This is a genomic window from Nocardioides halotolerans DSM 19273 (assembly GCF_000422805.1).
Classification (GTDB): Bacteria; Actinomycetota; Actinomycetes; order Propionibacteriales; family Nocardioidaceae; genus Nocardioides; species Nocardioides halotolerans.
Genome location: NZ_KE383922.1, coordinates 479,545 through 534,495, shown reverse-complemented (window position 1 = coordinate 534,495; position 54,951 = coordinate 479,545). Strand labels below are relative to the sequence as shown.

Genomic DNA, 54,951 nt, shown 5'->3' with positions numbered 1-54,951 from the left:
CTGATCCGGCCTTCGATCGAGGCGTCGGCGACCACCGGCAGCGCCGTCTGGCTGCCGAGCGGGGTGATCGTGCCGCGCACGTAGCCCGTCACGTCGTACGCCGACTCCGCGGTGGCCATGGTGAGCCGGTTGACGCCGAGCAATGCGCGGAGCTTGGCCCAGGCGATCTCGCGATCGCCGGGCACCAGCACGAACACGTGCTCGCCCTCGGAGACCCGGACCACCATCGTCTTGACGAGCTGGTGCGGCTCGACGCCCCGTGCGGCCGCCGCCTCCTCGAGCGAGCGCACCGGGCCGTGCCGGGTGACCTCGTGGGCGAGGCCGAGGCGCTCGGCCGCCGCGATCGCGCGCGCGGACCGGTCCGTCTCGACGTCGCTCACGGGCGCACCGCGACAACAAGCGAGACGAACGTCCACGGCTTCGACAGGCTCGGGCCGGGCAGGTAGGCCCGGTCGAGCCGCTCGACCCTGAAGCCGGCGTCCTCGACGAGGACGGGAGCGTCGCGGGTCAGGTGGCACCCGGCAGCGATGCGGCCCTGCAGGCCGTCGAGGCGGTGCTGCCACGCGGCCACCCGCGCGTCCGGCGCGAGGCCGTGCTCCAGCACGTGCAGGGTGCCACCGGGCCGGAGCACACGGCGTACCTCGGCCAAGGCCGTCGTCGCGTCCGGGATCGTGCACAGGGTGAAGGTCGACACCGCGGCGTCGTACGTCGCGTCGGCGGCCGCGAGCCGCTGGCCGTCGAGGCCCACCCGGTCGACCGGCACGGAGGCCGTGGCCCTGCGCCCCGATGACAGCTCCCAGCCCGTGTCGGAGGGCTCGACGGCGTCCACGGAGTCGACCACGGCCGGATAGGCGGAGAGGTTCAGCCCGCTGCCGAAGCCGATCTCCAGAACCCGGCCGGAGAGCCCGGCGCAGACCTCGCGACGCAGGTCCATGATCGGGCGCGAGGACAGGCTCTTGTCGGCCATCCGGGGGACGACGCGCTCCGACCACCAGCCCACGCTCCCCAAGATACGTGCGCCGATCCGCCCGCGCCCTACCCGTACGCTGGAACCATGTCTGTGCGACGCGTCATGGGCACCGAGGTGGAGTACGGCATCTCGGTGGTCGGCCAGCCCCTGGCCAACCCCATGGTGGCGTCCTCGCAGGTCGTCAACGCCTACGCCTCGGCGACCGTCAAGGCGCGCCGCGCCCGCTGGGACTTCGAGGAGGAGTCGCCGCTGCGCGACGCCCGGGGCTTCGACATGTCGCGCCAGATCGCCGACCCGACCCAGCTCACCGACGAGGACCTCGGCCTCGCCAACGTGATCCTCACCAACGGCGCCCGGCTCTACGTCGACCACGCCCACCCGGAGTACTCCACGCCGGAGGTCACCACCCCGCGCGACATCGTGCGGTGGGACAAGGCGGGGGAGCTCGTGATGCTCGACGCGGCCCGGCGGGCCGGTCAGCTGCCGGGCGGCACGCCGATCGTCTGCTACAAGAACAACACCGACAACAAGGGCGCCTCCTACGGCGCGCACGAGAACTACCTGATGCGCCGTGCGACCCCGTTCGCCGACATCGTGCGGCACCTCACGCCGTTCTTCGTCAGCCGTCAGGTGTTCACCGGCGCCGGCCGGGTCGGCATCGGCCAGGACGGCCGCGAGGACGGCTACCAGATCAGCCAGCGCGCCGACTTCTTCGAGGTCGAGGTCGGGCTCGAGACCACGCTGAAGCGACCGATCATCAACACCCGCGACGAGCCGCACGCCGACCCGGAGAAGTACCGCCGCCTGCACGTGATCATCGGCGACGCCAACCTCGCCGAGGTCTCGACGTACCTCAAGGTCGGCACCACCGCGCTGGTGCTGTCGATGATCGAGGAGCGGTTCATCACCCAGGACCTCACGATCGACGGTCCGGTCTCGGCGCTGCGCGCCATCTCGCACGACCCGACGCTCAAGCAGACGGTGATGCTCAACGACGGCCGGACGCTGACCGGCGTGCAGCTGCAGCTGGAGTACCTTGACCTGGCCCGCAAGTACGTCGAGGACCGGCTCGGGTCCGACGCGGATGAGCAGACCCTCGACGTGCTGGCCCGCTGGGAGTCGGTGCTCGACCGGCTCGAGCGCGACCCGATGCTGCTGGCCGGCGAGCTCGACTGGGTGGCCAAGCTCAAGCTCCTCGAGCAGTACCGCCAGCGCGACGGCCTCGACTGGGACGACGCCAAGCTGCAGCTGATCGACTACCAGTACTCCGACATCCGTCCCGAGAAGGGGCTCTACCACCGCCTCGCGCAGGCCGGCCGGATCGAGCGGCTGCTCGACGACCCCACCATCGAGGCCGCGATGCACGACCCGCCCGAGGACACCCGCGCCTACTTCCGGGGGCGGTGCCTGGAGAAGTTCGCCTCCGAGGTGGCCGCCGCCTCCTGGGACTCGGTGATCTTCGACCTGCCGGGGCGCGAGTCGCTCCAGCGGGTCCCGACCATCGACCCGCTCCGGGGCAGCAAGGCGCACGTGGGCGACCTGCTCGACCGCTCCGACACCGCCGAGGCGCTCGTCGCCGAGCTCACCCGTTGAGGCTCAGGTCGGCGAGCCGGAGCGCCGCGGTGGCGGCGAGGGCGAGCAGCTCCTCGCGCACCTCGGTCTGCGACTGCCACTCGCGCCGGTCCCAGAGCTCGCCCGAGAGGTCGTCGCCGGCGTAGACGACCTGCGCCAGCGGCACCCCCCGGAACGCCGCCGCGGCGGCCAGCGCGGCCGCCTCCATGTCGACGGTCAGGCAGCCCTCGGCCCGCCGGGCCGCGATCTTGGCCGGGGTCTCGCGGTAGGGACCGTCGGTCGTCCAGGTCCGACCCGCGACGTACGTCGCGCCCCGCTCGCGCAGCACCTCGGCCAGGACCGCGAGCGCCTGCGGGTCGGCGTCGATGGTCCGTGCGGCCGGCGCGTAGTGGTGGGAGGTGCCCTCGTCGCGGACCGCCGAGTCGACCAGCACCAGGTGCCCGACGACCAGGTCCTGACGCAGGGCGCCCGCGCCACCGCACACGACGAAGGCCCGGCACCCCGTTGCGATGGCCTGCTCCAGCAGGCCCACGGACAGCGGGGCTCCCACCCCGGAGTGGAGCACCGCGACGCGCCGCCCCTCGTGGTCGAGCTCCAGCAGGGGGTGCGGGCCGTCCTCCCAGACATTCTCGGCCAGCACCTGGCCGCGCCCGGTTTCCACGAGCCGCTGGACCACGTCGCCGAAGAACGTGACCACGCACGCCTCGGGGACGTCGCGTCGGGTCACGGTCGCGGCCGGCTCCAGGAACGCGACGGGTGAGGGGTCGAACTCCAGCAGCGGGCTGACGGGCGGCTCGGCGGTCACGGAGCGACGGTAACGGCGGGTGCCCACGCGGCGGAGGCTTCGAGGCTCGTCGCTGGCGCTCCTCACACCTCAGCCACCGAGGGCCGGATAGGGTTTCGGTATGGCACAGGAGCAGAAGCAGCCGCGCAAGTCCTCGGAGGTGGAGGAGTCCACCGAGGAGGTCACCGAGAGCGACGTCGCCGAGCGCAAGGAAGCGCTGGACGACGACGTCGACGCCATCCTCGACGAGATCGACGACGTGCTCGAGACCAACGCCGAGGACTTCGTGAAGTCCTTCATCCAGAAGGGCGGCGAGTGACTCCGCACCAGGGGGCTGACTCCCGTCTGCCGGCGGCGTTCCTCCAGCCCGGCGTCTCGTCGTTCGCCGACTTCCTCTCCGACCAGGCTCCCGAGCTGCTGCCCGCGCGCCGCACCCTCCCGCAGGGCAGCGCCGGCGACCTCGCCCCCCACGGCACGACGATCGTCGCGGCGACGTTCCCGGGCGGCGTGGTGATGGCCGGCGACCGGCGCGCCACGATGGGCAACATCATCGCCCAGCGCGACATCGAGAAGGTGTTCCCGGCCGACGAGTTCTCCGCTGTGGGCATCGCCGGCACAGCCGGCATCGCGGTCGAGATGGTCCGGCTGTTCCAGGTCGAGCTCGAGCACTACGAGAAGATCGAGGGCTCGACGCTGTCGATGGACGGCAAGGCCAACCGGCTCGCGGCGCTCATCCGCTCCAACCTCGGCATGGCCATGCAGGGCCTGGCCGTGGTCCCGCTGTTCGCGGGCTTCGACATGGAGGCCGGCATCGGCCGGATCTTCAGCTACGACGTGACCGGCGGCCGCTACGAGGAGACGGCGTTCCACTCGGTGGGGTCGGGCTCCCTGTTCGCGCGCGGGTCGCTGAAGAAGCTCTACCGCGAGGACCTCTCCGCCGAGCAGTGCGTCGAGGCCGTCATCCAGGCGCTCTACGACGCCGCCGACGACGACTCCGCCACCGGAGGCCCCGACCTGACCCGCCGGATCTTCCCGGTGGTGCAGCTCATCACCGCCGAGGGCGGCCGCCGCCTGCTCGACGACGACGTCGCCGCGATCGCCGACCGGGTGATCGCGGGCCGGATGACCCGGCCCGACGGGCCGGCCGCCCCGCTGACGACCGGGGGCAGCGCCTCATGAGCATGCCGTTCTACGTCTCGCCCGAGCAGCTGATGAAGGACCGGGCCGACTTCGCGCGCAAGGGCATCTCCCGGGGTCGCTCGATGGTCGCGGTGCAGTACGCCGACGGCATCCTGCTCGCCTCCGAGAACGTCTCCCAGGCGCTCCACAAGATCTCGGAGATCTACGACCGCATCGCGTTCGCGGCGGTCGGGCGCTACAACGAGTTCGAGAACCTCCGGATCGCGGGCGTGCGGCTCGCGGACATGCGCGGCTACGCCTACGACCGCCGCGACGTCACGGCGCGCGGGCTGGCCAACGCCTACGCCCAGACGCTCGGCACGATCTTCTCCAGTGGTGGCGAGAAGCCCTACGAGGTCGAGATCTTCGTCGCCGAGATCGGCGACTCGGCCGCGGAGGACCAGCTCTACCGCCTCACCTACGACGGCCAGGTGGCCGACGAGCACGGCTACGCCGTGGTGGGCGGCGCCGCCGACGTGGTCGCGAGCTACCTCTCCGAGCACTACCAGGAGGGCTGCTCGCTCACCGAGGCGCTCGCGCTCGCGGTGTCGGCGCTGGGGCGCTCGACCAACGAGCGCGGCGAGACCGACGACCGGGTGATCCCGGTCAAGGACCTCGAGGTCGCCGTCCTCGACCGGACCCGCACCCAGCCGCGGAAGTTCAGCCGGATCGGCCCGGCCCGGCTCGAGAGGCTCCTCGGCGACCGCGGCCCGTCGACGGCCAACCCCGTCGAGGAGGGCGCCGACCACCCGCCCGGCACCGCGGCCACCGACGCCTCGCCCGACGACCCCAAGGACCCCACCGACCAGGAGAGCGGCGACGCGCCGCCCCTCCAGGACCCCGTGGCACCTCCGGCTCCTCCGCCCGTCGCGCCCCCTCAGGACCCGTCCGCCCCGTAGGCTTGAAGCGTGGACCGGCGCATCTTCGGCATCGAGAACGAGTACGGCGTCACGTGCACGTTCAAGGGCCAGCGCCGGCTCAGCCCCGACGAGGTCGCCCGCTACCTGTTCCGCAAGGTGGTCAGCTGGGGCCGCAGCAGCAACGTGTTCCTGCGCAACGGCGCCCGGCTCTACCTCGACGTCGGCAGTCACCCCGAGTACGCCACGCCCGAGTGCGACGACGTGATCGAGCTGGTGACCCACGACAAGGCGGGGGAGCGGGTGCTCGAGGGGCTGCTCCTCGACGCCGAGCAGCGGCTGCACGACGAGGGCATCGCCGGCGAGATCTACCTGTTCAAGAACAACACTGACTCGGCGGGCAACTCCTACGGCTGCCACGAGAACTACCTGGTCGGGCGGGCGGGGGAGTTCAGCCGGCTGGCCGACGTGCTGATCCCGTTCCTGGTGACCCGCCAGATCGTCGTCGGCGCCGGCAAGATCACGCAGACGCCGCGCGGGGCGTCGTACAGCGTCTCGCAGCGCGCCGAGCACATCTGGGAGGGCGTCTCGAGCGCCACCACCCGGAGCCGGCCGATCATCAACACCCGCGACGAGCCGCACGCGGACGCCGAGAAGTACCGCCGCCTGCACGTGATCGTCGGCGACTCCAACATGAGCGAGACGACCACCATGCTCAAGGTGGCCTCCTGCGACCTGGTCCTCCGGATGATCGAGGAGGGCGTGGTGATGCGCGACCTCACGATGGAGAACCCCATTCGCGCCATCCGCGAGATCAGCCACGACGTCACCGGCCGGCGCAAGGTGCGGCTCGCCAACGGGCGTGAGGCGTCCGCCCTGGAGATCCAGGGGGAGTACCTCGCCAAGGCCCGCGACTTCGTCGACCGTCGCCAGATCAGCACCCCCACCATCGAGGCGGCGCTCGACCTGTGGGAGCGCGGGCTCAAGGCCGTCGAGTCCGACGACCTCGGGCTCGTCGACCGTGAGATCGACTGGGTCATCAAGTGGAAGCTCATCGACCGCTACCGGGCCAAGCACGGCCTCCCGCTCGGTCACGCCCGCATCGCCCAGCTCGACCTGGCCTACCACGACATCCACCGGGGCCGCGGCCTCTACTACCTGCTCGAGCGGCGCGGTGCGGTCGCCCGGGTGACCACCGACCTGAAGATCTTCGAGGCCAAGTCGGTGCCGCCCCAGAACACCCGCGCGCGGCTGCGCGGTGAGTTCATCCGCCGCGCCCAGGAGCGCCGCCGCGACTTCACCGTCGACTGGGTGCACCTCAAGCTCAACGACCAGGCGCAGCGCACCGTCCTGTGCAAGGACCCGTTCCGGGCGTACGACGAGCGGGTCCAGCGCCTCATCGACGGGATGTAGGAGCCCGGGCAGTGCGCGAGGAACGAGCGCAGTGCCCGATCAGGCGGAGAGGTTGAGGAGCGTCGGCTGACGGCGACGTAGGAGCCGGCAGCGACGCGTCTCGAACCACCGCAGCCGGCGCTGGGAGCTGCTCGGCCCCGGTGGCGTGGCTGCGGTGATCTCGACAGGCTCGATCAGCGGGGGGACAGCGGGTGCCTTCGCTTGGTGGTTTCGAGACGGTCGCTGCGCGACCTCCTCAACCAGCGGTGGCTTGCGATGTGAGAACTCTCAGCCTCGCCCGTTAGGGTTCCGCCCGTGCTTTCGCTGTTTCGACCTCGCTCCCGCAAGCTGGCCGTCGTGCCCGCGCTGCTCGCCTGCAGCGCGCTCCTCCTGACGGCGTGCGGCGACGACACGTCGTCCGGCGACCCGCTGGTGGGCGGCAAGACCTACGACCGGCTCGATGCCGTCACGATCTCAGGCGACGTCGGCTCGGCGCCCGAGGTGAAGTGGAAGGGCGTCATGAAGGCCGGGAAGGTCGAGACCGAGACCGTCACCGAGGGTGACGGCGACGCGCTCGCGGCCGACGACGCCGTGATGGCCCAGCTGTGGATCGGCAACGGCTACTCGCAGAAGGAGGCCTTCAGCACCTACGAGGAGAAGAAGGCCGAGATGCTGACCGTCGACGACCAGCTGCCGGAGTTCCTCGCCGGCATCAAGGACGCGAAGGTCGGCTCCCGCCTGGCGGTCACCGCCTCGGCCGAGGAGGCGTTCGGCGTGACCGGCAACTCCCAGCTCGGGATCGCCAACAAGGACAGCGTCCTGGTGCTCATCGACCTGGTGTCGAAGGTCCTCGACGCGCCGGAGGGCGAGGAGGCGGACGCACCCGACTGGATGCCGAAGCCGAAGTTCCGCGACGGCGTCATCCAGGGCTTCGACTTCACCGACGCCCCCGACCCGACCGACGACCTCCGCAAGTTCCAGCTGATCCGGGGCACGGGCCCGCGCGTGAAGAAGGGCCAGACGATCGCGGTCCGCTACCTCGGGCAGGCGTTCGACGGCGAGAAGCCGTTCGACGAGAACTTCGGCGACACCGGCACGGGTGCGCCGACGACGTTCAGCATCGGCACCGGAGCGGTCATCAAGGGCTGGGACAAGGGCCTCGACGGCATGCCGGTCGGCTCGCGAGTGGTGCTCGAGATCCCCTCCGAGCTCGGCTACGGAGCCGAGGGCAGCCCCGACAGCGGCATCCCCAAGGACGCCACGCTCGTCTTCCTCATCGACATCCTGGGTGCTGCCTGACGGCCCCCTAGGATCAGTCGCATGGCAGCGGAGAAGAGCGAGCGGCTCCTCAACCTGCTGATCATGCTGCTCGTCCAGCGGCACTACGTGTCGAAGGAGCGGATCCGCGAGATCCTCTACGCCGACTCCAGCCCCGACGCGTTCGAGAAGATGTTCGAGCGCGACAAGGACGAGCTGCGCAGCCTCGGCGTGCCGATCGAGGTTGGGCAGATCGACGCGTTCTTCGACGACGAGCCCGGCTACCGCATCCGGCCCGACGAGTTCGCGCTCCCCGACATCAGCCTCACCTCCGACGAGGCGGCCGTCATCGGTGTCGCCACCAAGGTCTGGCAGCACGCCCGGCTGGCGGAGGCCACGACGGAGGCGGTCCGCAAGCTCACCGCGCTGGGCATCGACGTCGACCTCACCGCGCTCGACATCGTCGAGCCGCGGCTGAGCGCCGACGAGCCGTCGTTCGACGTGTTCTGGGAGGCCACGCAGGAGCGCACGCCGGTCCGGTTCGACTACATCCGCTCCGGCGACACCGAGGTCCGCAGCCGGCACCTCCAGCCGTGGGGCGTGGCGCGCTACTCCGGCCGCTGGTACGTCGTGGGCTACGACACCGACCGCGAGGCCGAGCGGATCTTCCGCCTCTCCCGGGTGCAGGGCAAGGCGACGAAGGCGGGCCCGCCAGGCTCCTACGAGATCCCGCCCGGCACCGACGTGAGTGAGGTGGCGCGGCGGCTGGCGCCCGAGCCGTCGACCGAGCGCGTGGTGCTGCTGGTGCGCAAGGGTGCCGGGCACACGCTGCGACGCGGCGCCGACGACGTCGAGGAGGGCGTGACCGGGCCGGACACCGAGTCCATCTGGGACCGTCTGGTGCTCGAGCGCGGCGCGCTGGGGCTCGCCGACGAGGTCCTGGGCTACGGCGCCGATGTGTACGTCGAGGAGCCGCTCGCGCTCCGCGTGCGGGTGGTCGACCGGCTGCGGGCGGCCGTGGGCGAGGCCATGATCGGGGAGACCGCGTGAGCGCACAGCCCAGCGCCAAGGACCAGGTGGCGCGCCTGCTGACCCTGGTGCCGTACCTCCACGCCCACGGCGAGGTCCGGCTCGACGACGCCGCGAAGGCGCTCGGCGTCGACCCCGACCAGCTGTTCGGCGACCTCAAGGTGCTGTTCATGTGCGGCCTCCCGGGCGGCTACCCCGACGACCTCATCGACGTCGACCTCGATGCGCTGGAGGGCCCCGACGGCGTACGCGCCGACGGCGTGATCAAGGTGTCGAACGCCGACTACCTCGCCCGGCCCCTGCGGCTGAGCGCGACCGAGGCCTCGGCGGTCATCGTGGCGCTGCGCGCGCTGCGCAACGGCGCGAAGGACGACACCCGCGAGGTCGTCGACCGCGCGCTGGCCAAGCTCGAGGCGGCGGCCGCCCAGGGCTCCGGCCCCGGGTCGGCGCCGGGCCTCGCGGCCGCCCAGATCGATCCCGGCGACGGCGCGGCCGACACCGACCTCGCCCTGCTGGCCCGTGACCTCCAGACCGCCGCCGACCGTGGCCGGCAGGTGCGGCTCAGCTACTACATCCCGAGCCGCGACGAGCAGTCCGAGCGCGTGGTCGACCCGAGGGGCGTCGTCACGGCCGGCCACCTCTACCTCGACGCGTGGTGCCACAGCGCGGAGGCCCCGCGCCTGTTCCGCCTCGACCGGATCGACCACGCCGAGGTGCTCGACGACCCGGTGGAGACACCCCAGGAAGGGCCACGAGACCTCGCTGACGGGATCTTCAGCCAGTCCAGCGACGTCACCCCGGTCACGCTGCTGCTCGAGCCCGAGGCACGCTGGATGCCGTCGTACTACCCGGTCGAGGAGGTCCGCGAGGTCGGCGACGACCGGCTGGAGGTCGTCCTCCTCGTCGCCGACGAGCGCTGGCTGACCAGGCTGCTGCTGCGCCTGGCCCCGCACGCCCGGGTGGTGTCCCCGGCGGGCTACGCCGACACGTTCACCGCCGCCGCGCAGCGGGCGCTCAGCCTCTACGGCTGACCGACGAGTACGCTGGAGACACTCTGCACCGACCACGTGAGGACCCCTCATGACCGCCCCGCTCATCGCCAACCTCGGGCCGACCGAGCTGATCCTGATCGTGCTGGTCATCGTGCTCCTCTTCGGCGCCTCCAAGCTCCCCGAGCTGGCGCGAGGCAGCGGCCGGGCACTGCGGATCTTCAAGGCGGAGACCAAGGGTCTGATGGACGACGACGAGGCCGACGCCACCACGACGACGACCGCCACGCAGAGCCAGGCCCAGCTCGAGCTGGAGGCCAAGCAGCGCGACCTGGCCGAGCGGCAGGCCCAGCTGGACGCCGAGGCGGAGAAGCTCCAGCGCGGCGACACCGCCTGACCGCCCGCCGTTGATCAAGCGCCTCGCGGGGTTCCTCAAGGGAGGCCCGCAGCACCCGGTCGGCCCCGACGGGCGGATGGCGCTCTCCGACCACCTGCGTGAACTCCGGGCCCGTCTGCTGCGCTCGGCCCTGGTCGTCGTCATCGCGTTCTGCGTGGCGCTGTACTTCTACCACGACCTCTACCAGCTGATCCTGAACCCGTACGAGGACGCGAAGGCCCGGCTCCCCGAGGGCACCCAGACCGAGCCCGTCATCAACGGCGTCGCCGCCGGCCTGACCTTCCAGCTCAAGCTCTGCGGCCTGGCGGGGCTCGTCGCGGCCTCGCCGTACTGGCTCTACCAGATCTGGGCGTTCATCCTGCCCGGGCTGCACCCCGGCGAGCGGAAATGGTCGCGCATCTTCGCGGCCATCGCCGGACCGCTGTTCTTCGCCGGGGTCGCGGTGGGCTACTACGTGCTCCCGAAGGCGATCGAGGTCCTGATCGGCTTCACGCCCGACGAGGTGACGAACCTCGTCGAGCTGCCACAGTTCTTCTCCTTCATCAGCCGGATGCTGCTGATCTTCGGCATCGCCTTCGAGATCCCGCTGTTCGTCGTGATGCTCAACCTCGCCGGCGTGGTGTCGGGGCGTCAGCTCGGCCGCTACCGGCCGTGGATCATCGTCGCGACGTTCGTCTTCGCCGCGGTCGGCACCCCGTCGACGGACCCGTTCTCCATGCTGTTCCTGGCCATCCCGATGCTGATCCTGTTCCTCATCGCAGAGGTGATCGCGCGCCTGGTGGACCGCGCCCGGGGCCGTGGTCGCGACTCCACGGACCAGTGGGCCGACGACGAGGTGTCCCCGCTGTGACCGCGCCGGCGATCGCCGACCTCGACCCCTTCGACCTCCCGGACTGGCTGGGCGACGGACCGGTGGCGTGGGCCACCGACACGGGCCTCGGCGGACACCTCGTCGCAGGCCACCTCACCGGCGGCGCCGACGAGACCCTCGCGTGCGACCTGCTCGCCGTCGACCAGGCCTACCCGGCCCCGGTGCTCGACGAGGCCACCCGCACCCGCGTCCACCAGAGCTGGCGGCACGGGCAGGTGCTGCTGCTGAGCCGCGACGGGCGAGCCACGGTGGCGGCCCCCGGGACGTCGTGGACGTCCGAGGAGGTCCTCGTGGCGCTGACCCGCGTCGCCCGTGCGGTCGGCGCCGACCCCGCCCGCTGGTCTGTCCGGCTCGGCCTCAGCTGACGGGCTCCCCGTCCGGTAGCCGACCATCGCACCCGGTCGCGTGCGCGGCGGCCACGTAGCCGCTCAGGATCTCTGTGGCCTCCGTCGGTGTCAGCCGACTCTCGGCATCGGCGAGGGTCTCCCGGAGTCCTCGCGTCAGTGCCATGATGCCGGCCACGTGCCGGTCGTCGGGTGCGGCCCCGCAACATCGGAGCGCGTCACGGAGCCTCTGCCGCAGCAACGCGAGCTCCTCCTCGCGAAGGCGGTCGAGCTGGCTGGCCGGCACGCCGTTGCCACGCACCCGCTCGCCCTCCGCCAGCAGCTGCAAGGCCCCGAGCACCCGGATGCCGAGCTGCTCATCGGGGCCTTCGGGCAGCCGGAGCGGCACCCTCGCGGGAGTCGGCCCGAACAACGGGTCCCCGGCCGACCACGCGAGCCATCGCTGCCCGAACCTCCCGGCGATCATCGCGAGGGTCCGCCCCCGGCTGTAGTCGTTCAGGATCGCCGCCGGGCTCACCTTCATCCAGCGCGCCAGGGCGCGCACGCTGAACCGGTCAACGCCCTTCCCGGAGATCACGAAGAAGGCAGCATCGGTGAGGATCTCGGCGTACTCGCGGTCGTCCAACCGCACGAAGGGTGAGTCCATGCCTGGACCCTTCCCCATTCGTCGGCAGCCGGTGGCCGTTCTCCACAGCCTCCGGGCGCGAGTCCCCCGCGGAGCGCCTTGCTGATCGATCAGTCACCTCCCAGGGTTGCTGATCGATCAGTCACCTCCCAGGGTTGCTGATCGATCAGTCACCTCCCAGGGTTGCTGATCGATCAGTCACCCGCCGGGGTTGCTGATCGATCGGCCACCCGCGGGATGAGCGCAACGCAGTGGCCGGGTGCCCTAGTCTGCGCGCGTGGCCCGAGACATCGCCCTGCTCACCAACCCGACCTCGGGGAAGGGGCGCGGCGGGCGGGCGCGGGCGGCGGTGCTGGAGCGGCTGCGCGGCGCCGGGCTGAGCGTGCGCGACCTGAGCGGGCGGGACGCCGACGAGGCGCTCGACCTCGCGCGGGCGGCCGTGCAGGACGGCGTCGACGCCCTCGTGGTGATCGGCGGCGACGGCATGGTGCACCTCGGCGTGCAGGCCGTCGCGACGACCGGCACCGCGCTCGGGATCGTCCCGGCCGGCACCGGCAATGACGTGGCGCGCTACTTCGACCTACCGCGCAAGGACCCCGTCGCCGCGGTGGAGGCGGTCGTCAGGGGGACGACCCGGCAGGTCGACCTCGCGATGGCCGGCAGCAAGTACTTCGCGACCGTGCTCTGCGCCGGCTTCGACGCGCTCGTCAACGAGAGGGCCAACCGGATGACCTGGCCCAAGGGCCAGATGCGCTACAACCTCGCCACGCTCTCCGAGCTGCGCGTCTTCAAGCCGCTGCACTACACGCTCGACCTCGACGGGCGGCAGGTGACGCTCGAGGCGATGATGGTCTCGGTGGGCAACGGGCCGTCGTTCGGGGGCGGGCTGCGGATCACCGAGGGCGCCCTGCTCGACGACGGGATGCTCGACGTCGTCGTGATCAAGCCGATGAGCCGCACGTCGCTGGTGAAGACCTACCCCAAGCTGTTCAGCGGCACCCACACCAGCCACCCGCAGTACGAGCACCACCGGGTCCGGTCGGTCACGGTCGCGAGCCCCGGCATCACGACGTACGCCGACGGCGAGCGCTTCGGCGATCTCCCGCTGACCGTCGAGTGCGCCGCCGGCGCGCTCACCGTCTACGCCGAGGGCGGGGCGGCCTCGGGAGTGTGACCCGTTCCGTAGGGTGGGAGAAGTGAGTACCGGCGAGCTCTCCCCGTCGGAGCGGTATGCGGCGCACATGAAGCACAAGGACCACCCCGTGGTCCACGACTTCACCGCCCTCTACGACTTCCCGCTCGACGACTTCCAGCTCCGCGCCTGCCAGGAGATCGAGGACGGGCGCGGCGTGCTGGTCGCTGCGCCGACGGGGTCCGGCAAGACGCTGGTGGGGGAGTTCGCGATCCACCTGGCCCTCGCCACGGGCCGCAAGTGCTTCTACACCACCCCCATCAAGGCCCTGAGCAACCAGAAGTACCACGACCTCGTCGACCGCTACGGCCCCGACGAGGTGGGGCTGCTCACCGGCGACAACGTCGTCAACGGCGAGGCGCCGGTGGTCGTGATGACCACCGAGGTGCTCCGCAACATGCTCTACGCCGGCAGCCGGACCCTGATGGGACTCGGGTTCGTGGTCATGGACGAGGTGCACTACCTCGCCGACCGGTCCCGGGGCGCGGTGTGGGAGGAGGTCATGATCCACCTCCCCGAGTCGGTGACGGTGGTCAGCCTCAGCGCCACGGTGAGCAACGCCGAGGAGTTCGGCGAGTGGCTCGAGACCGTCCGCGGCGAGACCACGACGATCGTCGAGGAGCGGCGGCCGGTCCCGCTCTACCAGCACGTGATGGTCGGGCGGCGGCTGCTCGACCTGTTCGCCTCGTCCGACGTCGACGCCGCCGCGGGGTTCGTCAAGGAGGGCGCCCCGGTCAATGGCGAGCTGATGAAGATCGCGCGTGACGACTGGGCCAGCACCCGTCTCATGCGCGACCGGCGCTCCCCGCGCAAGGGCAAGCCCGGCTCGTCCAAGGCCAAGTTCTCCAAGGACGGCCGCAACGTCGGCAACGGGCGCCGGGTCTGGATCCCCAGCCGCGCGGACGTGGTCGAGCGCCTCGACCGCGAGGGGCTGCTACCTGCGATCGCATTCGTGTTCAGCCGGGTCGGCTGCGACGCGGCCGTCCAGCAGTGCCTCGCCGCGGGCGTGCGCCTGACCACGCCCGAGGAGCGCGACACGATCCACGCCTACGTCGAGGCCGCCTGCCACGACCTGCCCGAGGAGGACCTGCACGTCCTCGGCTACCACGACTTCCTCGACGGGCTGACCCGCGGCGTCGCCGCGCACCACGCCGGCATGCTCCCGGCGTTCAAGCACGTGGTCGAGGAGCTGTTCGTCCGTGGCCTGTGCAAGGTCGTCTTCGCGACCGAGACGCTGGCGCTGGGCATCAACATGCCGGCGCGCACGGTGGTCATCGAGAAGCTCACGAAGTGGAACGGCGAGACGCACGCCGACATCACGCCGGGGGAGTACACCCAGCTCACCGGCCGAGCCGGCCGCCGCGGGCTCGACGTGGAGGGCCACGGCGTCGTGCTCTGGCAGCCGGGCATGAACCCCCGCGAGGTCGCCGGCCTCGCCTCGACCCGCACCTACCCGCTCCGCTCGTCGTTCCGGCCGTCGTACAACATGGCCGTCAACCTGGTCCACCAGTACGGCCGAGAGACCTCGCGCGAGCTGCTCGAGCAGTCCTTCGCCCAGTTCCAGGCCGACAAGGCCGTCGTCGGGCTCGCCCGCCAGCTGCGCAAGGCCGAGGAGGCGCTCGCGGGCTACGCCGAGTCGGCCCGCTGCGACCTCGGCGACTTCCTGGAGTACGCCGGCCTGCGTCGCCGCATCTCCGACGTCGAGAAGAACGCCAGCAAGGCCCGCCGGGCCGACCACCGGGAGGAGGCGATCGAGTCGCTGCGCCTGCTGAAGCGGGGCGACGTGATCGAGGTCCCGACCGGCAAGTTCGCCGGGTACGCCGTCGTGATCGACCCGAGCTGGGACGCCGTGAACCCGCGGCCCTTCGTCGTCACCGCCGACCGGCAGGCCCGGCGGCTCGCGCTCATCGACTTCCCGGTGCCCGTCGCGTCGGTCGCCAGCCTCAAGGTGCCGAAGTCGTTCAACGCCCGCAACCCGCAGATGCGCCGCGACCTGGCCTCCGCGCTCCGGGCGCGCACGCACGACCTCGCGCCGCCACCGCCGGGCCGCGGGCGCCCGCAGCGCGGCGCGCCCGACTCCGCCGCCGAGCGGGAGATCGCAGACCTGCGGGCGCAGCTGCGCGCCCACCCGTGCCACGCCTGCCCCGACCGAGAGGACCACGACCGGTGGGCGCAGCGCTGGTTCAAGCTCGAGCGCGACGCGGCCACGCTGCGGCGCCGGGTCGAGAACCGCACCAACACCGTCGCCCGGCAGTTCGACCGGGTCTGCGAGGTGCTCACCGCGCTCGGCTACCTCGCCGACGAGGGCGGACAGGTCACCGTGACCGACCAGGGACGGCGCCTGATGCGGCTCTACTCCGAGCTCGACCTGGTCGCCGCCGAGGCCCTGCGCCTAGGCCTCTGGGACGACCTCACCGTGCCCGAGCTGGCCGCGGTGCTCTCGGTGCTGGTCTTCGAGGCGCGCCGACCGGACGACGCCTCACCGCCCCGGGTCCCCGGCGGCCGCGCCCAGGAGGTGATCCGGCAGATGGTCGGGCTCTGGGGCCGCCTCGACGCGCTCGAGCGCGAGCACCACCTCGACTTCCTGCGCCAGCCCGACCCGGGCTTCGCCTGGGCGGCCCACCGCTGGGCGGATGGTGAGGAGCTCGACGACGTGCTCAACGTCGTCGACCTCGCGGCCGGCGACTTCGTGCGGTGGACGAAGCAGCTGCTCGATCTCGCCGGGCAGGTGGCCGACGCCGCCGGCGACGGGCCGCTGCGCGACACCGCCCGCGAGGTCGTCAGAGCCGTGCGTCGCGGGGTGGTCGCCTACTCGGCGCTGGGCGACGACGACTGACGGACGGCATCGGCGACGGGCGTTGGGCCGTTGACGAGGTTCCACTGCTGCCCGACCGTGCCCGGCTCGTCCAGCACCGCCGCCAGGACCGCCGCCACGTCCGCCCGGGTGACCTCGCCGCGCTGGACGTCGGGACCGAGGGAGACCAGCCCGGTGGCCGGGTCGTCGGTGAGCCGGCCCGGCCGGATGATCGTCCACGCGAGGTCGCTCGCCCGCAGGGCGGCGTCGGCGTCGCGCTTGGCCTCGACGTAGGCGCGCCAGACCTCGCCCGTGTCCGCTGGCAGCGGGTCGTCGACGCCGATCGCCGAGACCTGCACGAACCGGTCGATGCCGGCCAGCCGGGCACCCTCGACCGACTTCAGCGAGCCCTCGAGGTCGACCGTGCGCTTGCGCTCCACGTTGCCGTCCGGTCCGCCCCCGGCGGCGAAGACCACGGCGTCGCACCCCGCGAACGCGGCGGCGAACCCCTCGGCGTCGGTCTGCTCGATGTCGAGCATCCGCACCTCGGCGCCGCACGACCCCAGCTCGGCGCGGTGCTCCTCCCTCCGCACCAGCGCGACGGGGTCGTGCTCCGAGCGGCGCAGCGCGACGTGGAGGTGGCGGGCGATCTGGCCGTAGCCGCCGACGACGGCAATCCGGGACATGTCTCCACCGTACGGACGTGGCGGTGGCTCAGCGGATCAGCGCCTCCACCAGGCGGGCCGCCGGGCTCTCGAGGTTGTAGCGGCGGGCGAGCTCGGTCACCCGCTCGGGCGAGCGGGGGGTGACGGGCCGGTCGAGACCGGTGCGGTCGACCTCCAGGTCCCGCGCCACCGCCACCACCTTCGGCGCGACGAGCAGGTAGTCGGCGGCGGCCTTGATCTTGCCCCGGGGCCCGGGGCCGAGGTCGGACGAGGGGTCCTCCGCCGCGGCGACGATGCCCTCCATGTGGCGGAACCTCCCGAGCAGGGTGGCCGCGGTCTTCTCGCCGATCCCCGCCACGCCGGGCAGGCCGTCGGAGGCGTCGCCGCGCAGGGTCGCGAAGTCGGCGTACTGAGCCGCGTCGACGCCGTACTTGGCGCGCACCCACGCGTTGTCGACCCGCTCGTGGTTGCCCACGCCCCGGGCGATGTAGAGGACGCGCACCGACGCGTCGTCGTCGACGACCTGGAACAGGTCGCGGTCGCCCGTGACCACGTCGACCGGCCCGGCTGCACCCGTCGCGAGCGTGCCGATGACGTCGTCGGCCTCGTAGCCGTCGGCTCCGCGGACGGCGATCCCGAACGCGTCGAGCACCTCGAGGATGATCGGCACCTGGACCTCCAGCGGGTCGGGCACCTCCTCGACGTCGGGGCCGGTGGCCACCTCGGCCACCACCCGGTGGGTCTTGTACGTCGGCAGCAGCTCGACGCGCCACGCCGGCCGCCAGTCGTTGTCCCAGCAGCAGACGAGCTCGTCGGGGTCGTACTGCGCGACCAGCCGCGCGATGAAGTCCATGAAGCCGCGCACGGCGTTGACCGGCGTGCCGTCGTCAGCGGTGATCTCCGGGACGCCGAAGAAGGCCCGGAAGTACATCGAGGCGGAGTCGAGCAACATCAGGCGCGGCCCGGATCTGGTCACGGCTGCATCCTGCCAGAGCATCGGACTACGCTCCCGCCGTGACATCGTCCACACTCGAGGCCACCGACCGGCAGATCCTCCAGCTCCTCGCGGGCGACGGCCGGATGTCCTTCACCGATCTCGGCAAGGCCACCGGCCTGTCGACCTCGGCGGTGCACCAGCGGGTCAAGCGGCTCGAGCAGCGCGGCCTGATCCTCGGCTACGGCGCGACGGTCAACCACGACGAGATCGGGCTGCCGCTGACGGCGTTCATCTCCATCCGGCCGATCGACCCGTCGGAGCCGGACGACTCACCGGCCCGGCTCGAGGACATCCCCGAGATCGAGTCGTGCTGGTCCGTGGCCGGCGACGAGTCCTACATCCTGAAGGTCCGGCTGGCCCGGCCGAGCGACCTCGAGGGCCTGCTCGCGCGCATCCGCGCCGCCGCCAACGTCTCGACCCGCACCACGATCGTGCTCTCCACCTACTACGAGAACCGCCCCGTCACCGGGGGATGAGCCCCTCCAGCGGGAGCGTCACCGACTGGTCGACGACGCGGTAGCCCAGCGAGTCGTAGAGCCGCCGGGCGACGTGGTTGTGGCCGAAGACGTTGAGCCCGACCACCTCTATCCCCGCGCGCGCCAGATGGTCGGCGGCGTGCTCCATCAGCGCGCGGCCCAGCCCGCGGCCGCGCTCGGTCTCCTCCACCACGACGTCGTAGACGAAGCCGGCGCGCTCCTCGTGGAACAGCCAGGCGAAGCCGACGCGGCGCCCGTCCGCCGGTGCGAGTGCCACGAGGAAGTCGTGGCCGGGGGTGTCGAGCCCCTGCGGGAGCAGACCCTCGTGCACCTCGCGGGAGCGCGCGAGCGCCCGCTCCGAGACAGGGAGGAGTCCGACGTCAGCAGGTCGCCGGCGAACTCCTCGACGGCTCCGTCGAGGTACGCCGCCAGTGCCTCGGCGCCCATCGGCTCGACCCGCACCGCGACCGTCGCCGTCGCCGGGCGGGCGGACGCCAGGTCGAGCTGCATCTGGGTGGCCGTCAGCTCCGCGGCGGGGTCGGCGGCGAGGGCCTCGTGCACCGGGTCGCCGGCGAGCACCCCGACGCCGAGGGTGCGGATCCCGCGCGGCGCCAGCCGCTCGGCCAGCAGGTGGCGCAGCGGTGCCGCGTCGGTGGGGTCGTCCAGGACGAGGTCACCGAGCTCGACGCGGTCCGGGCCGGCCGGCAGCAGGAAGAAGGTGCCGACCCGGCGGGGCGACTCCTCGTCGGCGCGGACCTCGAGGACCTCGGTGCCGGCCGGCGGCCCCGAGACGGGCAGGAGCCGGTCGACGACCGCCCAGGCCCGGGCCGCGGCGGTGTCGGCTCCCAGCCCGCGCAGGCGCGGGTGTGCCACCCGGCGAGCGACGACCTCCTCGCGCCAGGCGGCGTAGTCGTGGGCGGGCAGCGGCTCCAGGGTCAGCGGCACGCGGACAGTGTGGCCCCGCGGCGCGCCGTGGGTCTCAGTGGGCCTGCAGGGCCGCCGTACGCCGCGAGGCCTCGGCCATCTCGGCCGCCTTCAGCGCGGACTCGTCGAGCGAGGCGTGCTCGGCCCACCAGGCCTGGCCGTCGGCCGGCAGCGTGTGTATCGGGTCGTAGTACTCGTAGGTGCGGGAGAGCGCCTCGGGGTCGGTGGCCTCGATCGACGTGCGGTAGTTCTTCGTCCAGTGCGAGATGCCGCGCTCCAGGTCGTAGGACGCGAGCTGGTGCACCCACCGCTTGCCGACGAACGGCACGTCGCACACGATCCGCGGCGTCGCGAACCCGGGCAGGTAGCCCATGATCGCGTGCTGGAGGCGCTGGGCGTCGGCGACCGAGATCCGCCAGTGCTCCGAGAACGGGATCATGTCGCACATGTAGAAGTAGTAGGGCATGATCTGCGCGCCATCGAGCAGCCGGAAGCACAGGTCGAGCAGCGCGTGCGGGTCGGCGTTGACGCCGTTGAGGATCACGCCCTGGTTGCGCACGTCGCGGATGCCGGTGTCGAGCATCGCGCGGGTGGCCTCGGCGACGAGGGGCGTCACCGAGTTGGCGTGGTTGACGTGGGTGTGGACGGCGATCGAGACGCCGCGGGCCCGCGCGATCGACCCGACCCGGGTCATGCCCTCGACGACCTCCGGCTGCAGCCAGTGCTGCGGCAGCGCCATCAGGGCCTTGGTCGCGAGGCGGATGTCGCGGATGTTCTCGATCTCGAGGAGCTCGGTCAGGAACGCCTCGAGCCGGGGCCACGGCATGTTCGCCACGTCGCCGCCCGAGACGACGACGTCACGGACACCGGGGGAGCGGCGCAGGTAGTCGAGCATGTCGCCGAGGCGGTCGTTGGGCTTGCCGACGAACTTCAGCTTGTCGATGACCGCCGTGGAGTTGCCGACGAGGTCCATCCGGGTGCAGTGGCCGCAGTACTGCGGGCAGGTCGGCAGCAGCTCGGCGAGCACCTTCGTGGGATAGCGGTGCGTGAGGCCCTCGGTCGCCCACATGTCGTGCTCGTGGAGGGAGTCACGGGTCGCGTGCGGGTGCGAGGGGAAGTCGGTGCGCCGGTCTGAGAACACCGGGATCATGTAGTGGCGGACCGGGTCGGCGTAGAACGCGTCGGTCAGCGAGCCGGGGCCGGCCGGCGGCTCCTGCGGCGCCATCGTGTTCATCATCTGCGGCGGCACGAGCATCGACATCGTGGCGCGCTCGGCCTGGTCGCGCTCGAGGTCGGCGTAGAACCGCTCGTCGAGCAGGTCGCCCATCAGCTCGCGCAGCTGCTTGACGTTCTTGATGCAGTGGGCGCGCTGCCACTGCACCGACGCCCACTCCTCGGCGGTGACGTCCTTCCACCCCGGGAACCGGGTCCAGTCCGGCTCGACCAGCTCGACACGCTGGTAGGGGTAGGGCTGACCGGTTCCGAGCCCGATGGACGTTTCAATGGTCACTGTGCCACTGTAGGTGGACGATCTGCGGCCTGTCCAAAGACACACCGCAAATCATCCCGCCGACGTCGACGTTACTGAGGAGAAACTTCGTGCGCGCCAGTGATCCAACGGGGCTGCACCGGGTGCTGGACGACCGGGTGGTGCTGCCCCAGGCCGCGCGCCGGCTCGACACCCGCAAGGAGCTGTGGGCCGACGAGGTCCGGATCCGCGTCGAGCGCCTCAACCTCGACGCGGCGTCCTTCCGGCAGCTCGAGCGCACGCACGAGGACGGCGACGGCGTACGCCGGGCCGTGCTCGAGATCGTCGCCGAGCGCGGCAAGATGCAGAACCCCGAGACCGGGTCCGGCGGCATGCTCGTCGGCACCGTCGAGGAGGTCGGCCCCGAGTCCCCGCTGGGCCTGGCTGTGGGCGACCGGGTCGCCACGCTCGTCTCGCTCACGCTGACGCCGCTGGTGATCGAGGACGCCCTGGCGCGCTGGGACGGCCGCTCCGAGCAGGTGCCCTGCGACGGCTACGCGGTCCTCTTCGGCCGCTCCATCGCCGCGCGCATCCCCGAGGACCTCCCGGCCGACCTCAGCCTCGCGGTGATGGACGTCTGCGGCGCGCCGGCCCTCACCCGCCGGGTCGTGGCGCAGTACGACGAGCCGGTCGTCGCGGTGATCGGCGGCGCCGGCAAGTCCGGGTCGCTGAGCCTCGCCGCGGCCCGCTCGGCCGGCGCGCGGCGTACGGTCGGCGTCGTGCCCGTCGAGAGCGAGGCCGAGCTGCTGCGCGACTCCGGCCTGGCCGACGAGGTCGTGCTGGCCGACGCCCGCGACCCCGTCGCGCTCCGTGACGCCGTGACCGCCGCGGCCGGCAGCACCGCCGACGTCACCGTGGTCTGCGTCGACGTGCCGGGCTGCGAGGGCGGGGCGGTCCTCACCACCTCCGCGCAGGGCACGGTCGTCTTCTTCTCGATGGCGACGTCGTTCTCCGCGGCGGCCCTCGGAGCCGAGGGGCTGGCTGCCGACGTGACCATGCTCGTCGGCAACGGCTACGTGCCCGGGCACGCCGACTACGCGATGCAGCTGCTGCGCGAGCAGCCCGGCGTGCGCGCGCTGTTCGAGCGCCGGCTGGAGGCGCACTCGTGACCCGCCGGCCGAAGGGCAAGCTCGACCTCGACCCGGCAACCGTCCGCAAGGCGCGCACGCTCGCGCGCAAGGCGGGGCGCCCGATCGTCGAGATGGCCAAGCAGCACACCACGGTCAGCGTGGAGCGCGCGACCCTCCGCATGGCCGGGCTGCAGGGCGCCGACGGCGACGGCATCCCGTGGGCCAACCGGCTGCTCGACGTCGTCCGTGCGGACGTCGGGCTCGAGCACGGCGTGGCGCTCCCGGTCTGGGACGCCCTCGTGCGCCACGAGGCCGAGGATCTCGCGACCCTGGCGCAGAAGGCCGGCGCCGGGTCGGTGACGTTCCGGGTGCCGGAGGGCCGCGACGCCGTACGCGCGCGGGCGGCCGCCCGCAAGCAGGTCGGCGCCGGGCTCAAGCGCATCGACCGGCGCCGGCGCGAGCGGACGAGGATGATCAAGAAGCACGGTGACGCCCCGCGCACGCCGTGGATCTACCTCATCGTCGCGACCGGCGACATCATGGAGGACATCCCGCAGGCCCAGCAGGCCGCCCGCGAGGGCGCCGACGTCATCGCGGTGATCCGGTCGACCGGGCAGAGCCTGCTCGACTACGTCCCGGAGGGTGCCACCCGCGAGGGGTTCGCCGGCACCTACGCCACCCAGGAGAACTTCCGCCTGATGCGCGCCGCACTCGACGAGTCGAGTGCCGAGCTCGGCCGCTACGTGCGCCTCACCAACTACGCCTCGGGGCTCTGCATGCCCGAGATCGCGACCCTGGCCGGGCTCGAGCGGCTCGACATGATGCTCAACGACTCGATGTACGGCATCCTCTTCCGCGACATCAACCCGGTTCGCACCTTCGTCGACCAGCGGTTCAGCCGGCAGGTGCACGCCCGCGCCGGGATCATCATCAACACCGGCGAGGACAACTACCTCACCACCGCCGACGCCGTCGAGGCCGCGCACACGGTGACGACCAGCCAGCTGCTCAACGAGTACTTCGCCAAGGAGGCCGGCCTCGAGGACTGGCAGCTCGGTCTTGGCCACGCCTTCGAGATCGACCCCGACCTGCCGAACTCCTTCCGGCTCGAGCTCGCGCACGCGCTGCTGGCCCGCGAGCTGTTCCCGGACGCCCCGCTGAAGTGGATGCCGCCCACCCGGCACATGACCGGCGACGTCTTCCGGGGCAACCTGCTCGACGGGTTCTTCAACCTCATCGGGTCGCTGACCGGCCAGGGCATCCTGCTCGTCGGGATGATGACCGAGGCCGTGGTGACGCCCTGGCTCTCCGACCGCGACATCGCCCTCCAGAACGTCCGCTACGTCCTCGACGCCACCGGCGACCTGCACGAGGACTTCCGGCCCAGCCCCGGGGGCTTCGTCCAGCAGCGCGCTCGCGCGGTGCTGGACGACGCCGTCGGACTGCTCGAGAGACTGGCGCAGGAGAGTCTCTTGGAAGGCATCGCCGACGGCACGTTCGGGCTGATGCGCCGCCCGGCCGACGCCGGCCGCGGCCTCGACGGCGTCGCGAAGAAGTCGAGCGTCTACTACAACCCCGCGTCCGAGCTGCTGGAGGCGACGGATCGAGTGAGCGCACCATGACCATCGTCCGCCCGTACGGCGACACCACCGGCGACGGCATGGTGCAGCTGAGCTTCACGCTGCCCGTCGCGCACTCGAAGGTCGCGGAGGGGGCCGCCGTCCAGCTCGCGAACAAGATGGGCATGGACCCCGCCCTGGTCGTGCACAGCAAACCGATGGGGCCCGACTTCACGTTCTTCGTGGTCTACGGCCGCGTCAACCACCTCGTCGACACCAGCAAGGTCGAGGTGGTCGAGCGCGACTACCCGCTGTTGACGCCGAAGGAGGTCAACGCCGCAGTGAAGCGCGGCATGCGGCGCCGGCTCGTGGTCGTCGGCGGGTGCATCGGCACCGACGCGCACACCGTCGGCATCGACGCGATCCTCAACATCAAGGGCTTCGCCGGCGAGAAGGGGCTGGAGTACTACCGCGAGCTCAAGGTGGTCAACCTCGGCGCCCAGGTGTCCGTGCCGCAGCTCGTCGAGCGGGCGCGGGCGGAGAAGGCCGACGCCGTCCTGGTCTCGCAGGTGATCACCCAGCGCGACGCCCACCTGCTCAACACGCGGGAGATGTCCGCGGCGTTCCGCGAGGCCTATCCCGCCGAACGGCGCCCGCTGCTCGTCGTCGGCGGACCGCGCTTCGACGAGACGATGGCCGGCGAGCTCGGCGTCGACCGGGTCTTCGGCCGCGGCACGACGCCCGGCGAGGTCGCGTCGTTCCTCGTGCACCGGCTCGCGCCTGCGAAGGTTGCTGCATGACCGCCCCCGAGGTCGGCACCAGCGTGGTGCACCGCCGCTACGTGCCGTTCTCCGACGCCCACTACGCCGGCAACCTTGTCGACGGCGCCTACTCGATGAAGCTGTTCGGCGACGTCGCGACCGAGCTCTGCATCCGCACCGACGGCGACGAGGGCCTCCTCGCGTCGTACTCCGACGTGCAGTTCCACGCCCCCGTCCGCGCCGGCGACGTCCTGGAGATCACCTGCACGCTGACCCGCGTCGGCACCCGCTCGCGCGGGCTGGACCTGAGCGTCCACGTCGTGGCCCGGGGCGAGCCGACCGTGGAGCGTCCCGGCGCGGCGCGGCCCTTCGACGAGCCTCTGCTCGCGACGTCCGCGACGGCCACCGTCGTGGTTCCGCCGCCCGCGGGCTGACGCCGCCGGGGCCACCCGTCCGGTCGTACCGACACGCTTGCGCGCGACACGCCGCGCCTCCAGAAATTCTGAGAACTCGGTGCTGCCGACGGGGTGGCCGTTGACCTGCGAAGACGCGCATCGTCGCAGGTCAGCGGGGTGTTGACGGGAGGGCTTCGGGGGAGTTGGGTATCCCGCAGTCCGCTCGTGCAGATCACGGCACGAGCTCCGGTCTCGGGTCACCGGGTTGGAGGGCGAGGTGCCATCTCCCGACGACCCGATGCCCGAGCTGGGGCTCTCCGTGAGAGCAGGGCACGGAGGGGCCCGCACCCCCTAGACAACAGCCTGACCGTGGCAGCCGGTCACGGACCGGGCTGGACCGAAGAGCTGCGGGACCCCTCCGACCCTTCTGCTTCACTTGGTGTCGTGGTGCGATCCAGAGCCCTCCTCGCCGCAGGCGCGGGGCTGGTGCTCTCGTTGGCCTTCGAGCCCGTCGCCGTCGCCTGGCTGATGCCGCTGGCCGTCGCCGGGTTCGCGCTGACCACGCACGGCCCGTGGTCCCTGCGGCAGTCGCTGCGCCGCGGCTTCGTGGTCGGTGTGTGCTTCGGCGCCGCGTTCTACCTCACCCACATCTTCTGGATGCGCGCCGTCGGCATCCCCGCGTGGCTCGCGCTGTCGGCGCTGGAGACGCTCTTCTACGGGTTCGCGGGAGCGCTCTCCGCGATCGTGCAGCGGCACCGGCTCTGGCCGGTGTGGTTCGCCTCGGCCTGGACGGCCATGGAGGTCTGGCGCAGCGGCTGGCCGCTCGGCGGGATGCCGTGGGGCCGGCTCGCGTTCGGGGTCGTGGACACCCCGGTCGCCGACGCGCTGCCGTACGCCGGGGCGGTCGGCGTCAGCTTCCTCCTCGCGCTGCTCGGCGCGCTCCTGGCCTGGCTGGTGCGGGGACCGGTGGCGGGGGAGGGCGGCCGCCGGGCGGCTGCGCTCTGCCTGGCCGGGCTGGTGGCGGTGCTCGCCGTACCGGCCCTCGCTCCCTGGACGGTCACCGCCGATCGCGAGCTCACGGTCGCCGCGGTCCAGGGCGACGTCCCCGGCAACGGCGACGACATCCTCTACGACTACCGCCAGGTCACCCAGAACACCGTCGACGCCACGGTCGACCTCGCGCGCCGGGTCGAGGCCGGCGACGCGCCGCCGCCGGACCTCGTGGTCTGGCCGGAGAACTCCACGGCCGTCGACCCGTTCGACGACGGCGAGACCAACGCCGGCATCCGGGCCGCGAGCTCCGCGATCGGGGTGCCGATCCTGGTCGGTGCCATCGTCGACGGGCAGGACCAGCAGGTGCTCAACCAGGGCATCGTGTGGGACCCCGAGACCGGCGCCGGCGACCGGTACACGAAGTGGCACCCGGTGCCGTTCGGCGAGTACATCCCCCTCCGGTCGGTGTTCACGAAGTACAACTTCTTCGACCGGCTGCGCGAGGTCGGCCGCGACATGCTCAGCGGCACGCGTCGCGAGCCGCTGGACGTCGACGGGGTCCCGGTCGCCGACGCCATCTGCTTCGACATCGCCTACGACGACGGCCTCACCGCCCAGCTCCGCAACGGCGCCCAGCTGCTCGTGGTGCAGAGCAGCCAGGCGACATTCATCCACACCGACCAGACCGACCAGCAGTTCGCGATCACCAGGCTGCGGGCGCTGGAGACGGGCCGCTGGGTCGCGGTGGCCACGACGAACGGCGTCTCGGGCCTCATCGCGCCCGACGGCCACGTCCTGGCCACGGCCGACAAGCGCACCCGCGCGGTGATGGTCGAGCGGCTCGGGCTCACCAGCCGGCTCACCCCGGCGACCCGGATCGGTCCCTGGACCGGACGGCTCGCGGCGGGGCTGACGGGCCTCGGCGTCCTGCTCGTCCTGCTCCCGTATCGTCGGGGCCGACAACAGGACGGGGGCAGGGGAGCTCCGCCGGTCCGAGAGCTGGAGCCGTCGAGAAGGGGAGGGGCATGAGCGACCTGGGGCGCGTCATCATGGTCATCCCGACCTACGACGAGGCGGACAACCTCGCGTGGCTGATCGGGCGGCTCCGCACGGCCCAGCCCACCGTCGACGTGCTCGTCGTCGACGACAACTCTCCCGACGGCACGGGCGCGCTCGCCGACGAGCTCGCCGCCGCCGACCCCGCCGTCCACGTCCTGCACCGGCCGGGCAAGGGCGGCCTCGGGGCGGCGTACCTCGCGGGGTTCGCGTGGGCGCTGGAGACCGGCTACGACGTCATCGGCGAGATGGACGCCGACGGCTCCCACCAGCCCGAGCAGCTGCACCGGCTCCTCGAGGCGCTGCTCGACGCCGACCTGGTGATCGGCTCGCGGTGGATCCCCGGCGGGTCGGTGGTCAACTGGCCGCTGCGGCGCGAGGCGCTGTCGCGCGGCGGCAACCTCTACGTCCGGATGCTGCTCGGCATCTCGATCCGCGACGCCACGGCGGGCTTCCGGGTCTTCCGCCGCAGCGCGCTGGAGAAGATCGACCTCGCCTCGGTGCAGTCCACGGGCTACGTCTTCCAGACCGACCTGGTGACGCGGTGCCTGCGGGCCGGGCTCACCGTCCGCGAGGTGCCCATCGAGTTCGTCGAGCGGGAGCGGGGCGACTCCAAGATGAGCGGCGCCGTGGCGACCGAGTCGCTGCGCCGGATCACCCGCTGGGGGCTGCGCGAGCGCCGCGACCAGCTGCGCCGGGCGCTCGGGCGCTCCAAGGGCCGACCGACCGGAGCCAGCTGATGGCGCGACGGCGTACGGGCCTCGGCTGGCTGCTCGTCGTCCTCTTCGTGGTGATGCCGCTGGTCGAGATCTACGTGATCATCCAGGTCGGCCAGGCCATCGGCCCCTGGTGGACGATCCTCCTGCTGGTCATCGACAGCATCCTCGGCACGTGGCTGATCCGGCACGAGGGTGCCCGCGCGTGGCGGGCCCTGCGCGAGGCGCTCGACAGCGGCCGGATGCCGGCCCGGGAGCTCGCCGACGGAGCGCTGATCCTGATCGGCGGCACGCTCATGCTCGCCCCGGGCTTCGTGACCGACGCCTTCGGCGTGCTGATGATCCTGCCGTTCACGCGGCCGGTCTTCCGGCGGCTGCTCACCGGTCTGGTCACGAGCCGGCTGGTCGTGATGGGGCCCGGAGCAGCACGACGCCCCGGCGCCGGCCCTGACGGGCCGGTGATCCGGGGCGAGGTGGTCGACGACTGAGTGAGCAGCCGGTCGCGAGGAACGAGCGAGCGGCGTGGCCTCACACGGTTGAGCAGACGGCTCAGGCCGAGGCGCGGCGCTTCTTCGCGTTGGCGCGGTGGAGGTGCGCGGGGCCGATCTCGCCGCCGCGCAGCAGCTCGAGACGCTCCTTGAGGATGTCCTCGAGCTCCTTCTCCGAACGACGCTCGAGCAGCATGTCCCAGTGGGTGCGGACCGGCTTCTCGGCCTTCACCTCACGCTCGATGCCGGCCGTGCTCTCGCTCTCCTCGCCGCACCGCGGGCACTCCCACACCGCCGGGATCTCTGCCTCGATGGACATCGTGATCTCGAACTCGTGGCCCTGCGGGCAGCGGTAGCCGACCTGCTGGCGAGCGGCGAACTCGATGCCGCGCTCGTCCTCGAAACTCTGGCCTCCCAGCCGCGCTCCGCGTAGCGTGCGCTCCGCCATGAAGGCACCTCCAAATCGTGTTTTTTGTCCGCGTACATCGTCAGAGACGGTGTGAACCGGCCAAAGGTTGGCTGCGGACCCCCGTTGACAAGTACCCCGTCGAGCAGATAACGGTACCGAGCCCGCGAAGATTCCCCCATTCCTCGCGGCGCCCTCCGCCCAGATGCGCAGGTCAGCGGGCACGTCGGGCTCGGTCGCCAAGCCTAGCTTGTCGCGCCGCGCGGAGGCGGGACGCGGCGTACGGCGCGCCGCACGGCCGCATTGCTGAGGGAGGGGTCAGATGGTCGCCGGCACGGTGTTGCCGGCCTCGCGGATGCCGCGCTCGGGGTCGAGGCGCAGGAGGAAGAACGCCCCCAGCACGAAGAACACGACCAGGCTGACGATCGCGGGCCGGTAGGAGCCGCTGAGCTGGAAGACCAGCCCGAACAGGAGCACGCCGAACCACGACGTGCCCCGCTCGAAGGCGTTGTAGAGCGCGAAGTACTCGCCCTCGCGGCCGCGGGGGATGAGCAGGCTGAAGAAGGACCGCGACAGCGCCTGGGTGCCGCCCAGGACCACCCCGATCGCGATGCCGACGACCAGGAACAGCACGACGTTCCTGGCCGGCAGGAACATCGCCACCACCACGATCGCCATCCACGCGAAGGTGCCCCACAGGATCGCCCGGTAGGCGCCGTGCCGCGCCGCGAGCCGGCCGAAGAAGAGGGCGCCGCCGAAGGCCACGAACTGGATGAGCAGGATCGTCGCGATCAGGACCGAGTCGCCGAACTCCAGCTGCTTGGAGCCGTAGGTGGAGGCGGCGTAGATCACCGTCTGGATGCCGTCGTTGTAGAAGACGTAGGCGAGGAGGAAGGTCAGCGTCATCGGATAGCGGCGCAGCTCCTTCATGGTGGCGAACAGCTGGCCGAAGCTGCGCTCGACCAGCCCGCCCGAGCGTCGCACCGCCTCGGCGGGCGGCCGGTCGTGCAGGCGCCGGAACGGGATGATGGTGAAGCCGGCCCACCAGAGCGCGGCCGAGAGCAGCGACAGGCGGACCGAGAGCTCCTTGTCGAGGCCGATCGCGTCGTGACCGAGCACCATCGCCAGGTTGATGAGCAGCAGCAGCCCGCCGCCGAGGTAGCCGAACGCCCACCCCCGTGACGAGACCCGGTCGCGCTCCTCCTCGGTCGAGATGTCGCAGAGGATCGCGTAGTAGCTCACCAGCGAGCAGCCGCCCAGCACGCTGCTCAGGACGATGCACACCGCGGCCAGCTGCCACTGGTCGCCCTGCATGAAGAAGAGCAGCCCGGCGAAGAAGGACCCGGCCCAGGCGAAGGCCGCCATCTGCCGCTTCTTGTGGGCCGACGCGTCGGCGAAGGCGCCCACGATCGGCAGGATCACGGCGCTGAGGATCGTGGCGAAGCTGGTGAGGTAGAACGGCAGCGACCCGGCCGCGAGGTGGAGGCCGAGGAGCGTGACGGTCTTGTCGCAGGTGTCGTCGGCGTCGTCGCCGCAGCCCGCGGCCCGACCGGCGACGGTGATCATGTACGGCGCGAACAGCACCGTGAGCACGGTCGTGTAGTAGGCGGAGTTCGCCCAGTCGTACCAGTTCCACGCCCGTTGCTCGCGCTGTCGCTCGGCCTGGTCACGCAGCGGGCCGAGGTCCGCGAAGCCGGTCGGTGGCTGCATGCGCTCATTCCCTCCAGAGGCCGCGCTCGGTGAGCACGTCCTTGAGCAGGTCGGTGCGGTCGGTGAAGAGCCCGTCGACCCCGCGGTCGAGGAGTGCCCTCATCTCGTCGGGGTCGTCGACGGTCCACACGTGCACATGCTTGCCGGTCGCGTGGGCGCGGCGTACGAGCCCGGAGCTGGCGATGGTCCAGCGGCCGCGCTTGTGGGGGATCTGGAGGGCGGCGACCCGTCTGCGGGTGAGCCAGTCCGCGACCCGCGCGCTCGGCACGAAGCGGAAGATCGCGACCTCGACGGGCGTGCCCGACGTCGGCACCCGGTGCTGGGTGAGCCGGCGGAACTCCGCGAGCCGCTGCGGGCTGAACGAGCCCACCAGCACCCGGTCCCAGGCCTCGCGCTCCTCGATGAACGCCGCCAGGGCCGGCACCGCGCCCTCCGACTTGAGATCGACGTTGAACCGCGCCCGCGGGAACTCGTCGAAGAGCTGGGCGAGCGTCGGCACCTGCTCGCGACCCCCGACCAGCGCCCTGCGCACCTCCTCGAAGGTGAGGTCGGCGATGGCACCCTCGACGTCGGTGACCCGGTCGAGCACCGCGTCGTGGAAGGCGAGCAGCACGCCGTCGCCGGTCACGTGGACGTCGGTCTCGAGGTAGTCGTAGCCGAGCGCGACGGCGTGCTTGAACGCCGCCAGGGTGTTCTCGAGGCCCTCGATCTCGGGGTGGTAGGCGCCGCCGCGGTGGGCGAAGGCCAGCACGCCGTCCGGGTCGCTCGCCACCTCGTCGAGGTAGGCGAACCCCGTCATCGGCGCCGTCACGCAGAGCAGTATGTCGCTCGTTGGATACCCCCGCGAGCTTCGGCCCCCAGTCCGTGGCGCCAGCTTCGCGGCGCCTGGCTCGCTGGCGCTCGCTGCGGCGCAGGCGCCACGGCCCGGGGGCCGATCGCGGGGCGCCTCGCTCCGCTCGGAAAGACCGGGTCGCTTCGCTCCCACCGCTCCCATTGCGCTACCTGACACCCCCGCGAGCTTCGACCCCCCATCCGCGGCGCCAGCTTCGCGGCGCCTGGCTCGCTGGCGCTCGCTGCGGCGCAGGCGCCACGGCCCGGAGGCCGATCGCGGGGCGCCTCGCTCCGCTCGGAAAGACCGGGTCGCTGCGCTCCCACGCTCCAATTGCGCTGTGTCGGGGTTGACCCGGCGCGAAGTTCACGACGGGTCGACGTCACACGGCGCGTCAGGCGGCGCGGGTCTCCGCGGGGACGGCGACGTCGCGCCGGGCCGCTGCGCGCCCACCGCTCCAATGGCGCCCGTCAGGTGAAGAGCGTCTCGATCCACGCTCGTGACTGGGCGCGGCCGCTCGGCGGGGCTTGCATGTCGGCGGTGATGCGCGGCATCGGCATCGTGTGCTGTCCGGCGTGGCGGTGCCAGTCCTGCTCGGCCTCGATGAGGCTGCCCAGGTCGGCGCGGCGCAGGAAGACACCGTGCCCGTCGGGGCAGGTGCTGACCTCGCCGTCGCCCAAGGGGCGTGAGTCCATGGTCGTTCCGCACACCGGGCAGTCGAGGGCAGCGTCTGCGTCCATGCCCCGAACCTAGCGCGTGGACCGAGGTCAGATATCCCGGAACGGCTCGATGTTGGCGCCGAGCTCGTTGAGGCGCTCGGCGAGGTCCTCGTAACCACGGTGGATGACGTACGTCGAGCGCAGCACGGACGTGCCCTTGGAGGCGAGCATCGCGAGCAGGATCACGACCGCGGGCCGCAGCGCCGGCGGGCACACGATCTCGGCGCCGGAGAAGTGCGTGGGGCCCTCGATCATCACCCGGTGGGGGTCGAGCAGCTTGACCTGGCCGCCGAGCTTGTTGAGCTCGGTGAGGTAGATCGCGCGGTTCTCGTAGACCCAGTCGTGCAGCAGGGTCTGGCCCTCGGCGACGGCCGCGATGACCGCGAAGAACGGCAGGTTGTCGATGTTGAGGCCGGGGAACGGCATCGGGTGGATCTTGTCGAGCGGCGCGTGCAGCTCGGAGGGCTGGGTGGTGATGTCGACCAGCCGGGTGTGGCCGTTGCGGGCGACGTACTCCTCCGAGCGGGTGTGCTGGAAGCCCATCTCACCGAGGGTCGCGAGCTCGATCTCGAGGAACTCGATCGGCACCCGGCGGATGGTGATCGAGGACTGCGTGACGATCGCGGCGGCGAGCAGCGACATCGCCTCGATGGGGTCCTCGCTGGGGGCGTAGTCGACGTCGACGTCGATCTCCTCGCGCCCGGTCACCGTCAGCGTCGTGGTGCCGATGCCGTCGACCGTGACACCGAGCTTCTGCAGGTAGAAGCAGAGGTCCTGGACCATGTAGTTGGAGGAGGCGTTGCGGATCACCGTGACACCGGGGTGCAGGGCCGCCGCCATCAGGGCGTTCTCGGTGACGGTGTCGCCGCGCTCGGTGAGCACGATCGGCGCCTGCGGCTCGATCGCGCGGTTGACCTGCGCGTGGTACTCGCCGTCGGTCGCCTTGACCTCGAGGCCGAACGGACGTAGGGCGTACATGTGCGGCTCGACCGTGCGGGTGCCGAGGTTGCAGCCGCCGGCGTAGGGCAGCTCGAAGACGTCCTCGCGGTGCAGCAGCGGGCCGAGGAACATGATGATCGAGCGGGTACGCCGCGCGGCGGCCTGGTCGATCGAGTCGAGCTGGAGCTGCTTGGGCGGGACGATCTCGAGGTCGTTGTCGTCGTTGAGCCACCGGGTCTGCACGCCGATGCTGTTGAGCACCTCGAGCAGCCGGTTGACCTCCTCGATGCGGGCCACCTTGCGCAGCGTGGTGCGGCCGCGGTTGAGCAGCGTCGCGCAGAGCAGGGCGACCCCGGCGTTCTTGGACGTCTTCACGTCGATCGAGCCGGAGAGTCGCGTGGGGCCGGTCACCCGGAGGTGGGTCGGCCCGGCACCGAGCGCGACGATCTCGGAGTCGAGCGCCGAGCCGATGCGGGCGAGCATGTCGAGCGAGAGGTTCTGGTGGCCCTTCTCGATCCGGTTGATCGCGCTCTGGCTGGTGCTCAGCCGCTCGGCCAGCTGCTGCTGGGTCAGCCCGCGATGCTTGCGCGCGTCGCGGATGATGCTCCCGATCCGACCCTTGTAGCCCTCGCTCATGCGATCCACGGTAACTCATATGTGAGATAACGCAACACGGCGCTCGCGGCGTGGCGGGGTGGTCCGCCCAGCATGCCACGCGGGTGACGGCGCACCGCTGCGCGGACCTGGTGGACCGGGTGGAGGCCGGTCAGGCGGGGACGAGCTGCGGCTCGCCCGGCATCAGCACAGGCCGGCACGAGCAGTCGTCGCCGCAGCTCAGGAACGTGTGGGGTGCGTGCCCGCAGCGCGGGCACGGCATGTCGTGGGAGAGGTGGGTCTCGTTGGTCCGCACGGTGTCCCACATGGCGACCCCTCCTTCCGCTGCTCGACGCGCCTGCTCGACGTGCCTGCTCGACGTGTCGTCCGACCGAGCTCTCCCGTCGACGGTGACAGTCGCGGGGGGCGTTCGCGTGCAGAACCGCCGGGGAGGAGGACTCGTCGTCGACATTCGGCCTGATCGTCCGTCGGGGGAGTAGCCCGATCGGGCCATGCCCGGCCTCCGGGGTACGCGGCGGGCTGTCGGTGCCGGCTGGGATCCTCGGGGCGTGCCCGAGTTCCGCGCCCAGGACCTGTCCGGATCCGTCTTCGACGAGGTCGACCTCACCGGTGCCGTCTTCCGCAATGTCGCGCTCGAGGACGCGACGTTCCGTGGGGTCTGGGGGACCCGACTCGACCTCGACGGCGACTTCGACGAGATCGTCTACAACGGCGTCGACCTGATGCCGCTGTGGCGCGCCGAGATGGTGCGCCGGCACCCGGAGTTCGCGCTGCTCCCGCCCCACGACGCCGATGCCTTCCGTGAGCTGTGGCCCCGGCTCGAGGCCCTGTGGTCAGCGACCGTCGAGCGGGCCCGCGCCCTCCCGCCCGGGCTGCTGCACGAGCGCGTCGACGGCGAGTGGTCGTTCACCGAGACGCTGCGACACCTGCTGTTCGTCCACGACGCGTGGCTGCGGCGCGCGGTGCTCCACGAGCCGGCACCCTACGACGAGCTCGACCTGGCGCACGACGACATGCACGCGCTCGACGGCGTGCCCGCGGCCGATCCCGCCGCGCGACCCTCGCTCGACCACGTCCTCGCCCTGCGCGAGGAGCGGCTGGCCATCGCCCGCGGCCTCTTCGAGACGCTGACCGACGACGCGCTGTCCGGGAGCACGAGCGTGACCGGGCCCGGCTACCCGGTGGCCGACACCTACGCCGTGCGGCGCTGCCTGCGCGCGGTGGTCAACGAGGAGTGGTGGCACCACCGGTTCGCCGTGCGCGACCTCACGGTGCTGGAGGCGGGCTGAGCGCGGCGGTGCTCATGCCGCTCCCACCGGACGCAAGCGGGCGCTGGCCGCGATGGCGGGCACCACTGCGAGGGCGATCAGGCCGCCGGCCAGCGACAGCACGGAGTAGCTCGCCACGTCGACCACGATCCCCGACGCGAGCCCGCCACCCACCCCGGCGATCGCGATGGACACGTCGACCAGGCCCTGGGTGCGGGCGCGCGTAGCGAGCGGCACGGCGTCGGTGATGATCGCAGTGCCGGAGACCAGGCCGAAGTTCCAGCCCAGGCCGAGGAGCGCCAGCGCGACGGCAAGGACCACGACCGACTCGGCGGGAGCCGCGGCGGCCAGCAGCCCGGCCATGAGCAGGGTGACACCGGAGGCCACGGCCATGCGGGTGCGACCGACCCGGTCGACGAGCCGGCCGGTCAGGGGCGAGGGCAGGTACATCGCCGCCACGTGCACCGCGATCACGGCACCGGCAGCGGCCGTGCCGTGGCCGTGGTCGTGCATGTGCACCGGCGTCATCGTCATGATCGCGACCATCACGACCTGCGTCAGCACCATGACGGCCGTGCCGAGCGCCACGCCGTGGCCAACCTCGACGGGAGCGCTCAGCGGCACCGGGCCGGGCGTCGCCGCGGTCGTGGCCGCCAGCGCAGCCGCCTCCTCCGCGGCCATCTCCTGGGCGTGCAGCAGCGGGTCCGGGCGCAGCCTGAGGGCGAGGTAGATGGCCGCCGCGCCGTAGGCCGCGCCGGACAGCAGGAACGGTCCGGCCAGGTGCGGCACCCCCACGTGGTGCGCGAGGTCGCCGGTCGGCGCGGCCAGCAGTGGCCCGACGACCCCGCCGAGCGTGGTCGCGACCAGGACGGTGGAGATGGCGCGGGCGCGGTGGCTGGAGTCGGCGAGGTCGGCGCCGGCATACCTCGCCTGCAGGTTGGTGGCGCTCCCGGCGCCGTACAGAAACAGCGTCACGAACAGCAGCACCGGGCTGGCGACCACGGCGGCCAGGACAACGCCTCCGCTGCCCACCGCTCCCACGGCGTAGCCGGCGGCGAGGCCGGGACGCCGGCCGCGGCTCTGGGAGATCCGGCCGACGGCGACGGCGGACAGCGCGCTGCCCGCGGTGAAGAGCGCGCTGGGGAGGCCGGCCAGCCCGGTGGTGCCGAGCATGTCCTGGGCCAGGAGGGCTCCGACCGTGATGCCGGCCGCGAGCCCGGCCCCACTGAGGACCTGCGCGACCACGAGCACGCGGAGCGTCCGGCGCTGGAGCTCCGCGGTCGCGGTCACGGTCCTTCTCTCAGCAGCGGGCTGCGGCGAGCGCGGGGTCGGCGTGGCTGGGGAAAGGTAGCAACTCGGGCTCGGGCTGGACAGGGATGCGCCGGGTGCGCGAGTGGGTGGTCGCCAGGACGCCGACCAGGACCAGCGCGATGCCGCCCACCTGCTCGAGCATGAACCGCTCGTGGGCGACGAGCGCCCCGAGGAGCACGCCCGTCACCGGGTTGAGCAGCCCGATGACGCCCACCGTCGCGGCCCGGAGCCGGGCCAGCCCGGCGAACCAGCACAGGTAGGCGATCGCGGTCGCGACCAGGCTGGTGAACGCGAAGCCGGCGGCCGTGCCGGCGTCGAGCGCGGGCGGCGTCCGTTCGACCGCGACGGCGGCGGTCGCGAGCACGAGTCCGCCGAAGAGCAGCTGCCAGGCGGTCAGCGCGACGAGCGGGGTGCCGTCCGACCAGCGCTTGGCCAGGACGGCGCCCGCCGAGGACATGAGCAGCGCCGCGGCCGAGGCAGCGACCCCGGCCGGCTCGATCCTGCCGCCCGCGCCGCCCACGAGGAGCAGCACGCCGAGGATGCCGGCGACCGCGCCGCCCAGCACGCGGGTGCTCGGGCGCTCGTCGACGAGCAGCCACGCGAAGCCGGCCATCGCGAGCGGCGCCATGGCCATGACGGAGGCGGCGACGCTGGAGGGCAGCAGCTGCGCCGCGACGTAGACGAGCAGGAAGAACGCGCCGACGTTGAGCGTCCCGAGCACGACCGAGCGCCACCACCACACGCCCCGGGGGAGCGCGCGGGCGACGGCGAGCAGCACGAGGGCCGCCGGCAGCGCCCGCAGCGCCGATCCCCAGAGCGGCGCGTCCACGGGGAGGAGCTGCTTGGTGACGACGTAGTTGGCACCCCAGACGACGGGGGCGACGGCGGTGACGCCGATCCACTTTGCTTCCACGGGCACCCCAACCTCTTCCATGGAAGACATTATTCCTTCCTCGGAAGATATATTGCCTCCGTGGACCACGTCGGCCGGATCCAGGCGCAGTGGGAGCGCGAGCGCCCCGACCTCGACGTCGCGCCCCAGGGCGTCTACGGCCGGCTGCACCGGCTGGCCGACCGGCTGCGCGACGAGCTCGAGGTCGAGTTCCGCAGGTTCGGCCTGGGGGAGGGGGAGTTCGACGTGCTCGCGGCGCTGCGGCGCGCGGGGGAGCCGTACGAGCTGGCGCCGGGGGAGCTGGCCCGCCACACCATGGTCACCAGCGGCGCGGCCACCAAGCGGATCGACCGGCTCGAGGCCGCCGGCCTGGTGTCGCGGCGGATCAGCGACGACGACCACCGCGGCCGGGTGATCGCCCTGACCGATGCGGGCAAGCGGGTCATCGACGACGCGTTCAGCGCGCACATGGCCAACGAGCACCGGCTGATGGCGACCCTCTCGGCGCGCGAGGCCCAGGACCTGGAGCGCCTGCTAGCGAAGTGGCTGGCGGCGTTCGAGGACTGAGCCCCTCGACGCTCAGGCGGCGAGCCGCACCGAGCCCGGCATCACGACCGGCTCGCACGCGCAGTCGTCGCCGCACGCCAGGAAGGTGTGCACGGCGTGACCGCACCGCGGGCACGGCAGGTCGTGTGACAGGTGCGTGTTGCTGACCTGGACGGTGTCCCACATGGCGGTGCTCCTTCCCGGGCCGGTGGCTGGTCGGTCGTGCGTTGCTCCTCGAGGAGCACGGACCCCCGACGCAGATACGACCCAGCGCTGCGGAGCGGACCCGGGTCAGCGGGTTGCGGCGCGTGGCACGATGCGGGGCGTGACGAGCCCGGCGGAGGAGCAGCGGCTGCGCGACCTGAGGATGCTGCGCCGTGTCAAGGACCGCATCGACCGCGACTACGCGGAGCCGCTGGACGTCGAGGCGCTCGCGCACGGGGTGCACGTGTCGGCGGGGCACCTGAGCCGCGAGTTCAAGAAGGCGTACGGCGAGTCGCCGTACGCGTACCTGATGACGCGCCGGATCGAGCGCGCGATGGCGCTGCTGCGCGCGGGCGACCTCACCGTCACCGAGGTGTGCTTCGCGGTCGGGTGCCAGTCGCTCGGCACCTTCAGCACCCGCTTCACCGAGCTGGTCGGCGTGCCGCCCAGCGTCTACCGCCAGCAGGCGGCCGACGCGGTCGCCGGCATCCCGTCGTGCGTGGTCAAGCAGGTCACCCGTCCGGTCCGCGATCGGCAGGCGCAGCCCGGATCGATCAGGAATCGAGAAGCACGCACGGCCGGCGCCTCCTAGCGTTCTGCGCATGGACCTCAAGATCTTCAACGCGTTCCTGCCGCACGACGATCGCGACGCCGCGGTCGCCTTCTACTGCGACACCCTCGGCTTCGAGCTGCGCAACGACGTCGGCTACGACGGCAAGCACTGGCTCACCGTGGGGCCGCCCGGTCAGCCCGACGTCAACCTCGTGCTCTTCCCGCCGGGCGCCGACCCGGGGGTCACCGACGACGAGCGCCGGATGATCGCCGAGATGATGGCCAAGGGCACCTACGCGATGCTCACGCTCGCGACCAAGGACCTCGACGCCGTCTTCGACAAGCTCCAGGCCAGTGACGCCGAGGTCATGCAGGAGCCGACCGACCAGCCCTGGGGCTCGCGCGACTGCGCGTTCCGCGACCCGTCCGGCAACACGATCCGCATCGACGAGGTGAAGTGAGATGAGGACGATGACGTGCGCGCAGCTCGGCGGCGCCTGCGACCTCCGGCTGAGCGGCGAGAGCGCCGACGAGGTGATCAAGGCACAAGACCGGCACCTCCGCGACGCGGTGGCCGCTGGCGACACTGCGCACCAGCCCGCGCTCGACGCGATGAAGGGCCGCTGGAAGCACCCGATCAAGGGCATGGGCTGGTACAAGGACACCAAGAAGGCGTTCGCGGCGTTGCCGGACGACCGAGCCACCACCGGCTGACCACACCGCAGCCGGCCACCACCAGAGGAGAGAAGCACCGCATGCACGAGGCCGACCGGCACGACCTCATCCGCGTCCAGGGGGCGCGGGAGAACAACCTCAAGGACGTGAGCGTCGAGCTCCCGAAGCGGCGGCTCACGGCGTTCACCGGGGTCTCCGGGTCGGGCAAGAGCTCGCTGGTCTTCGGGACCATCGCCGCAGAGTCGCAGCGGATGATCAACGAGACCTACAGCGCCTTCGTGCAGGGGTTCATGCCGACGCTGAGCCGGCCCGAGGTCGACCTGCTCGAGGGCCTCACCACGGCGATCATCGTCGACCAGGAGCGGATGGGCGCCAACCCGCGCTCGACGGTCGGCACCGCCACCGACGCCTACGCGATGCTCCGGATCCTGTTCAGCAGGATCGGGACGCCGCACATCGGCGGCCCCACGGCGTTCTCCTTCAACGTGCCGACCCGCATCGCGAGCGGCGTGATGAGCACCGAGAAGGGCGGCCGCACCGAGAAGAGCGTGGTGCGCAAGGCCGTCTACCTCGGCGGCATGTGTCCGACGTGCGAGGGCATGGGTGCGGTCAACGACTTCGACCTCACCGCGGTCTACGACGAGGCGAGGTCGCTCGCCGAGGGCGCGCTGCTCGTCCCGGGCTACAGCATGGACGGGTGGTACGGCCGGATCTTCAGCGGCGCCGGCTTCGACATGGACAAGCCGATCGCGGCGTACACCGCCAAGGAGCGCGACAAGCTCCTCCACGGCGAGCCGGAGAAGATCAAGGTCGACGGCGTCAACCTGACCTATGAGGGCGTGCTGACCAAGGTCAAGAAGTCGATGCTCAGCAAGGACGTCGAGGCGATGCAGCCGCACGTCCGCAGGTTCGTCGAGCGCGCGGTCACGTTCACGACCTGCCCCGACTGCGACGGCACCAGGCTCACGAAGGAGGCCCGCTCCTCGAAGATCAACGGGAAGAACATCGCCGACCTCTGCGCGATGCAGATCAGCGACCTGGCCCCCTGGCTCCGGGGCGTCGACGAGCCGGGCGTGGCGCCGCTGCTCGCCGGGCTGCAGCACCTCCTCGACTCCTTCGAGTCCATCGGGCTCGGCTACCTCTCCCTCGACCGGCCCGCCGGCACGCTCTCCGGGGGAGAGGCGCAGCGGACGAAGATGATCCGGCACCTCGGCTCGTCGCTGACCGACGTCACCTACGTCTTCGACGAACCCACCATCGGTCTGCATCCCCACGACATCGAGCGGATGAACCAGCTGCTCCTCCAGCTGCGCGACAAGGGCAACACCGTGCTCGTCGTCGAGCACAAGCCCGAGACCATCGCGATCGCCGACCACGTCGTCGACCTCGGCCCGGGTGCCGGCAGCGCCGGCGGCGAGGTGGTCTTCGAGGGCAGCTACGACGACCTGCGGGCCAGCGGCACCGTCACCGGCCGCCACCTCGACGACCGGGCCGCGCTGAAGGAGACCGTCCGGGAGCCGAGGGGGATCCTCGAGGTGAGGGGCGCCTCGACCCACAACCTCCGCGGCGTCGACGTCGACGTGCCGCTCGGCGTGCTGTGCGTGCTCACCGGGGTCGCCGGCTCCGGCAAGAGCTCGCTGGTGAACGGGTCGATCGCCGGCCGCGACGGGGTGGTGGTCGTCGACCAGGGCGCGATCAAGGGCTCGCGGCGCAGCAACCCCGCGACGTACACCGGGCTGCTCGAGCCGATCCGCAAGGCCTTCGCCAAGGCGAACGGCGTGAAGCCGGCGCTCTTCAGCGCCAACTCCGAGGGCGCCTGCCCGGCGTGCAACGGCGCGGGCGTGATCTTCACCGAGCTCGGCGTGATGGCCACGGTGGAGTCGACCTGCGAGGAGTGCGAGGGCCGCCGCTTCCAGGCCGCTGTCCTCGACCACACCTTCGGCGGCAAGGACATCACCGAGGTTCTGTCAATGCCGGTCGCGGAGGCGCTGGAGTTCTTCGGCGACGGCGAGGCCTCCATCCCCGCGGCCCACAAGGTGCTGGCCCGCCTGGCCGACGTCGGCCTCGGCTACGTCAGCCTCGGGCAGCCGTTGACCACGCTGTCCGGCGGCGAGCGCCAGCGGCTCAAGCTCGCCGCGCAGATGGCCGAGAAGGGCGACGTCTACGTCCTCGACGAGCCGACCACCGGCCTCCACCTCGCCGACGTCGAGCAGCTGCTCGGCCTCCTCGACCGGCTTGTCGACGCCGGGCGGTCGGTCATCGTCATCGAGCACCACCAGGCCGTGATGGCGCACGCCGACTGGATCATCGACCTCGGTCCGGGAGCCGGCCACGACGGCGGCACGGTCGTGTTCGAGGGGCCGCCGTCGGCGCTGGTCGGCGCGAAGAAGCCGACCCTCACGGGCAAGCACCTCGCGGCGTACGTCGCGCGCTGAGTCGCTCGTGGAAGCCGCTCCGGACCGGATCTAAGGCGTTCTCCCGATGTGGTGCCCTACCTCAGACGCCAAGGCTGAGGTGACCAACCACCGAGACCCCTGGGAGTGCGCGCAGTGTCAGCCCTACCGTGCCAGCGCCGGCCGGAGCTCTTCTTCGACACCTACGGTCGGGCGCTCGACCTGGCCAAGCAGCTGTGCGCGTCGTGCCCGCTGCGCGCGCAGTGCCTGTCCGAGGCGCTCGAGCGCGGCGAGCCGCACGGCGTCTGGGGCGGCGAGATCCTCGTCGACGGCGCCGTGGTGGCGACCAAGCGCGGTCCCGGCCGGCCCCGCAAGGTAGCCGCCTGAGCCGGCTCGCTCATCACCGTCGGCCACCGACAACCTTTCGCCGCGCTCGTGCGTCCTGCTCAGCATGGTGCGAGGGGCACGGCGGCTGCCGCAGGGGAGGGGCCGCACGACCGCGAAGGCGCTGTGCCTCGCCGCTCTCGTGCTCGGCCTGGTCAGCGGCCTGTCGGTGACGCTGTTCTACCGGCACCTCAACGGCAACCTGCGGGTCGAAGAGATCGGCGAGCAGCTCGGCCCGGACCGCCCCGACATGCCGGCGGTCGAGGGCCCGCACCGGCCGCTCAACATCCTCGTGATGGGCTCGGACAGCCGCGAGGGTGCCGGCAACGGGATCGACGACGCGTCCGGCGGCGGCTCGGACACCACGATCCTCGTGCACCTGTCGGCAGACCGGCGCTCGGCGTACGGTATCTCGATCCCGCGCGACTCCCTGGTGGACCGCCCCGACTGCTACACCGAGGACGGCGACACGATCCCCGGGCAGCAGGGCGCCATCTGGAACGCGGCGTTCTCCGTCGGGGGAGCGGCGTGCACCCAGCGTCAGCTCGAGCAGACGACCGGGGTGCGCGTCGACAACTACGTGGTCGTGGACTTCAACGGCTTCAAGGACATGGTCAACGCCGTGGGCGGGGTCGAGGTGTGCGTGCCTCGGGAGCTGCACAGCGACAAGGGCGACATCACGATCCCGGCCGGCGTGCACACGCTGCGCGACCAGCAGGCGCTCGACTACATCCGGATCCGGTACGGCGTGGGCGACGGCACCGACCTCGGGCGGATCAAGCGCCAGCAGGCGTTCATCGCGGCCCTGGCGCACAAGGTGATGGAGAAGGGAACCCTGGCGCGGGTCGACCGGCTGGTGCGCTTCCTCGACGCCGCCACCGGCTCGCTCACCACCGACATCGACAGCGTCAAGGACCTCGCCGAGATCGGGCTGCAGGTCAAGGACCTCGGCGAGAGCCGGATCCGGTTCATCACCGTCCCCAACCGGCTCTCTCCCACCGAGGAGGGTCGCGTCGAGTGGCTGCCGGAGGCGGAGCTGCTGTGGGAGCGCATCCGCCACGACGAGCCGCTGGGCAGCTTCCGCGACGGGTCGATCGGGGTCGGCGACGTCGCCACGACGCCACCCGCCGGCGGCGACCCCGTGCCCGACCCGACGGGAGACCCATCGAGCGGAGTGGGGGCCGACCCCGACGAGCTGGACGACGCGGGGCTCTGCACGTAGCCGGGGCGCCAGCGCACCCGGTCGTGGACCGAACACCTAGGGGAGCGTCTTCACCATGAGCCGCTCGAAGGTGCCGTCGGGGCGCTGATCCCCCGGCTCGCCGGTGTCGGCGAAGCCGTTGCGCTCGTACAGCGCGCGGGCCGCGTCGTTGTCCGGCATCACCGAGAGCCGCAGCCTCGCGGCGCCCCGGTCGGCCGCCCAGTCCTCGACGGCCTGGACGAGACGGTCGCCGACGCCGTGGCCACGCGCCGACGGGCTCACCCACATCGAGATCAGCTCGGCGCTCTCGTCGTCCCGGCCGGGAACGCCGCTGACCATGCCGACGGGAGCGCCGTCCAGGACGGCCACCACATCGCGGGCGCCCGGGATCGACAGCCGCGAGCGCCAGCGTTCCTCGGTGTCGCCGGCGCCCTGCCACTCGGCGAGCGTCGAGCCGAAGGCTGCCGGTGCGTCTGCCAGCGCCGCGAGCCGCAGCTCGCGCCAGGTCGGCCAGTCGTCAGGTGTCAGGATGCGCAGCTCGAGCATGATCCGACTGTGCGGTGTCCACGCACGCGGCGCCAGCGGGTTTCTGCCGGGCGCCGTGGTCCGCGCACCTTCACCCAGTAGATCGCCGATAAGCGACATTATGTCAGTTACTGGAGGGAGCAGATCGCCCGCCACTCCCCACAGCCCGGTGCCCGGTCCGGTCAGGCGGATCCCTCGGCCCGCAGGGCGAAGGCGCTGATGATGGCTGCTGCGAGCTCGCTCTCCTGGCGCTCGAACAGGAACCCGAGGTGGCGACCGAGCGCCGCCTTGTCGATCGTGATGATGTTGTCGCAGCTGATCACCGACGGCTCGGCCAGTCCGTTGCCGGGTCCCACGGGCACCTCGGTGCTGAGTCCCTTGATCGTCGTGGTGATCGGCGCGACCGTGACGCGACGCATGGCCGCGCGGACGGGCTCGCGCGTCAGGACCAGGACCGGGCGGGCCTTGTCGAGGTGCGCGACGTGGATGTCTCGCACTAGGCCGTGGCCTAGTCCGCGATCGACGTGTGGGCTGTCAGTCCCTCGAGGTCGTCGTAGTCTCCCGACTCCTCGAGGATCCGCGCATCGCGCTCGCCGTCCAGCTGCTGCCGGTGCAGACGCAGTGCGCGCACGACCACCGCAGCGCGCGATCCCGCGCCCTGACGGACCAGGTCGTCGACGTAGGCCACCAGCTCGTCAGGGAGTCGCACTGCGATCTGGACCGACATACCAATATGGTACCACTGTGGGATTCAGGCGGGTCCCCCACCGAACCCGAGCTCGTTGCCCTCGGGGTCGCGGTAGGTCACCTTCCGCACGCCGTTGTCGTAGGTCTCGTCGAGGTGTGGCTCGAGCCCGCGGCCAGTGATCGCGGCGACGCGCTCGGCGAGGTCGTCGACGAACACCGTCGCCAGCGCGTGACCGGCGTGGTCCGGCCGCTGCTCGACGTACACCGACCGGCCCGGCGCGACCTCCCAGACGGCCTCGGTGTCGTTGGGGCGGAACGACGGGGGCGATCCGAACAGGCGTTCGTACCACTCCTCGGCGGCCGCCAGGTCGGTCACCGAGACGCCGGCGAACAGCGCGGGCAGCGCAAGGGCGTCGCGCACCGCCGCGTCGGCGAGCCTGTCGAGCGAGGCGCGCAGCTTGTCGGGGGTCGTGGCCCGGGCTCGCGCGAACCTGTTCTCGTCGGTGAGCCCGGTCCAGTCGTAGGTGTGCGTGACGAGGGTGCCGCCGTCCGCGTGCGGCTCCAGCTCCCAGCGCCAGAGGTGCCCGGGCGGCTCGGCCCCCGGCTCGGACGGACGCCACGCGATGCGACGGGCCTCCTCGAACTCGACGACGTGGTTGTCGCGCACGGCTCCGACGGTCAGCGTCATCACGAACACGTCACCGACGGCGCGCACGCGCTGGCCCGGTTCGGCCGAGCCGAGGTTGTCGTTGCCGTCCCACGAGGGCTGCCGTGACGGGTCGGCGATGAGCTCGAAGACGACCTCGGGTGCTGCCCCGACGACGCGGCTGACGCTGACGACCTGGTCGGCACTCATGACAGCGACGTTATCGAGCGGCTCGGAGATCGACGACGTGCGAGGCTGGCCGCGTGAGCGAGCTGCGCGTCGCCGTCGTCCTGTACGCCGGCATGACCACCCTCGACGCCGCCGGGCCGATCGACGTCCTGCGGTTCCTCCCCGACGCGGTGCTCGACCTCGTGTCCGACGCGCCCGGCCCGGTGCGCACCGACAGCGGGCTCGAGCTGGTCGCGACCACGGCGTACGACGACTGCCCCAGGCCCGACGTCGTGGTCGTGCCCGGCGGGCCGGGCACCGCCGAGGCGCTCGGCAGCCCCCTCATCGGCTGGCTCCAGCAGGTCCATCCCACGACGCGGTGGACGACGTCGGTCTGCTCGGGCTCCCTGCTGCTCGCGCACGCGGGCCTTCTGGCGGGCGCGCCGGCGGCCTCGCACTTCGGCGTGCTCGACCTGCTCCCGCAGCTCGGCTCGGCGCGCTCGGACCAGCGGGTGGTCGTCGACGAGGAGCACCACGTGATGACCGCGGCGGGCGTCTCGTCGGGCATCGACATGGCGCTCGCCCTCGCCGAACGGCTGAGCGACACGACGACCGCCCAGGCCATCCAGCTCGTCATCGAGTACGACCCCCAGCCGCCGCACGACACCGGCGCGCTCGAGAAGGCCTCCCCCGACGTCGTACGCCGAGCCGTCGAGCTGGGCCGCCCGCAGGGCGCGATCCCGGAGTTCTGGGAGCCGCCGGCCCGATGAGGATCGCGGTGGTCGGCGGCGGCTCGACCTACACCCCCGAGCTGGTCGACGGCCTCGGCCGCCTGCATGACGCTTTGCCGGTCGACGAGCTGGTGCTGGTCGACCCCGCCGCCGAGCGGCTGGAGCGCGTGGCCGGGGTGAGCCGCCGGATCCTGGCCCGTCTCGGCTCCCCCACCCGGCTGGTCACCTCGGCCTCGCTCGAGCCCGCCCTCGACGGTGTGGACGCCGTGCTCCTGCAGCTGCGCGTCGGCGGGCAGGCGGCACGCAATGACGACGAGACCTGGCCGCTCGAGTGCGGCTGCGTCGGTCAGGAGACCACCGGCGCCGGCGGCCTCGCGAAGGCGCTGCGGACGGTCCCGGTGGTGCTCGACCTCGCCGAGCAGGTCCGGCGGGCCGCGCCCGACGCCTGGATCATCGACTTCACCAACCCGGTGGGCATCGTGACCCGCGCGCTCCTGCAGGAGGGGCACCGCGCGGTCGGGCTGTGCAACGTGGCGATCGGGTTCCAGCGTCGCTTCGCCGCGGCGCTCGGCGTGCCGCCACAGTCGCTCGAGCTCGACCACGTCGGGCTCAACCACCTGACCTGGGAGCGCGCCGCCCGCGTCGGCGGCGTCGACCGGCTGCCGGAGCTCCTGAGCAGCCGCGTCGACGAGATCGCCGGGTCGGTCGGGCTGCCGCCGGAGCTGCTCCGCTCCCTCGGCGTGGTGCCGTCCTACTACCTGCGCTACTTCTACGCCCACGACGAGGTGGTGCGCGAGCAGCTCGCCGCGCCGTCGCGGGCCGCGAAGGTGGCGGAGATCGAGCGCCGGCTGCTGAAGCTGTACGCCGACCCGCGCCTCGAAGAGAAGCCGGACCTGCTCGCCGAGCGCGGTGGCGCGTTCTACTCCGAGGCGGCCGTGCAGCTCGCCGCGGCGCTGCTCGGTGACGGTCCCGCCGGCACGCACGTGGTGAATCTCCGCAACGACGGGACGCTCCCCTTCCTGCCCGACGACGCGGTGGTCGAGGTCCCGGCGCTCGTCGACCGCAACGGACCGCGTGCCGTCGACGTCGCCCCGCTCGCGCCACTGCACGCCGGGCTGGTGGCCCACGTGACGGCGTACGAGCACCTCGCGCTCGAGGCCGCGCTCCACGGCGGCCGCCACCGCGTCGTCGAGGCCCTGCTCGCCCATCCTCTTGTCGGGCAGGTGGCGCTCGCTGAGGGGCTGACCGACCGACTGCTCGCCCACAACCGCGAGCACCTGCCGTGGGCGTGACCGCCCCGACACCGGCGGTGCTGGCCGTCGACGCCGGCAACAGCAAGACCGACGTCTGCGTGGTCTCAGGCGAAGGCGCGCTGCTCGGGCGCGCCCGCGGCGGTCCGTTCCACCCGCACCTGGTCGGCGCGCCTGCGGCCGTCACGGCGATCGCGCCGACGGTGTCGGCGGCGCTCGCGCAGGCCGGGCCCGTCGAGGTCCGGCACGTCGCCGCGTGCCTCGCCAACGTCGACTTCCCGGTCGAGCAGCGGGCGCTGGAGGCGGCGGTCGCCGCGGCCGGGTGGGCGCCCTCCCAGGAGATCGTCAACGACACCTTCGCCCTGCTGCGGGCCGGTGTGGAGTCGGGGCGGGGTGTCGCGATCGTCTGCGGCGCCGGGATCAACGGGACCGGCGTGCGCGAGGACGGCACGACGGTGCACTTCGCCGCGGTCGGGCAGATCTCCGGCGACTGGGGCGGCGGTGGCCAGCTCTGGCGGGAGGCGATGTGGTGGGCGGCCCGCGCCGAGGACGGTCGCGGGCCCGACACCGCCCTGCGCACCGCACTCCCCCGCCACGCCGGGCTGACCACGATGGCCGAGCTGATCGAGGCCGTGCACCTCGGCGAGCTCACCGAGGAGCGCTGCCTGTCGCTCACGCCGCTGCTGTTCTCCGTCGCCGAGGCCGGCGACGACCTCGCCCGCGGCGTCGTACGGCGCCAGGCCGAGGAGGTCGTCGCGCTGGCCGCCACGACGATCCGCCGGCTGGACGCGCTGTCCGAGCCCATCGACGTGGTGCTCGGCGGCGGCGTGCTCACCGCCGGGCATGCCCTGCTGATGGACGACATCCACCGCCTGCTCGCGGACACCGCGCCGCTCGCCGTGGTCCGCGTGGTCGACGCCCCACCGGTCCTCGGCGCCGCCCTCCTCGGCCTCGACCGGATCGGCGCTGCCACGGGCGCCCGGGAGCGGTTGCGCTCGTCGTTCGCCGTGCCTCGCGCAGGTCTCTAGGCTCCGCGCCATGACCAAGGTGCCCGGCGAGGACGGCGCGGAGGTGCTGCCGTTCCGCGACGCGGCCGCGTTCGACGCGTGGCTCGCCGAGCACCACGGCCACGACGCGGGCGTCTGGCTCAAGCTGGCGAAGGCGTCGTCGGGCATCGCGTCGATGAGCAGCGACGAGGCCGTTGACGTCGGTCTGTGCTGGGGCTGGATCTCGGGGCAGCGGCGGGGTCTCGACGACCAGTGGTACCTCCAGAAGTACGTGCCGCGCCGGCCCGGCAGCCGGTGGTCGCAGGTCAACGTGCGCAAGGTCACCGAGCTCACCGAAGCCGGCCGGATGCGCGCGCCCGGCCTCGCCGAGGTCGAGGCGGCCCGCGCCGACGGGCGGTGGGACGCGGCGTACGTCTCGCAGAAGGAGTTCACCGTCCCCGACGACCTCCGCGCGGCGCTCGACGCCGCCCCAGCCGCCGCCGCGGCGTACGACGCCCTGAGCCGCACCGAGCGGTACGCCGTCGTCCTCGACCTCGTGACCGCCCGCGACCCGCAGACGCGGCGCGCCCGGGTCGAGCGCGCCGTGCGCCGGCTCCGCGCCTAGGACCTGCCTGAGGGGTCCTGGTCCTGCAGCCTGCGGAGGATCCGCGCGAGGTGGTCGCGGTCGGTCTGGCTGAGCCGGTCGAAGATCCGCTCCGACTCCACTCCCCTGGTCCGGCGCACCTGCTCGGCCAGCGCGTGCCCGCGGTCGGTCAGCGAGACGACGACCGCCCGACGGTCGTCCGGGTCGGGCGAGCGCGCGACCAGGCCCTTCTCCTCGAGCGCGTCGACGACCTCCGTGGCCGACCTCGGCGCGATCTTGAGGTGCTCGGCGAGCTCCTTCGACCGCACTCCCCCGTGGGCGGCCAGCACCCGGATCGCCCGCACCTGCGAGGGCGTCACGTCGTGCTGCGCCAGGGCGGCCATCGACGCGACGCGCAGCCGGCGGGCGACGGCTCCGAATGCCTCCCCGAGGGAGTCGCCCGGCTCCACGTCGCTCACGGGAACACGATAGCAAGGTTTGGTGTTGTAACCTCATGATGAGGTAACCTCAGTATTAGCCTCCCGCACTCTTCCGAGGAGGTCCGCATGGACTCCACCACCGCTCCCGCACCCGGCCGGGGCCGCTTCCGCGTGCCCGACCGGCCCTCCGCCGCCGAGAGGCAGCAGGCGCGCGAGGTCTCGTTGCGCCGGATCGCGCGGCTATTCGCGCCGTACCGCTGGTCGGTCGCCACCGTCGTCGCGATCATCGTCGCCTCGTCGGTGGTCGGCCTGGCCTCGCCGTTCCTGCTCCGCGGGGTCATCGACGTCGCGCTCCCCAGCCAGGACCTACACCTGCTCGTGCTCCTGACCACCGGCATGGTCGCCATCGCGGCGGTGACCTCGGTGCTCGGCGTCTTCCAGACCTGGATCAACACCCAGATGGGCCAGCGCGTCATGCACGGCCTCCGCACCGACGTGTTCGCGCACCTGCAGCGCCAGTCGGTCGCCTTCTTCACCCGCACCCGCACCGGCGAGGTGCAGTCGCGGATCACCAACGACATCGGCGGCATGCAGAACGTCGTCACCTCGACGGCGACCTCGATCGCCTCCAACCTCACCACCACGGTCGCCACGGCGGTCGCGATGGCCGTGCTGTCCTGGCGGCTGGCGCTGATCTCGCTGGTCGTCATGCCGCCCGCCGTCTGGCTGAGCCGCCGGGTGGCGCGGATGCGCCGCGAGATCACCGCCGCGCAGCAGCGCGAGCTCGCCGACCTCAACGTCACCATCGAGGAGGGCCTGTCGATCAGCGGCATCCAGCTCGCGAAGTCGATGGGTGCCGGCCCCACGCTGGTGCGGCGCTTCACCGAGTCGTCCGCGCGGCTGATCGACCTCGAGCTGCGCTCGTCGCTGGCCGGCCGGTGGCGGATGGCGTCGATGAGCGTGCTGTTCGCGGCGATCCCGGCCGTCATCTACCTCTCGGCTGGTCTCCCGATGACGCGCGGCACGATGACGATCGGCACGCTGATCGCGTTCACCGCGCTCCAGGGCCAGCTGTTCCGGCCCCTGATGGGCCTGCTCAACACCGGCGTGCAGGTCGTCAGCTCGCTGGCGCTGTTCCAGCGCGTCTTCGAGTACCTCGACCTGCCCGTCGACATCGACGAGCCCGCTGACCCGGTCGACTTCGACCCCGCGTCGGTCCGGGGCCACGTGCGGTTCGAGGGCGTCGGGTTCTCCTACTCCGACGCCGAGACCCCGGCGCTGGCCGATGTCGATTTCGACGTGCCCGCCGGCACCACCCTGGCCCTGGTCGGCGAGACCGGCTCCGGCAAGACCACGCTGGGCTCGCTCGTCGCGCGGCTGCACGACCCGACCTCTGGCCGGGTCACCATCGACGGCGTCGACGTACGCCGGATCAGGCTGGCCGACCTCGCCGAGATCGTCGGCATCGTCAGCCAGGAGACCTACCTCCTGCACACCACGGTGCGCGAGAACCTCCGCTACGCCCGGCCCGACGCGACCGACGACGAGCTGGTCGCCGCGGCCCGTGCCGCGCGCATCCACGACCTGATCGCGTCGCTGCCCGACGGCTACGACACCGTCGTGGGCTCACGGGGCCACCGGTTCTCCGGCGGCGAGAAGCAGCGCATCGCCATCGCCCGCACGCTGCTGCGCAACCCGCGGGTGCTCGTGCTCGACGAGGCCACCTCTGCGCTCGACACCGAGACCGAGCGCGCCGTGCAGGAGGCCTTCGACACCCTGGCCGAGGGCCGCACCACGATCACCATCGCCCACCGGCTCTCGACGGTGCGCGACGCCGACCAGATCGTCGTCCTCGACCACGGCAGGGTGGTCGAGCGGGGCAATCACGAGACCCTGCTCGAGGAGGACGGGCGGTACGCCGCGCTGGCCGCCTGAGCCGCGCCCTGGCGTGGTGCGTGGGTACGGCGGGTGGCCGCGTCGCGGGACTGCACCGCATCGGGGCGGCCGGGCGGGTCGAATGCTGCACTGTCGAGCGGACGCCCGACCGCTCGGGGCGTGGAGGATTTGCACCGACTCTGAGACGCCTGGCGGCTCAGATGCGGTGCACTACGCCAGAGCCTTCTTCGACCGCGGGGACTGCACCGCATCGGGGCGTGAGGGCGTCCCCGATGCTGCACTGTCGGGAGGCGGGCCGAAAGCATCCGGGGTCGGCCCGGCACAAGTTCCGTCAGCCAAGGCCCGCGAGCCGCGGGACGACCCGCTGGCACATGCGCTCGGTCCAGGCGACGGGGTCGTCGCCGGCCGGGGTGACGGTGATCATCGAGATGCCCAGCGCGGCGTACTCCTCCATCGACGACACGAACGGGTCGGCGTCCTCCAGCGGGTCGACGCTCACGATCATGGTCTTCTCGATCGTGTCGTAGTCACGGCCGGCGCGGTCGCAGTGGCCGCGGAGCACGTCGAGCTTGTGCCGCACCTGGTCGGGCGGGCCGCCGAAGATGTTGCACGCGTCGGCGTGCTCGGCGACGAGCCGGAGCGTCTTCTTCTCACCGCTGCCGCCGACCATGATCGGCGGCGGCGACTGCACCGGCGGGGGCACGTTGACGGGCTCGGCCAGCCGGTAGTGGGTGCCGGCGTACGGCGTCGTGTCGCCCGACCACATCCGGCGCACGATCTGGAGCGTCTCCTCGAGCCGCTCGAACCGCTCGCTCATCGACGGGAAGGGCACGCCCAGCCCCTCGTGCTCGCGGTCGTACCACGCGGCGCCGATGCCGAGCATGGCCCGGCCGCCGGACAGCACGTCGAGGGTGGTGACGGTCTTGGCCAGCAGCCCCGGGTGCCGGTAGGTCACGCCGGTCACCAGCAGCCCGAGCCGGACCCGCTCGGTGACCGCCGCGAGGTAGCCGAGCGTCGTGTAGCCCTCGAGCATCGGCTCGGACGGCCCGCCCAGCACCTCCATCTGGAACCAGTGGTCCATCACCGTCAGCTGGGCGACCCCGCCCTGGTCCGCGACCCGCGCGGTCTCCGTGAGCCGGTCGGCGAGGCGGTGCTCCCAGTCGGGGTGGGTGAACTTCGCGTAGTGCACGCCGAGCCGCATGTGCCGAGGCTAGCGCTGGGTACCAGCGGGCCATGACCCACGCGGACCGTGCCGAGGAGCCCGAGAACAGCGAGCAGCTGGCCAAGCACCAGCGGCCCGACGGCGTCGCGGACGCCACGATCGAGGCGCTCGGCAAGCTGTCCGAGGCTCTCGAGGCGGCCGAGGTGTGCCGCGGCCACCTCTATGCGTTCCACCGGCGCTCCGGCACGGCCGACCTCACCCTCGGCGAGGCGGTGGAGCTGCTGCGCAAGGCCGGGCACGACGAGCTGGCCGAGCGGATCGACACCGAGCTGGTCGGCCGCAACGTGCTGCAGGGGCGCTGGACCTTCCAGATCGTCGAGGAGTACGACGACGAGTACTGGTCGAAGTTCCGCGACCTCGAGCGCGAGGCCCGCGAGCAGCTCGTCGGCGGCCGGCGGCACATCTACGAGGCGGAGATGAAGGAGCGCGAGCGGACCCGCGGCGAGCGTCGGCACACCGCCGTACCGGACGACTCGGGGCCCCAGGGCGACGGCGGCTGACCCCACGTCCCGCCCGTGTGCTGCCGGGCCGCGCTCACCCCACCGGGTGTGCGTGAGCCGGCGCAGCGGGGTTACCTCCGGGTCCTGAGCAGCTCGATCACAGCCGACGACCCAGGAGGGCGACGCATGCGCGCCATGGTGTACCGCGGGCCGTACCGGATCCGCGTCGAGGAGAAGGACCGCCCCCGCATCGAGCACCCCAACGACGCGATCGTGAAGGTGCAGCTCGCGGCGATCTGCGGGTCCGACCTGCACCTCTACCACGGGATGATGCCGGACACCCGGGTCGGCCACACGTTCGGCCACGAGTTCATCGGCATCGTCGACGAGGTCGGGTCGTCGGTGCAGAGCCTGCAGGTGGGCGACCGGGTGATGGTGCCGTTCAACGTGTTCTGCGGCTCCTGCTGGTTCTGCGCGCGCGGCCTCTGCCACAACGTGAACCCCAACGCCACCGCTGTGGGCGGGATCTACGGCTACTCCCACACCACGGGCGGCTACGACGGTGGCCAGGCGGAGTACGTGCGGGTGCCGTTCGCCGACGTCGGGCCCTCGCTGATCCCCGACTGGATGTCCGACGAGGATGCCGTGCTCTGCACCGACGCGCTGGCGACGGCGTACTTCGGCGCCCAGCTGGGCGAGATCGTCGAGGGCGACACCGTCGTGGTCTTCGGCGCGGGGCCGATCGGCATCTTCGCCGCCAAGTCGTCGTGGCTGATGGGTGCCGGGCGGGTGATCGTGGTCGACCACCTCGACCACCGGCTCGAGAAGGCGCGGACCTTCGCCCAGGCCGAGACGCTCAACTTCACCGAGTACGCCGACATCGTCGTGGAGATGAAGAAGCAGACCGACTACCTCGGCGCCGACGTCGCCATCGACGCGGTGGGCGCCGAGGCGGACGGCAACCTGCTGATGCACGTCACCTCCGCCAAGCTCAAGCTGCAGGGCGGCTCGCCGGTGGCGCTGAACTGGGCGATCGACAGCGTCCGCAAGGGCGGGACGATCTCGGTGATGGGCGCCTACGGCCCGCTCTTCAGCGCCGTGAAGTTCGGCGACGCGCTCAACAAGGGGCTGACCCTGCGGATGAACCAGTGCCCGGTGAAGCGGCAGTGGCCGCGGCTCTTCGAGCACATCCGCAACGGCTACCTCAAGCCCAGCGAGATCGTGACCCACCGGGTGCCGCTCGAGCACATCGGCGAGGCGTACCACATGTTCTCGGCCAAGCTCGACGGCTGCATCAAGCCGCTCATCGTCCCCGACGCCGCGTGAGGAGACCCCGATGACCCTCGACGAGCAGCTCGACCGGACGCCGGACGCCCAGGTGCCGACGTACACCCCCGCGGGTCCCCCGCGACCCTCCGCGGACGAGCTCCGGGCGCGGATCCCAGGGTGGGGCGTCGACCTCGACCCAGCGGACCGGCCCTCGGTGCCCAAGCTCCAGCTCGACCCCGGTCGCACCGGCGCGCACTGGGACTTCCCGGAGCGTCAGCAGGAGGAACCGCCGCGCGAGCGGTCGATCGAGCACCGGTTCCTCACGCCGGTGTTCGGGACCGCCCAGCCGACCAGAGGCCTCTCCGGCGCGATCAGGAAGCTCGCGTACGCCCGCTGGAGCGACGCGCAGACCGCGCACTGGCTGGCCCTGATCGCGGCCGACCGCGTCGACGTGGTCGAGGGCTTCGTGGGCTCGATCCTCTCCGGCCACCCCGACAACCTGCTGGCCGAGACCGGCATCCGCGCCGAGCTCACCGGCGACGGACTGCGCTCGCGGACGGGCGACGGCCGCACCGACTGGAAGCACCAGTGGATGGATCCGTTCGTCGTTGCCGCCCCCTGGGTGCTCGCCGGTGCCGGCGCCGTCGCGGCGGTCCGTCGCCTGCTGCGCTGAAGCGCGCGCGATGACGAAGCCCGAGAACACCTCGACCGACACGCTCACCTTCGTCGGGACGGCGACGACCGTGCTCCGGCTCGGGGAGTTCACCGTCCTGACCGACCCGAACTTCCTGCACCGCGGCCAGCGCGCCTACCTTGGCAAGGGGCTGTGGAGCCGCCGGCTTACCGAGCCGGCGCTGCAGCCCGCGGGCCTGCCGCCGCTCGACGCGGTGGTGCTCTCGCACCTGCACGGCGACCACTTCGACCGGATCGCGCGTCGCGACCTGGCCCGCGCCCAGCCGGTGCTGACCACTCCGGCCGCGGCCCGGCGGCTGCGGGACTGGGGCTTCGACACCCACGGGCTGCGCACGTGGGAGCGTGTCGAGCTGGCCAAGGGCCGCGAGACCCTGACGGTCGAGGCGCTGCCGGGCATCCACGCCCGCGGGCTGATGGGTGCGCTGCTGCCGCCGGTCATGGGCTCGCTGCTCGAGCACCGGGTCATGGGCCGGGTGCGCCGCCGGGTCTACCTCAGCGGGGACACGCTGACCGGCGACCAACTCACCGAGATCGCCGAGCGCCATCCCGACCTCCACACCGCGGTCGTGCACCTCGGCGGCACCCGCGTCCTGCTGCACACGGTGACGATGGACGCCGACCAGGGCGTCGACTTCCTCCGCCGGGCCCGCCCGCGCGTCGCCGTACCGGTCCACCACGACGACTACCGCGTGTTCCGCTCGCCCCTCTCGGCGTTCCTGGAGGCGGCCGCCCGCGCCGCCCTCCCCACCACCATCCGCCCCGTCGAACGCGGCCAGACCGTGTCGCTCGCCCCCGCCGCCGCTCCGGAGGGATAGTCCCAGACGTTTCGACCTCGGTTCCGCGCGATGGTTGTCGCGAACGTCTGGGACTATCCCACCAACCAGGCGACCG

The 54,951-nt window shown here is 72.1% G+C and carries 62 protein-coding genes (2 of these 62 cut by a window edge); 38 read left to right on the top strand and 24 right to left on the bottom strand.

What is annotated here, in order from left to right; genetic code table 11:
* Window positions 1–380, bottom strand: partial view of an aminoacyl-tRNA deacylase gene (locus G514_RS0113225; RefSeq protein ID WP_028652134.1) — the 5' portion only. 91 nt of this gene lie to the left of the window's left edge; the window shows 380 of its 471 coding nt (coding positions 1–380); it begins with the start codon at window positions 378–380; the stop codon falls past the left edge of the window.
* On the bottom strand, window positions 377–1,000 hold the full coding sequence (locus G514_RS26645) for a class I SAM-dependent methyltransferase (RefSeq protein WP_036564657.1): 624 nt from the start codon (window positions 998–1,000) through the stop codon (window positions 377–379). Before G514_RS26645 ends, G514_RS0113225 begins: the two co-directional genes overlap by 4 nt.
* A 54-nt stretch (window positions 1,001–1,054) precedes the next feature.
* On the opposite strand from G514_RS26645, the gene dop reads away from it, so the two are divergent.
* Entirely contained in the window at window positions 1,055–2,563 is a 1,509-nt protein-coding gene (gene dop, locus G514_RS0113215; protein WP_028652133.1) for a depupylase/deamidase Dop, read from the top strand.
* Here the strand turns inward: dop and G514_RS0113210 are convergent.
* Window positions 2,553–3,347: a nucleoside phosphorylase gene (locus tag G514_RS0113210; protein ID WP_028652132.1), complete on the bottom strand. Its 795-nt coding sequence runs from the start codon at window positions 3,345–3,347 to the stop codon at window positions 2,553–2,555. The genes dop and G514_RS0113210 overlap by 11 nt on opposite strands.
* A 100-nt stretch (window positions 3,348–3,447) precedes the next feature.
* Between G514_RS0113210 and G514_RS0113205 the strand changes: the two genes are divergently transcribed.
* The 10 genes from G514_RS0113205 to G514_RS0113160 all read left to right on the top strand — a co-directional run bounded on the left by G514_RS0113205 (window position 3,448) and on the right by G514_RS0113160 (window position 11,662).
* Window positions 3,448–3,645, top strand: a complete 198-nt coding sequence (locus G514_RS0113205; RefSeq protein WP_028652131.1) for a ubiquitin-like protein Pup — start codon at window positions 3,448–3,450, stop codon at window positions 3,643–3,645.
* Complete coding sequence (prcB, locus tag G514_RS0113200; protein ID WP_028652130.1) at window positions 3,642–4,505, top strand: proteasome subunit beta; 864 nt, start codon at window positions 3,642–3,644, stop codon at window positions 4,503–4,505. The genes G514_RS0113205 and prcB overlap by 4 nt, the downstream gene beginning before the upstream one ends.
* Window positions 4,502–5,404: a proteasome subunit alpha gene (gene prcA / locus G514_RS0113195; protein WP_028652129.1), complete on the top strand. Its 903-nt coding sequence runs from the start codon at window positions 4,502–4,504 to the stop codon at window positions 5,402–5,404. The genes prcB and prcA overlap by 4 nt, the downstream gene beginning before the upstream one ends.
* A 9-nt stretch (window positions 5,405–5,413) precedes the next feature.
* On the top strand, window positions 5,414–6,775 hold the full coding sequence (gene pafA, locus G514_RS0113190) for a Pup--protein ligase (protein WP_028652128.1): 1,362 nt from the start codon (window positions 5,414–5,416) through the stop codon (window positions 6,773–6,775).
* 294 nt (window positions 6,776–7,069) lie between these two features.
* Window positions 7,070–8,053: an FKBP-type peptidyl-prolyl cis-trans isomerase gene (locus tag G514_RS31150; protein WP_157544784.1), complete on the top strand. Its 984-nt coding sequence runs from the start codon at window positions 7,070–7,072 to the stop codon at window positions 8,051–8,053.
* A gap of 21 nt (window positions 8,054–8,074) precedes the next feature.
* Complete coding sequence (locus tag G514_RS0113180; protein WP_028652126.1) at window positions 8,075–9,061, top strand: helix-turn-helix transcriptional regulator; 987 nt, start codon at window positions 8,075–8,077, stop codon at window positions 9,059–9,061.
* Window positions 9,058–10,071: a helix-turn-helix transcriptional regulator gene (locus G514_RS0113175; protein ID WP_028652125.1), complete on the top strand. Its 1,014-nt coding sequence runs from the start codon at window positions 9,058–9,060 to the stop codon at window positions 10,069–10,071. The genes G514_RS0113180 and G514_RS0113175 overlap by 4 nt, the downstream gene beginning before the upstream one ends.
* A 49-nt stretch (window positions 10,072–10,120) precedes the next feature.
* Window positions 10,121–10,426 carry a Sec-independent protein translocase subunit TatA gene (tatA, locus tag G514_RS0113170; protein ID WP_051247429.1) on the top strand — a complete coding sequence of 102 codons (306 nt, stop codon included), beginning with the start codon at window positions 10,121–10,123 and terminating at the stop codon, window positions 10,424–10,426.
* A 10-nt stretch (window positions 10,427–10,436) separates the two neighbouring features.
* Window positions 10,437–11,276, top strand: a complete 840-nt coding sequence (gene tatC / locus G514_RS0113165) for a twin-arginine translocase subunit TatC (RefSeq protein WP_028652123.1) — start codon at window positions 10,437–10,439, stop codon at window positions 11,274–11,276.
* Complete coding sequence (locus G514_RS0113160; protein ID WP_028652122.1) at window positions 11,273–11,662, top strand: hypothetical protein; 390 nt, start codon at window positions 11,273–11,275, stop codon at window positions 11,660–11,662. The genes tatC and G514_RS0113160 overlap by 4 nt, the downstream gene beginning before the upstream one ends.
* On the opposite strand, the gene G514_RS0113155 is transcribed toward G514_RS0113160, so the two are convergent.
* Window positions 11,655–12,266 (bottom strand): hypothetical protein, encoded by a 612-nt coding sequence (locus G514_RS0113155; protein ID WP_157544782.1) that lies wholly within the window; start codon window positions 12,264–12,266, stop codon window positions 11,655–11,657. The genes G514_RS0113160 and G514_RS0113155 overlap by 8 nt on opposite strands.
* Window positions 12,267–12,543: 277 nt before the next feature.
* On the opposite strand from G514_RS0113155, the gene G514_RS0113150 reads away from it, so the two are divergent.
* Window positions 12,544–13,440, top strand: a complete 897-nt coding sequence (locus G514_RS0113150; RefSeq protein WP_028652120.1) for a diacylglycerol kinase — start codon at window positions 12,544–12,546, stop codon at window positions 13,438–13,440.
* A 67-nt stretch (window positions 13,441–13,507) separates the two neighbouring features.
* The gene (locus tag G514_RS0113145; RefSeq protein ID WP_051247428.1) at window positions 13,508–16,294 is read left to right on the top strand and encodes a DEAD/DEAH box helicase; all 2,787 of its coding nucleotides are present in this window, start codon (window positions 13,508–13,510) and stop codon (window positions 16,292–16,294) included.
* Here the strand turns inward: G514_RS0113145 and G514_RS0113140 are convergent.
* Both G514_RS0113140 and G514_RS0113135 read right to left on the bottom strand, forming a co-directional pair.
* Window positions 16,267–16,938, bottom strand: coding sequence for an NAD(P)H-binding protein (locus G514_RS0113140; RefSeq protein WP_028652118.1), 672 nt, complete (start codon window positions 16,936–16,938; stop codon window positions 16,267–16,269). The two genes, G514_RS0113145 and G514_RS0113140, sit on opposite strands and share 28 nt — an antisense overlap.
* Before the next feature lie 28 nt (window positions 16,939–16,966).
* The gene (locus tag G514_RS0113135; RefSeq protein ID WP_028652117.1) at window positions 16,967–17,869 is read right to left on the bottom strand and encodes a 5'-3' exonuclease; all 903 of its coding nucleotides are present in this window, start codon (window positions 17,867–17,869) and stop codon (window positions 16,967–16,969) included.
* A 62-nt stretch (window positions 17,870–17,931) separates the two neighbouring features.
* Here G514_RS0113135 and G514_RS0113130 point away from each other — a divergent pair, with 62 nt between their 5' ends.
* The gene (locus G514_RS0113130; RefSeq protein WP_028652116.1) at window positions 17,932–18,390 is read left to right on the top strand and encodes an Lrp/AsnC family transcriptional regulator; all 459 of its coding nucleotides are present in this window, start codon (window positions 17,932–17,934) and stop codon (window positions 18,388–18,390) included.
* Here the strand turns inward: G514_RS0113130 and G514_RS29895 are convergent.
* Window positions 18,377–18,667 carry a GNAT family N-acetyltransferase gene (locus G514_RS29895; protein ID WP_169576427.1) on the bottom strand — a complete coding sequence of 97 codons (291 nt, stop codon included), beginning with the start codon at window positions 18,665–18,667 and terminating at the stop codon, window positions 18,377–18,379. The genes G514_RS0113130 and G514_RS29895 overlap by 14 nt on opposite strands.
* Window positions 18,668–19,369: 702 nt before the next feature.
* Complete coding sequence (locus G514_RS0113115) at window positions 19,370–20,824, bottom strand: KamA family radical SAM protein (RefSeq protein WP_084152082.1); 1,455 nt, start codon at window positions 20,822–20,824, stop codon at window positions 19,370–19,372.
* A gap of 89 nt (window positions 20,825–20,913) precedes the next feature.
* On the opposite strand from G514_RS0113115, the gene kdd reads away from it, so the two are divergent.
* From kdd to G514_RS0113080, 7 genes are all read left to right on the top strand, one after another.
* Complete coding sequence (kdd, locus tag G514_RS0113110; RefSeq protein WP_036564652.1) at window positions 20,914–21,951, top strand: L-erythro-3,5-diaminohexanoate dehydrogenase; 1,038 nt, start codon at window positions 20,914–20,916, stop codon at window positions 21,949–21,951.
* Window positions 21,948–23,534: a lysine 5,6-aminomutase subunit alpha gene (gene kamD / locus G514_RS0113105; RefSeq protein WP_028652111.1), complete on the top strand. Its 1,587-nt coding sequence runs from the start codon at window positions 21,948–21,950 to the stop codon at window positions 23,532–23,534. Before kdd ends, kamD begins: the two co-directional genes overlap by 4 nt.
* The gene (kamE, locus tag G514_RS0113100) at window positions 23,531–24,271 is read left to right on the top strand and encodes a lysine 5,6-aminomutase subunit beta (RefSeq protein WP_028652110.1); all 741 of its coding nucleotides are present in this window, start codon (window positions 23,531–23,533) and stop codon (window positions 24,269–24,271) included. The genes kamD and kamE overlap by 4 nt, the downstream gene beginning before the upstream one ends.
* Complete coding sequence (gene kal, locus G514_RS0113095; protein WP_028652109.1) at window positions 24,268–24,666, top strand: 3-aminobutyryl-CoA ammonia lyase; 399 nt, start codon at window positions 24,268–24,270, stop codon at window positions 24,664–24,666. The genes kamE and kal overlap by 4 nt, the downstream gene beginning before the upstream one ends.
* A 405-nt stretch (window positions 24,667–25,071) precedes the next feature.
* Complete coding sequence (gene lnt, locus G514_RS26635; RefSeq protein WP_245582199.1) at window positions 25,072–26,649, top strand: apolipoprotein N-acyltransferase; 1,578 nt, start codon at window positions 25,072–25,074, stop codon at window positions 26,647–26,649.
* Window positions 26,646–27,416 (top strand): polyprenol monophosphomannose synthase, encoded by a 771-nt coding sequence (locus G514_RS0113085; protein WP_028652108.1) that lies wholly within the window; start codon window positions 26,646–26,648, stop codon window positions 27,414–27,416. Before lnt ends, G514_RS0113085 begins: the two co-directional genes overlap by 4 nt.
* Window positions 27,416–27,880 (top strand): FxsA family protein, encoded by a 465-nt coding sequence (locus G514_RS0113080; RefSeq protein WP_036564651.1) that lies wholly within the window; start codon window positions 27,416–27,418, stop codon window positions 27,878–27,880. The genes G514_RS0113085 and G514_RS0113080 overlap by 1 nt, the downstream gene beginning before the upstream one ends.
* Window positions 27,881–27,941: 61 nt before the next feature.
* On the opposite strand, the gene G514_RS0113075 is transcribed toward G514_RS0113080, so the two are convergent.
* From G514_RS0113075 to G514_RS30705, 6 genes are all read right to left on the bottom strand, one after another.
* Entirely contained in the window at window positions 27,942–28,328 is a 387-nt protein-coding gene (locus G514_RS0113075) for an RNA polymerase-binding protein RbpA (protein WP_028652106.1), read from the bottom strand.
* Between the two features lie 276 nt (window positions 28,329–28,604).
* Window positions 28,605–29,996 carry an MFS transporter gene (locus tag G514_RS0113070; protein WP_028652105.1) on the bottom strand — a complete coding sequence of 464 codons (1,392 nt, stop codon included), beginning with the start codon at window positions 29,994–29,996 and terminating at the stop codon, window positions 28,605–28,607.
* 4 nt (window positions 29,997–30,000) lie between these two features.
* On the bottom strand, window positions 30,001–30,807 hold the full coding sequence (locus G514_RS0113065; RefSeq protein ID WP_245582198.1) for a glycerophosphodiester phosphodiesterase family protein: 807 nt from the start codon (window positions 30,805–30,807) through the stop codon (window positions 30,001–30,003).
* Between the two features lie 488 nt (window positions 30,808–31,295).
* On the bottom strand, window positions 31,296–31,565 hold the full coding sequence (locus tag G514_RS0113060) for a TFIIB-type zinc ribbon-containing protein (protein ID WP_084152081.1): 270 nt from the start codon (window positions 31,563–31,565) through the stop codon (window positions 31,296–31,298).
* 27 nt (window positions 31,566–31,592) lie between these two features.
* Window positions 31,593–33,119, bottom strand: coding sequence for a helix-turn-helix domain-containing protein (locus G514_RS0113055; RefSeq protein WP_028652102.1), 1,527 nt, complete (start codon window positions 33,117–33,119; stop codon window positions 31,593–31,595).
* Window positions 33,120–33,249: 130 nt separating this feature from the next.
* Window positions 33,250–33,405, bottom strand: a complete 156-nt coding sequence (locus G514_RS30705) for a hypothetical protein (RefSeq protein ID WP_169576425.1) — start codon at window positions 33,403–33,405, stop codon at window positions 33,250–33,252.
* Between the two features lie 241 nt (window positions 33,406–33,646).
* Between G514_RS30705 and G514_RS0113045 the strand changes: the two genes are divergently transcribed.
* On the top strand, window positions 33,647–34,387 hold the full coding sequence (locus G514_RS0113045; RefSeq protein WP_028652101.1) for a DinB family protein: 741 nt from the start codon (window positions 33,647–33,649) through the stop codon (window positions 34,385–34,387).
* 12 nt (window positions 34,388–34,399) lie between these two features.
* Here G514_RS0113045 and G514_RS26630 read toward each other — a convergent pair whose 3' ends face one another.
* Entirely contained in the window at window positions 34,400–35,656 is a 1,257-nt protein-coding gene (locus tag G514_RS26630) for an MFS transporter (protein ID WP_036564650.1), read from the bottom strand.
* A gap of 10 nt (window positions 35,657–35,666) precedes the next feature.
* Window positions 35,667–36,596 (bottom strand): DMT family transporter, encoded by a 930-nt coding sequence (locus G514_RS26625; RefSeq protein ID WP_245582197.1) that lies wholly within the window; start codon window positions 36,594–36,596, stop codon window positions 35,667–35,669.
* A gap of 54 nt (window positions 36,597–36,650) precedes the next feature.
* On the opposite strand from G514_RS26625, the gene G514_RS0113030 reads away from it, so the two are divergent.
* Window positions 36,651–37,136, top strand: a complete 486-nt coding sequence (locus G514_RS0113030; RefSeq protein ID WP_028652100.1) for a MarR family winged helix-turn-helix transcriptional regulator — start codon at window positions 36,651–36,653, stop codon at window positions 37,134–37,136.
* Between the two features lie 12 nt (window positions 37,137–37,148).
* On the opposite strand, the gene G514_RS30700 is transcribed toward G514_RS0113030, so the two are convergent.
* Window positions 37,149–37,301: a hypothetical protein gene (locus tag G514_RS30700; RefSeq protein ID WP_169576424.1), complete on the bottom strand. Its 153-nt coding sequence runs from the start codon at window positions 37,299–37,301 to the stop codon at window positions 37,149–37,151.
* 130 nt (window positions 37,302–37,431) lie between these two features.
* On the opposite strand from G514_RS30700, the gene G514_RS0113020 reads away from it, so the two are divergent.
* The 6 genes from G514_RS0113020 to G514_RS0112995 all read left to right on the top strand — a co-directional run bounded on the left by G514_RS0113020 (window position 37,432) and on the right by G514_RS0112995 (window position 42,545).
* Window positions 37,432–37,911 carry a helix-turn-helix transcriptional regulator gene (locus G514_RS0113020; RefSeq protein ID WP_028652099.1) on the top strand — a complete coding sequence of 160 codons (480 nt, stop codon included), beginning with the start codon at window positions 37,432–37,434 and terminating at the stop codon, window positions 37,909–37,911.
* A 10-nt stretch (window positions 37,912–37,921) separates the two neighbouring features.
* Complete coding sequence (locus tag G514_RS0113015; protein WP_028652098.1) at window positions 37,922–38,332, top strand: VOC family protein; 411 nt, start codon at window positions 37,922–37,924, stop codon at window positions 38,330–38,332.
* 1 nt (window position 38,333) lies between these two features.
* Window positions 38,334–38,585 (top strand): hypothetical protein, encoded by a 252-nt coding sequence (locus G514_RS0113010; protein ID WP_028652097.1) that lies wholly within the window; start codon window positions 38,334–38,336, stop codon window positions 38,583–38,585.
* A 41-nt stretch (window positions 38,586–38,626) separates the two neighbouring features.
* A complete protein-coding gene (locus G514_RS0113005; protein WP_028652096.1) occupies window positions 38,627–40,981 on the top strand; it encodes an ATP-binding cassette domain-containing protein in 2,355 nt (784 codons plus the stop codon).
* Between the two features lie 114 nt (window positions 40,982–41,095).
* Window positions 41,096–41,326 (top strand): WhiB family transcriptional regulator, encoded by a 231-nt coding sequence (locus tag G514_RS0113000; protein WP_211222128.1) that lies wholly within the window; start codon window positions 41,096–41,098, stop codon window positions 41,324–41,326.
* 64 nt (window positions 41,327–41,390) lie between these two features.
* A complete protein-coding gene (locus G514_RS0112995; protein ID WP_051247426.1) occupies window positions 41,391–42,545 on the top strand; it encodes an LCP family protein in 1,155 nt (384 codons plus the stop codon).
* Between the two features lie 36 nt (window positions 42,546–42,581).
* Here G514_RS0112995 and G514_RS0112990 read toward each other — a convergent pair whose 3' ends face one another.
* The 4 genes from G514_RS0112990 to G514_RS30320 all read right to left on the bottom strand — a co-directional run bounded on the left by G514_RS0112990 (window position 42,582) and on the right by G514_RS30320 (window position 44,592).
* Window positions 42,582–43,070, bottom strand: coding sequence for a GNAT family N-acetyltransferase (locus G514_RS0112990; RefSeq protein ID WP_028652093.1), 489 nt, complete (start codon window positions 43,068–43,070; stop codon window positions 42,582–42,584).
* A gap of 161 nt (window positions 43,071–43,231) precedes the next feature.
* Entirely contained in the window at window positions 43,232–43,546 is a 315-nt protein-coding gene (locus G514_RS0112985; RefSeq protein ID WP_028652092.1) for a type II toxin-antitoxin system PemK/MazF family toxin, read from the bottom strand.
* Between the two features lie 11 nt (window positions 43,547–43,557).
* Window positions 43,558–43,776 carry a ribbon-helix-helix domain-containing protein gene (locus G514_RS0112980; RefSeq protein ID WP_028652091.1) on the bottom strand — a complete coding sequence of 73 codons (219 nt, stop codon included), beginning with the start codon at window positions 43,774–43,776 and terminating at the stop codon, window positions 43,558–43,560.
* A 24-nt stretch (window positions 43,777–43,800) separates the two neighbouring features.
* Entirely contained in the window at window positions 43,801–44,592 is a 792-nt protein-coding gene (locus G514_RS30320; protein WP_157544778.1) for an SRPBCC family protein, read from the bottom strand.
* 53 nt (window positions 44,593–44,645) lie between these two features.
* Between G514_RS30320 and G514_RS26615 the strand changes: the two genes are divergently transcribed.
* Genes G514_RS26615 through G514_RS0112955 form a run of 4 tightly spaced genes read left to right on the top strand, consistent with a single transcriptional unit; the run spans window position 44,646 to window position 48,142 of the window.
* Window positions 44,646–45,320 carry a DJ-1/PfpI family protein gene (locus tag G514_RS26615; protein WP_245582196.1) on the top strand — a complete coding sequence of 225 codons (675 nt, stop codon included), beginning with the start codon at window positions 44,646–44,648 and terminating at the stop codon, window positions 45,318–45,320.
* Window positions 45,317–46,573 carry a 6-phospho-beta-glucosidase gene (locus tag G514_RS0112965; RefSeq protein WP_028652090.1) on the top strand — a complete coding sequence of 419 codons (1,257 nt, stop codon included), beginning with the start codon at window positions 45,317–45,319 and terminating at the stop codon, window positions 46,571–46,573. The genes G514_RS26615 and G514_RS0112965 overlap by 4 nt, the downstream gene beginning before the upstream one ends.
* The gene (locus G514_RS0112960) at window positions 46,570–47,559 is read left to right on the top strand and encodes an N-acetylglucosamine kinase (RefSeq protein ID WP_245582195.1); all 990 of its coding nucleotides are present in this window, start codon (window positions 46,570–46,572) and stop codon (window positions 47,557–47,559) included. The genes G514_RS0112965 and G514_RS0112960 overlap by 4 nt, the downstream gene beginning before the upstream one ends.
* Window positions 47,560–47,569: 10 nt before the next feature.
* Complete coding sequence (locus G514_RS0112955; protein WP_028652088.1) at window positions 47,570–48,142, top strand: YdeI/OmpD-associated family protein; 573 nt, start codon at window positions 47,570–47,572, stop codon at window positions 48,140–48,142.
* Here G514_RS0112955 and G514_RS0112950 read toward each other — a convergent pair.
* The gene (locus tag G514_RS0112950) at window positions 48,139–48,579 is read right to left on the bottom strand and encodes a MarR family winged helix-turn-helix transcriptional regulator (protein WP_028652087.1); all 441 of its coding nucleotides are present in this window, start codon (window positions 48,577–48,579) and stop codon (window positions 48,139–48,141) included. The genes G514_RS0112955 and G514_RS0112950 overlap by 4 nt on opposite strands.
* An 87-nt stretch (window positions 48,580–48,666) precedes the next feature.
* Between G514_RS0112950 and G514_RS0112945 the strand changes: the two genes are divergently transcribed.
* Window positions 48,667–50,475: an ABC transporter ATP-binding protein gene (locus G514_RS0112945; RefSeq protein ID WP_051247425.1), complete on the top strand. Its 1,809-nt coding sequence runs from the start codon at window positions 48,667–48,669 to the stop codon at window positions 50,473–50,475.
* A 292-nt stretch (window positions 50,476–50,767) separates the two neighbouring features.
* On the opposite strand, the gene G514_RS0112940 is transcribed toward G514_RS0112945, so the two are convergent.
* Window positions 50,768–51,637, bottom strand: coding sequence for an LLM class F420-dependent oxidoreductase (locus G514_RS0112940; protein WP_028652085.1), 870 nt, complete (start codon window positions 51,635–51,637; stop codon window positions 50,768–50,770).
* A gap of 32 nt (window positions 51,638–51,669) precedes the next feature.
* On the opposite strand from G514_RS0112940, the gene G514_RS0112935 reads away from it, so the two are divergent.
* The 4 genes from G514_RS0112935 to G514_RS0112920 all read left to right on the top strand — a co-directional run bounded on the left by G514_RS0112935 (window position 51,670) and on the right by G514_RS0112920 (window position 54,875).
* Window positions 51,670–52,158, top strand: coding sequence for a hypothetical protein (locus G514_RS0112935; RefSeq protein ID WP_051247424.1), 489 nt, complete (start codon window positions 51,670–51,672; stop codon window positions 52,156–52,158).
* 126 nt (window positions 52,159–52,284) lie between these two features.
* Complete coding sequence (locus tag G514_RS0112930; RefSeq protein ID WP_028652083.1) at window positions 52,285–53,424, top strand: zinc-dependent alcohol dehydrogenase; 1,140 nt, start codon at window positions 52,285–52,287, stop codon at window positions 53,422–53,424.
* 10 nt (window positions 53,425–53,434) lie between these two features.
* Window positions 53,435–54,040, top strand: coding sequence for a hypothetical protein (locus G514_RS0112925; RefSeq protein ID WP_051247423.1), 606 nt, complete (start codon window positions 53,435–53,437; stop codon window positions 54,038–54,040).
* Window positions 54,041–54,050: 10 nt separating this feature from the next.
* A complete protein-coding gene (locus G514_RS0112920) occupies window positions 54,051–54,875 on the top strand; it encodes an MBL fold metallo-hydrolase (RefSeq protein ID WP_028652081.1) in 825 nt (274 codons plus the stop codon).
* A 53-nt stretch (window positions 54,876–54,928) separates the two neighbouring features.
* Here G514_RS0112920 and G514_RS0112915 read toward each other — a convergent pair whose 3' ends face one another.
* Window positions 54,929–54,951: the end of a pentapeptide repeat-containing protein gene (locus tag G514_RS0112915; RefSeq protein ID WP_028652080.1), read on the bottom strand. 757 nt of this gene lie beyond the right edge of the window; only the last 23 of its 780 coding nucleotides appear in the window; its start codon lies off the right edge, out of view — the gene reads right to left on this strand; the stop codon is at window positions 54,929–54,931.

What these genes read in the sequence shown, in the direction of transcription:
- dop (WP_028652133.1), top strand. Translation starts at nt 1,055, where the DNA reads ATGTCTGTGCGACGCGTCATGGGCACCGAGGTGGAGTACGGCATCTCG.
- G514_RS0113205 (WP_028652131.1), top strand. Translation starts at nt 3,448, where the DNA reads ATGGCACAGGAGCAGAAGCAGCCGCGCAAGTCCTCGGAGGTGGAGGAG.
- prcA (WP_028652129.1), top strand. Translation starts at nt 4,502, where the DNA reads ATGAGCATGCCGTTCTACGTCTCGCCCGAGCAGCTGATGAAGGACCGG.
- G514_RS0113180 (WP_028652126.1), top strand. Translation starts at nt 8,075, where the DNA reads ATGGCAGCGGAGAAGAGCGAGCGGCTCCTCAACCTGCTGATCATGCTG.
- tatA (WP_051247429.1), top strand. Translation starts at nt 10,121, where the DNA reads ATGACCGCCCCGCTCATCGCCAACCTCGGGCCGACCGAGCTGATCCTG.
- G514_RS0113145 (WP_051247428.1), top strand. Translation starts at nt 13,508, where the DNA reads ATGAAGCACAAGGACCACCCCGTGGTCCACGACTTCACCGCCCTCTAC.
- G514_RS0113140 (WP_028652118.1), bottom strand. Translation starts at nt 16,938, where the DNA reads ATGTCCCGGATTGCCGTCGTCGGCGGCTACGGCCAGATCGCCCGCCAC.
- G514_RS0113135 (WP_028652117.1), bottom strand. Translation starts at nt 17,869, where the DNA reads ATGTTGCTCGACTCCGCCTCGATGTACTTCCGGGCCTTCTTCGGCGTC.
- kamE (WP_028652110.1), top strand. Translation starts at nt 23,531, where the DNA reads ATGACCATCGTCCGCCCGTACGGCGACACCACCGGCGACGGCATGGTG.
- kal (WP_028652109.1), top strand. Translation starts at nt 24,268, where the DNA reads ATGACCGCCCCCGAGGTCGGCACCAGCGTGGTGCACCGCCGCTACGTG.
- G514_RS0113085 (WP_028652108.1), top strand. Translation starts at nt 26,646, where the DNA reads ATGAGCGACCTGGGGCGCGTCATCATGGTCATCCCGACCTACGACGAG.
- G514_RS0113080 (WP_036564651.1), top strand. Translation starts at nt 27,416, where the DNA reads ATGGCGCGACGGCGTACGGGCCTCGGCTGGCTGCTCGTCGTCCTCTTC.
- G514_RS0113075 (WP_028652106.1), bottom strand. Translation starts at nt 28,328, where the DNA reads ATGGCGGAGCGCACGCTACGCGGAGCGCGGCTGGGAGGCCAGAGTTTC.
- G514_RS0113070 (WP_028652105.1), bottom strand. Translation starts at nt 29,996, where the DNA reads ATGCAGCCACCGACCGGCTTCGCGGACCTCGGCCCGCTGCGTGACCAG.
- G514_RS0113060 (WP_084152081.1), bottom strand. Translation starts at nt 31,565, where the DNA reads ATGGACGCAGACGCTGCCCTCGACTGCCCGGTGTGCGGAACGACCATG.
- G514_RS0113055 (WP_028652102.1), bottom strand. Translation starts at nt 33,119, where the DNA reads ATGAGCGAGGGCTACAAGGGTCGGATCGGGAGCATCATCCGCGACGCG.
- G514_RS30705 (WP_169576425.1), bottom strand. Translation starts at nt 33,405, where the DNA reads ATGTGGGACACCGTGCGGACCAACGAGACCCACCTCTCCCACGACATG.
- G514_RS30700 (WP_169576424.1), bottom strand. Translation starts at nt 37,301, where the DNA reads ATGTGGGACACCGTCCAGGTCAGCAACACGCACCTGTCACACGACCTG.
- G514_RS0113020 (WP_028652099.1), top strand. Translation starts at nt 37,432, where the DNA reads ATGCGGGGCGTGACGAGCCCGGCGGAGGAGCAGCGGCTGCGCGACCTG.
- G514_RS0113015 (WP_028652098.1), top strand. Translation starts at nt 37,922, where the DNA reads ATGGACCTCAAGATCTTCAACGCGTTCCTGCCGCACGACGATCGCGAC.
- G514_RS0113010 (WP_028652097.1), top strand. Translation starts at nt 38,334, where the DNA reads ATGAGGACGATGACGTGCGCGCAGCTCGGCGGCGCCTGCGACCTCCGG.
- G514_RS0113005 (WP_028652096.1), top strand. Translation starts at nt 38,627, where the DNA reads ATGCACGAGGCCGACCGGCACGACCTCATCCGCGTCCAGGGGGCGCGG.
- G514_RS0112995 (WP_051247426.1), top strand. Translation starts at nt 41,391, where the DNA reads ATGGTGCGAGGGGCACGGCGGCTGCCGCAGGGGAGGGGCCGCACGACC.
- G514_RS0112990 (WP_028652093.1), bottom strand. Translation starts at nt 43,070, where the DNA reads ATGCTCGAGCTGCGCATCCTGACACCTGACGACTGGCCGACCTGGCGC.
- G514_RS0112980 (WP_028652091.1), bottom strand. Translation starts at nt 43,776, where the DNA reads ATGTCGGTCCAGATCGCAGTGCGACTCCCTGACGAGCTGGTGGCCTAC.
- G514_RS30320 (WP_157544778.1), bottom strand. Translation starts at nt 44,592, where the DNA reads ATGAGTGCCGACCAGGTCGTCAGCGTCAGCCGCGTCGTCGGGGCAGCA.
- G514_RS0112965 (WP_028652090.1), top strand. Translation starts at nt 45,317, where the DNA reads ATGAGGATCGCGGTGGTCGGCGGCGGCTCGACCTACACCCCCGAGCTG.
- G514_RS0112955 (WP_028652088.1), top strand. Translation starts at nt 47,570, where the DNA reads ATGACCAAGGTGCCCGGCGAGGACGGCGCGGAGGTGCTGCCGTTCCGC.
- G514_RS0112945 (WP_051247425.1), top strand. Translation starts at nt 48,667, where the DNA reads ATGGACTCCACCACCGCTCCCGCACCCGGCCGGGGCCGCTTCCGCGTG.
- G514_RS0112940 (WP_028652085.1), bottom strand. Translation starts at nt 51,637, where the DNA reads ATGCGGCTCGGCGTGCACTACGCGAAGTTCACCCACCCCGACTGGGAG.
- G514_RS0112935 (WP_051247424.1), top strand. Translation starts at nt 51,670, where the DNA reads ATGACCCACGCGGACCGTGCCGAGGAGCCCGAGAACAGCGAGCAGCTG.
- G514_RS0112930 (WP_028652083.1), top strand. Translation starts at nt 52,285, where the DNA reads ATGCGCGCCATGGTGTACCGCGGGCCGTACCGGATCCGCGTCGAGGAG.
- G514_RS0112925 (WP_051247423.1), top strand. Translation starts at nt 53,435, where the DNA reads ATGACCCTCGACGAGCAGCTCGACCGGACGCCGGACGCCCAGGTGCCG.
- G514_RS0112920 (WP_028652081.1), top strand. Translation starts at nt 54,051, where the DNA reads ATGACGAAGCCCGAGAACACCTCGACCGACACGCTCACCTTCGTCGGG.